Origin of the sequence: Chitinophaga sp. 22308 (assembly GCF_052045305.1) — a bacterium.
In the GTDB taxonomy this organism is placed as follows: Bacteria; Bacteroidota; Bacteroidia; order Chitinophagales; family Chitinophagaceae; genus Chitinophaga; species Chitinophaga varians_A.
Map to the genome: position 1 here is coordinate 62,501 of NZ_JBQEOP010000003.1, position 57,671 is coordinate 120,171.

Here is a 57,671-nt window from a genome sequence, read left to right on the forward strand (position 1 = left end):
GGCGTAGGCCAGGTCCAGCAGGCGATAACGGGCTTCTTCAGAGCTTACCAGCAGCGCCAGTGATTTCACCTGCGCCGTTTCAAGGCAGTAATTACGGGTAGACTTACGGAACACATCGATCATGCTCTCATCAGACCGGGCGCTCACAAACTTCCGCAACACCTTACGGAAAGTGGCTTCATCCATCACATTACCACAATCGCTATTAATCAGACGGCTACCGGCATCTTTCTTTTCAGAGTTTTCCGCTACTGCCTCTTCATTCTTTTTCTTTTTCCTGGAAGACGCTTCTGTGCTCATTGCAACGCCATAACCACTGGAATCCGTGATGATATTGTTTGGGTGTTCGGTATCATCGAACAGTTTCCGCTTTTTCTTCTTTCTTACCGGTGCCTCTTCTGTGGCAGGCAGGTCAACAGCCGGAGCTGCTGTTTCCGCGGCAACAGCAGCAGGTGCAGCAGCAGCAACAGGCGCACTGGCCTTGCCGTCTTCCTGGAATTCGATAAAATCAGGATCTCCTTCCCTTTTCTTGTGTTTTTTCTGTTTTTTAGGAGCCGGCTGTTCTTCCGTAGCCTGTTGAGGCTGGTCCGCAACAGCCGCTTCGCTGGCGGCCGCCTTGCTTTCATCTGCCATAACAGATTTCAGTATGTCCTGCTCTTCTTCGGTAAGCGGTTCGCGTTCTGCCTTATGTTTCTTCCCACGGGGCTTCTTGGCGACAGGCTGCTCCTCTACAGGCGCTGCGGCGCCTTCTGTTGGTTTGACGGGAGCGACTTCCGCCACCGGCTCTTCCCGGTCATCACCGGATACTACCACCTTATCAAGGGCGGAAGAAAAGGCATTACTGGATTTGGAGGCTGAGGGTTTGCCTGGGCCGGTCACCGTCGCTTTCTGGGAAAAAGTGTCTTCCAGGTCTTTCTGGAGATTGCCCATCATCTCTTTACGGGTAGTATCTTCCGTGTTATTGGCTGCTACTGCTTCCTGGACAGGTTCCTGTGCCGCCGCCGTAGCAGCGCTGCCATCGCCGTTGTCGGCTTTGATTTCCCGGAATGTCTGCAGGTTGTATAAGGCGCCCTTCTTCAGCAGGAAGCCCTGGTCATTTTTGGCGATCCGTACATAGAACTTCTGTTCCTGTGCAGGGCCTTCGCTCTGGGCATATCCAATAGACATTGGTACGGTGCCGCTTTCCAGTTTGGGAAGGATGATATATCCTCTTTCTGTAGAGCTCAGTACCTGACCATTAACCTTTACATAGAAAGGTTGGCCTTTTTCACTCTGTATATATACATAATGCTGCTGGTTCTGTGCCCATGCCCGGCCACAAAAAAACAAACATGCCAGTAAGTATAATACTGTCCTGTATTTAAGAAGCATACTAAAAATTGGTATAAAACTGTCCTTATGCAAATATTATTCCAGCACGATCAGCACCTCTCCTTTTTCAACGGCGGTGCGCTCTGCGACTTTAATTTCCTTGACTACGGCATCCGAAGCGGCCTTGAATACATTCTCCATTTTCATGGCTTCCAGGATCAGCACCGGATCTCCTTTGTGGATAACCTGTCCGGGCGTAACCAGCACCTTCAGTACCAGTCCCGGCATGGGCGCTTTGATATCATTCACTTTTTTAGCCAGCGCGTCTTTAATGCCCATGGACGCCAGTAGCTGGTCTATCGGTTCTTCAATGGCCACCTCATACTGCTGTTGATTGATCTGCAAAGTCACGGTTTTGCTTTCCCTGTCTACTTTCAGGACCTGGGCCTGGTAGCTGTTGCCGTCCATAATGATACTGTAATCACCTGAAGGTACCTGTACCGCTGACCAGTCCACCGCCTGGCCATTGCAGGTAATGGTAGCATCCTGATTGATGCTGAACGCAGACTTGCCGTTAACTGTTGCTTTGATCATAATTGCTGTATTTATTAGCCTCTTAGTCTAACAAAAATAGCATTTTTAACCACTTGGCTCGTTATAAGGCCATTTGTTTAAATTTGACCCTTTATATAATCAGAAGCTGATATATTTAATCAAAACAGTTTTTACATGAATCAACACTTGAAGCGGTCCCTGCTGGGTGTGCTGATCGGTGGGATGGCCGGCCTGGGTGCTACTACTTCCCTGATGGCACAATCCGGGAAAGCGGCCACCGATGATCCGGCCCTGAAGATTTACAGAGCGGCAGCCACCAAGGTCAATGACCTGGTACATACCAAACTGGACGTACGGTTTGATTACCCCAAAAGGTACCTCTATGGCAAAGCCTGGATTACCCTGAAACCCCATTTCTATGCAACCGACTCCCTCACCCTCGATGCCAAAGGCATGGACATCCACGAAGTGGCTGTTGTAAAAGCCGGTAAAAACACGCCGCTTCACTACAGCTATGATACCATGCAACTGCACATCAAACTCGATAAAAAGTATGCTGCCACGGAATCGTATGTGGTTTATATCAATTATACCAGCAAGCCTAATGAGCTGAAAGTAAAAGGCAGCGCCGCCATTACTGATGCCAAAGGCCTGTATTTCATTAACCCGGACGGCACTGAGCCCAACAAGCCCACCCAGATATGGACACAGGGCGAAACGGAGAGCTCTTCGGTATGGTTCCCTACTATCGATAAAACCAACCAGAAGTGCACACAGGAACTCAGCATGACCGTTCCCCAGAAATATGTGACCCTCTCCAATGGTAAACTGGTAAGCCAGAAAACCAACACCGACGGCACCCGTACCGACACCTGGAAGATGGACCTCCCCCATTCTCCCTATCTGTTTATGATGGCCGTGGGCGACTACGCCATTGTAAAAGACAAATGGAAAGGCAAGGAAGTCAACTATTACCTGGAAAAACCATTTGAAAAATACGCGAAAAACATCTTTGGCAATACCCCGGAGATGCTCTCCTTTTATTCCAATATACTGGGATATGAATACCCTTGGGTGAAATATTCCCAGATCACCGGCCGCGATTATGTGTCCGGCGCGATGGAAAACACCACCGCCACCCTGCATGGGGAGTTCCTTCAGAAAACAGACCGCGAACTGCTCGACAATAACAACTACAATGAATGCGTGATCGCGCATGAGCTGTTCCATCACTGGTTTGGCGACCTGGCCACGGCTGAATCATGGAGCAACCTGACCGTTAACGAGTCTTTCGCCGATTACAGCGAATACCTATGGCTCGAACATAAATACGGTAAAGATGCCGCCGACGAGCACAGCTACGACGCCGCCATGTCCTACCTTTCCATGGTACAGTACTCAGGTGATAAGGACCTGGTACGTTTCCATTACCACGACAGGGAAGATATGTTTGACCAGATCACCTATCAGAAAGGCGGCCGTATCCTCCACATGCTCCGCAACGCCGTCGGTGATTCCGCCTTCTTTAAATCACTGAACCTGTATCTGAAGACCAACGCCTTCAAGGCGACCGAAGCCCATCAGCTGCGCCTCGCCTTTGAAGAGGTGACCGGCCGCGATATGAACTGGTTCTTCAACCAATGGTATTTCGGCCAGGGTTTCCCTGAACTGGATATCAGCTACAAATACAACAATAACAACGTCACGGTTATCATCCAGCAGATCCAGAAAGAAGCCAAGGTATGGCAACTGCCGATCGCTATTGATATCTACGCCGGCGGCAAGAAAGAGCGCTACAATGTGACAGCGGCCAACCGCGTGGATTCCTTCACTTTTGCCTACACCACCAAACCCGACCTGGTGAATGTAGATGCTGATAAAGTGATTCTTTCCAAGAAAGATGACCACCGTGATTTCTCCACTTATGTTTACCAGTATGCCCACGCGCCACAGTATATGGACCGCCGCGCGGCTATCGAGGCAGCCACAGAAGAGCAGGGCCGTAACCCCGAAGCCGTTAAGCTGCTGGTGCAGGCGTTGAAGGATAAATATCACGGTCTGCGTACCCTGGCCGTTTCCTCTCTCAACCTGAAACTGCCGGCTGTAAAAACTGTTGCAGTGCCGGCATTAGTGGAGATCGCCAAACAAGATCCGAGCTCGCTGACCAAAGCCGCTGCCATCAAGCAACTGGGCGATCTGAAAGACACGCAATACACTGCGTTGTTTGAAGCCGCCACCAAAGATAAATCTTACGGCGTGGAAGCCGCTGCGCTGGAAGCATTGTCAGAACTGGACCTTAACAAAGCCTATGGCATCGCCAAACAGCTGGAAAAAGACACCAAAGGCAAACTGGTAAGCGCTATCGCCGGCGTATATGCCCGTCAGGGCAATCCCGACGATATCAATTTCGTGGCCACCAAATTTGACGAGACTTCCGGCCAGGACAAGCTGAATGCCGCATTCGACTATCTGGGCTTCCTTTCCAAAATCAACAATACCACTGCCGTACAGCGTGGGGTAGACCAGGTAAAGGCGATGACCGTGCAGTTTAACAACAGCCAGGTAAACACTTACATCAGCAACTGGTTACAGGAGATCTCCCGGAAGAAAGACAGCGACGCTACCGCCGTCAGTGGTGCGGACCGCGAGGGGCTGCAACAGCAGGCTGCCTATATGCGTAAAGCGTCTGAGGCTATCCGGACAGCCATCAAAGAATAGTATTACCTGATTAATAAAAAACAAAGAGCGAAGACCATCGTCTTCGCTCTTTGTTTTTTATGCTTTCTTTACAATCCGTTGTTTAGCGGGGTCCCACCACCAGGATGACTTGGCCATCCTTACACCGCCCAGCCAGCGGTGTTCCAGCGGAACGTAGTCGAGATAATTTTCCTCATTGTTCAGTACTTCGCGGCCCAGGCTGGTGATACCGATCATCTGGGCGTCTTCCTCAATTACGCCGGCGCGTTGCATCCGTTGCACTAGCAGGTCCAGCTGAAAATCACCGAAGCCGTATATCCACAGCTCGTCCCAGAAAGCGATGTAGAGGTCATACCCCCGATAACGGCCCATGGAGAGCTTCTGCAGGAAAAATTTTTCGATGGCACTGAGCCCGTTTTCCAGATTGGGGAAACGTTGCAGGTGTGCGTGGATGGCTGCGGGCAGGTGTTTGAGGTTGCCTGCCGGCATATGGGAGATCGTTTCCAGTGCCAGCGGGGTATCGTCGCAATAGGCGTCCCAGGCGTCGAGGGCGTGCTGAATATCTGCCGGTTGGAGCAGTACCCGTTCTTCCATCAACTTTGGAAAGTCTGTCGCTTCGCGGTGATGGGGAAGGTCTACCAGGCTAATGGGCGGCAGCGTAGCGAGATTGATTTTAAGGTAATGGATAATGAAGAGGAGATTGATTTGACAGAAGAGGTCTGCTTCAAACCAGAGGACTATTTCATCAAATGAGCCGGAGTTTTTTAATTTCTCCAGCTCATGTACTACATTGGTAAAATAAGTTTGTTTATCGATTCCGTAATGAAATTCGAGGTGTTTGGCGCGGCTTTCAAAAAACGTATCAGCGTCTTTGGTGACTTTTACTTTGCCTTCGCTCATCATTTCCCTGCACACTACCACACCGCCTTTCAGTTTGCTTTGCCGTAGCAGCGACAGTGTAGCATCCCCGTTTAACACATACATGAATGACATATCTCAAATTTTCAAAGGTTTTCAGTATTACCAGCTGCCGCTGGCGCCTCCTCCGCCGCCGGAACCGCCACCAAAGCCTCCGAATCCGCCGCCACCGCCGCCGCCGGACCAGCCTCCTCCGCCACCGCGTCCGAAGCCGCCCATGCTGCCGATAACCGGCCATATCCAGCCTCCGCGCCTGTTGTAAGTGGTGCCGCCACCGCCACCACCGCCACGGCTGATGATGGATATGATGATCACAATTACCAGGATGAGGAGGAAGATCGCACCCGGGCTGATACCCGGTTTGCTTTGTCGCGGATCTCCTTTGTATTCGCCGGCTGCTGCCTTGATGATGGCATCAACCGCTTTATCAAGGCCCTGATAGTATTGTCCTTCCCGGAAAGCGGGCTTAATGATCTGTGCTATGATTTCATTGGCTACCGCATCAGGTACAGCACCTTCCATGCCATAACCTGTTTCGATCCTTATCTTCCTGTCTTCCATGGAAACAAGAATAAGGATACCATTGTTCTTTCCTTTTCTGCCAATTCCCCAGTCCCTTAAAATTTTCAGTGCCACCTGACTGACGTCATAGTCACCGACTGACTTAAGGGTAACGATCGCTATTTGCGTGGAGGTACTGTCGTCGTAGGCTACCAGCTTTTGTTCCAGCCTTTCATCCTCATCTTTCAGCAGGATGCCGGCAAAGTCATTTACTAAAGTTGGAGGATTGGGCCTTGGCGGAATATTCTGTGCTTTAACCAGCAATCCCGTCAACAACAATAATACAGGTAAAAACCAGCGTAATATCCTCATGTTCTTCTATGCTAAAAGTCGTTTAAAATAGTGGCCGTCAGATACTGAAAACAATATCATCCGGTAACTCGTTGGCATCGCCGGCCTCATGCGGGAAATGTATACGGAGGGATTCACCGATTTCGCGGATACATTCTTCGATTCCTTCGATGATATGGTTGCGCTGAAAATGTGTTTTCAGGAGCGTGGCCTCTTTTTGCCAGAAGTCGTTACCTACTTTATCATGGATGCCCTGGTCGCCGAGGATGGCGAACTGGTGATCTTTCAGGGCCACATATACCAATACGCCATTGCGTTGTTTTGTTTTTTCCATGCCGAGTGACACAAATGCCTGGCGGGCACGGTCCATGGGGTCCACATAACTGCAATGGTTTTCTACGAATAACCGGATCTCACCGGACGTGAGCCGTTCGGCTACCCGGATAGCCTGCACCAATTTGTTTTTATCCGCTTCGGAAAAAATCTCTCTCTTTTTGCTGAAAGGGAACAGACGCATGCTATTTTGTTATTTGGTTATTTGCTTATTTGGCGGTTGCGTTTACAGCAACCGGCCAAATAAGCAAATGATAAAATTTCTAAATATTAAAATTTAACCTCGGGCGCTTTCTCAGAGCCGGCAGCTGCTTCGAAGTAGCCTTTCTGTTTAAAACCGCCGAGACCAGCAACGATGTTGCCAGGGAAGGAACGTACGCTGCTGTTGTAGCCTTTTACGGCATCGTTGAAATCGTTACGGGCCACGTTGATCCTGTTTTCGGTTCCTTCCAGCTGTGCCTGCAGGTTCATGAAGTTCTGATTGGCTTTCAGTTCAGGATAGCTTTCGGAAACAGCCAGCAGACGGCCGAGCGCCTGGCTTAACTGGCCCTGTGCAGCCTGATATTGCTGAATTTTTTCTGGGCTGAGATCATTTACGTCCACTTTGACCTGGGTAGCGCTGGCGCGGGCTTGTATCACCTGTGTGAGCGTTGTGGTTTCAAAGTTGGCGGCGCCTTTCACTGTGCTTACCAGGTTGGGGATCAGGTCTGCCCTGCGTTGATAGCTACTCTGTACTACACCCCATTTATTCTTCACATCTTCGTCCTGTTTAACCAATCCATTGTACTTGTTGCAACCTAACAAACCCAGTAATACGAGAACAATGATTACAATGATGCCTTTTTTCATCTGAATAAGAATTTAAGTTTTTGTGCATGCCGGGGAGCAAAAGCTGTTCCTGTTTCCCGGCCTGTCGGTGTAAGTAGTTGTTTTCACGGTGAATGCTATAAAAAACACGGTAAACGCGCATTTTTCATCCCCACACGAAAATATGGAAAGTAATGCACTAAATCGCTATTGCTTAGGGAAACGATGAATTTTAAAAAAAGTTCATCCATACTTGAAAAATTCACACTAATACAGTATGTTTATATGTACCTTTATAGTAACGTTTATCGTTAGCCTTCTGCCGATAAATGCCAAAAGTGAATGGGGCAGGATTAATACTAAATCGATAAAACTGGTTTCATTGTTTCTAACTCATTTATTATTACTAACTTGGAACTAAGTCTGCTTAAATGAGTGCACAACACATCCATATACTCTATATTGATGATGAAATACACAACCTGAATGCCTTTAAAGCTTCATTCAGGAGGCTTTACAACATTTCTACCGCCACCTCCGCCGAAGAAGCGGTGAAACTGCTGGAAGAACAGGAATTTCATATCATTATTTCAGATCAGCGTATGCCGAAGGTGACCGGGATCGAATTTTTTGAGTCTATACTGGAAAAATACCCTGAGCCGATCCGTATGCTGCTGACAGGCTACGCCGATATCAACGCCGTGGTGGACGCCATTAACAAAGGCCAGGTCTATAAATACTTCTCCAAACCCTGGAACGAGGAAGAACTGAAGCATAATATTGAAAAGGCTTTTGAAGTTTACTCCCTGCGCAAGGAAAACAAGGAATTGACCGCCAAACTGCTGGATGTCAATGAAAAACTGGAGTTCCTCGTACGCCAAAAACTGATCTCGTAGCATTTAGACATTTAGATCTTTTATTATTTGAATATTTACCCCTGCTCCTGAACGAATCTGCAAATCCCAAATTCCCGAATGTTGTTTTTCCGTTAACTTGCACCCCATTGTGAACTTAATTTTCTGAATATGCAAGTTTGGAAAGATTACCAGGCCCAACACCAGGAACGTTTCCTGGAAGAATTGCTGGAATTGCTGCGCATTCCCTCTGTGAGTGCTGACTCCCGCTTTAACGGCGACGTACAAAAATGTGCAGAAGCCGTGAAGCACCGCCTGCAGGAAGCTGGCGCGGATAATGTAGAAGTATGCCCCACCGCAGGACATCCCATCGTTTACGGAGAAAAGATCATCGATCCTTCTTTGCCTACCGTACTGGTTTATGGCCACTACGACGTACAGCCCGCAGATCCGCTGGAACTGTGGCACAGCGGCCCGTTTGAACCTGTTATCAAAGACGGTAACATATATGCCCGTGGCAGTGCAGACGACAAAGGACAGTTTTACATGCATGTAAAAGCCTTTGAAACCATGCACAAAACCAACACCATCCCCTGCAATATCAAATTTATGATCGAAGGGGAAGAAGAAGTGGGTTCTGCCAACCTGGGCATCTTCCTGGAGCAAAACAAGGAAAAACTGAAGGCGGACGTGGTACTGATCTCTGATACCTCTATGATCAGCCTCGAAACACCGTCTATCGACACCGGCCTGCGTGGCCTCGCCTACATGGAAGTGGAAGTGACCGGTCCTAACCGCGACCTGCACAGTGGCGTTTATGGCGGTGCCGTAGCCAATCCGGCCACCATCCTCGCTAAAATGATCGCTTCCCTGCACGACGAAAACAACCACATTACCATCCCCGGCTTCTACGACAAGGTACAGGAACTGACCGCCGAAGAAAGAGCTGCCCTCAATGCCGCCCCCTTTGACGAAGAAGAATACAAAAAGGACCTGGGGATCAACGATGTATGGGGCGAAAAAGGCTACAGCACCATCGAACGTACCGGTATCCGTCCTACCCTGGAGGTAAACGGCATCTGGGGCGGTTACACCGGCGAAGGCTCTAAAACCGTACTGCCATCCAAAGCATTCGCGAAAATCTCTATGCGCCTTGTTCCTAATCAGGACTGGCACGAGATCTCCGACCTGTTTGCCAAACACTTTGAAGCTATCGCTCCGAAGAGCGTGACCGTAAAAGTGAACAAACATCATGGTGGCAGCCCTTACGTAACACCGACAGACTCTGTGGCCTACAAAGCGGCCCACAAAGCAATATCCGCCACTTTCGGCAAAGACCCCATTCCCGTTCGCGGCGGTGGCAGTATCCCGATCGTAGCGCTCTTCGAAAAAACCCTCGGACTTAAAACTGTTCTCATGGGATTTGGACTGGACAGCGACAATCTCCACTCCCCCAATGAGAAATATGGCGTGGCCAATTACTATAAAGGCATTGAGACCATTCCGTATTTCCATCAGTATTTTGCCGAGATGAGCAAATAATTCATTTTTTCGTTTTGATATTTTTTCATTTTGAAGGCAGACTGGCTGTTTCAAAATGAAAAAATATCAAAATGAAAAAATAAACACATATGATATGAGTAATACCGAAAAATTGCGGGTAGACAAATATCTCTGGTCCATCCGTGTGTTCAAGACCCGTAGCCAGGCCGCAGAAGCCTGCGACGGCGGGAAAGTGAAACTGAACGGCAATAATGTGAAAGCCGCCAAACCCGTGTCCATCGGCGATAACTTTGAAATCAAAACAGAAGGCCGTAAATGGCTCATACAGGTAACCGGCCTCCTGGCCAACCGCGTAGCTTACAGTGAAGCCGTCAAATACTATGTGGACAACACCCCGGAAGAGGACAAAACCGCTCCCAAAGCCATAGCCGCTGTATTCCATACCGGCAAAAGACAAAGCAAAATAGGACGCCCTACCAAAAAAGACCGGAGAAGCATCGAAGGATTTATGGAAGGGGAAGGCGCGGATGACTGATTTCATCCTTTTCTATATAATTTCTCAGTTTTGCGTAGTAATTTTGCCTCCTCATTCTTAAATCAAGGAGTAAATCAATGCCTAAACAAAGCGACGTTCTTGCTACCGACTTTCTGGTGAAAATAGCAGAAGAATTTGGTACCCCGGTATACATATACCACGCAGAAAAGATCAAAACCCAGTATGAAAAGCTCCAGAAAGCCTTTCATAAGGCCAACACCCGCTTTTTCTACGCCTGTAAGGCATTGACCAATATCAACATCCTGAAGTACATCAATTCCCTTGGTTGCGGACTGGACACGGTATCCATACAGGAAGTACAGCTGGGCCTCAAAGCCGGCTTTGATCCTAAAAATATCATCTTTACCCCCAACTGCGTTGACCTGCAGGAAATCATTGCGGCCAAAGACCTGGGCGTGATTATCAATATCGATAACCTCTCCATACTGGAACAATTTGGCAACAAGTTCGGAGGCAGCTATCCCATCTGCATCCGGCTCAACCCCCATATCATGGCGGGCGGCAACTTTAAAATCTCCACCGGGCATATCGACAGCAAATTCGGTATCTCCATCCACCAGATGCGCCACATCGAAAGGATCGTGAAATCCACCAAACTGAAAGTGACCGGCCTGCACATGCATACCGGCTCCGAAATCAAAGACGTGGACGTATTCCTCCGCGGCGTGGAAATCATGTTTGAGATGACCCAGCACTTCCCGGACCTCGAATCCATCGACCTGGGCAGCGGGTTTAAAGTAGCCTACCAGCAAGGCGACCCCGAAACAGATATCGACCTGCTGGGTAAAAAACTGAGCGACGCTTTCAACAACTTCGCCAAAAACTACGAAAAACCACTCCAGCTCTGGTTCGAACCAGGAAAATACCTGGTAAGCCAGTCCGGTTACTTCGTGGTAAAAGCCAATGTGATCAAACAAACTACCGCCAACGTATTCGTAGGCGTTAACTCCGGCTTTAACCACCTGATCAGGCCCATGTTCTACGACGCATTCCACCTGATCCGCAATATATCCAACCCGAAAGGCACTGAACGTATCTACACCGTAGTGGGTAATATTTGTGAAACAGACACCTTCGGATGGGACCGCAAAATCAATGAAGTCCGCGAAGGCGACTACCTGGTGTTCTATAACGCCGGCGCCTATGGCTTTGAAATGTCTTCCAACTTCAACTCCCGCCTGAAACCTGCGGAAGTGCTGGTGAAAGACGGCAAGCCCTTCCTGATCCGTAAACGCGATACCATCGAAGACCTGCTGAAAAACCAGATCGAACTTGTATAGTCATTTTGATTATTTTGATATTTGGCTATTTATAAAAAGCTGTATATCAACAGCGATAAAATAGCCAAATATCAAAATAATCAAATTTAAAATATTGGCCCTACCTTTACGTCTGCATACTATCTCCCCTTGTTACTCCTGCACTGTTTTTAACTGTTACTTGTAATAGAATTTTTTTTTGCTGGCGCACAAATGAACAGCCTTTGGTGATAATTTTATACCGTTTATATGAAGATTTTAACTGCAGACTCCAGTGTAATACATGATGAACAGGTAATTGATTCTAATATATCTTTCGTCCCCTTCGTCCGCTTCCTGAAGGAAAAAGCAGCGAATGACGACGATCCACGCTCCGCGTTTTATCGAATGATCATACGGAAATTTGAAGGCCATCCTGAAATCCTCCAACCCATTCCCCCATCAACCGACCTTGCGGAATATAAAGAATACCTCGACCTGTTGACAGCGGCCATATTCCCTGTCACTACTGATACCAACCGTGATATCTACGGCATCGGCGTACCGTTTAAATTCGCCATCTTTTATTACTCCGACCTGTTCCGTAAAATGTTTACCGACAACGGACTGGTGGCAGTACCACAGGGCATGTCGGTCAGCAAAGTCAAAAAAGACAAGCTGACCTGGCTGTACAAGCTCATTCTGGAGAGGGTATATCACTACCCTGTCAACTATCAGAATGAGATCATCCATCATATGGAACTTCCTGATGGCACCAAAAAATATGTGAAAGTCAATATAGACCCGCGATTTGTGGATGTAAAGGTGAAAGGCGATACCCCGCCGCCACTGGACTATAACAACTATTGCACCTATCAGACCTGTCCCGACGTACTGAAAGATATTATCCCCCCGGATAATTTCGCCCTCGAAGGGTTCGTGATCTGGACCGTGGAAGACGTGACCCAGACCGAAATTCTGAACAATATCAAAGGGCTGGTGATGAACATGAAAGCCAGCAACGAAGTGGAAAGCTATCGTACGCTGGAAAAAATGATCCCCACCATCATGGGCGGCAGAGGGATCACCGCCCATATTGTGCCGTTCCCGAAAGTAAACGGCAAGAACGTGCTGGAAGAACAGTTTTCCAACGCCGATCCTATTCTCGGTGTCGGCAACAAAAAACAACAGCAGCATTTCTTCCAGTTGCTGCTGGAGCATGCGGCCAAACAGCCAACGCCGCTGATACTGCCCACGGTAAATGAAACCAGCCTTACGCAGTATCCGTTCCTGAAATATCTGCCTATAAAAAATATCCAGAGCTTCATCCTCTTCCCCATCACCCATAAAAAAGAAATACTGGGTGTACTGGAACTGGCATCTTCCACGCCCGGCGCATTATCTGCCGAACCGCTGTGGAAGCTGGAAAGCACCTACCCGCTGATTGTCATGATGCTCAGCCGGAGCATGAGCATCCTCGACAACCGCCTCAACGAAGTACTGAAAGACCAGTTCACCGCCCTGCAACCTTCCGTGGAATGGAAATTCACTGAAGCTGCCTGGAACTACCTCCTGACACCTCCGGAAGAACGCAAGGACATTGAGAACATCTCTTTTGAAGAAGTATACCCGCTGTATGGCGCCATCGATATCCGCAACTCGTCCGTGCAACAGGGCAACGCCCTGCGGGAAGACCTGCAGGAACAGCTGGAACTGATTAAATACACCCTGCAACAGATAGCGCAGGAAGTACACCTGCCCCTGCTGGAAGAACTGATGTTTAAGACCGAAGACCTGATGCAGGGCCTCAGCGATAACCTGACCGCCGGCGAAGACCTGAAGGTGAACGAATTCATGGAACAGGAAATCCAGCCGATACTTGAACACCTGTGCGAAGGCAGCGAAACCCTGCAACCAGTACTGAACAACTACTTCAATAAGATCGACAAGGAACAGGGCCACGTATTCCGCCACCGGCGCGAATACGAAGAAAGCCTGTCTGTCATCAACAGGGCTATCAGCCAGTACCTGGAAAAAGAACGGCTGTATATCCAGCAGTCTTTCCCCTGCTACTTTGAAAAGTACCGCACTGACGGTATCGAATACACGATCTACATCGGACAGTCCATTGCGCAGGAAAAGAAATTTGATCATCTGTACCTGCGTAACCTGCGCCTGTGGCAGCTTTCATCCATGGCCCGTATTGCCAGGCTGACCAATAAAATATCGCCACAGCTGAAAATACCGTTGCAGACCACGCAGATGATCCTCATGCACAGCGCGCCCATTACCATCAGTTTCCGCAGCGACGAACGCCGCTTCGACGTGGAAGGCGCCTATAACATCCGCTATGAGATCATCAAAAAAAGAATCGATAAAGTACATGTGAAAGATACAGGCGAACGTCTTACCCAACCGGGTACTATCGCCATGGTGTATTCCTATGTACGGGAAATGGAAGAGTTCAGGAAATATATCTCTTTCCTCCAGGCAAAAAACATCCTGCTGCCTGATATCGAAATGCTGGACCTTGAAGAGCTGCAGGGTGTCAGCGGTCTCAAAGCATTGCGTGTGAGAGTGAATATGGACCCGGATTTACCGGAATCAGGCATCTGATGATATCGATATAAAAAAAGACCGGGGCTTTCGCTCCGGTCTTTTTTTATGCGTCAGAATTTAAATCCTAATGTAATGTATGGTATCGTTTCCTCGCTCGAATGCCCCACCACAGCTGTGACGATCAGTGCATTCACCGGCGCCAGGTATACCCCGCCGCCATATCCATCGTGCCATACGTGGGAATGTTCATTGTCCTTCCATACACGGCCCACATCATTAAAGGCCAACAGCCCTACCGTGGCCGGCAACACATAGGTCTTCAGGTCAAATAATTTCACCCTGACCTCTGTATTGTTATAGGCGGACGCACCACCTGCAAAACGATAGTTGCGGAAGCCGCGCAGGTTCTGTGTACCACCGATGGTTGCCGCCTGGAAAAACTCATAATCGCCCCAGATTTTACTGCCGCCAAAACGGCTGACGATCACGAAATTGGCCGGTACCCGGAAGCTCATATACAGGCTCAGGTCAGATTGCAGGCGGGTATAGTTGCGGCTATCGCCATTGAGGCCCTTGCTGCCGGTCCAGGAGGTGGTCCATAAGATGCCCCTCGTTGGTATCAGCTTGTTATTGCGGGTATCTACCTGGGCCACCAGCTTCAGCCCCGCATAAGATTTATCGCTGTATACGCTGGCAGAGTCCAATCCATTTTTACTGAAATTGGTGATGAAACGATTATCGTTTTCATCTTTATCAAACGCATAGTTGTTGAGAGTGGGCCCGTATGAGATACTGAAGTGATTGCTCAGGCTTGTGCGGAGCAATGCTTCCAGCGAATACAGGTTAAACCGGGCGCGATAATAGGTAATGCGCTTGCCGCCACTCTTATCAAAAACTGTTTCATTGCCCAGGCCGAAGAAGTTGATGGTATTGTTCGGCGCTTTGGCGCTTGCCGCCAGCAAGAGATCTGATTTGCCAACTACGTCGGTGAACTCGCCATCGTATTTAAAGTTCCATGCCCTGGTGGCCAGCGAATGGGTAGCTGTAAAGATATGTTTGGCCGCATAAGGCTCTTTACGGAAGGAATGCCGGATCATTTGCAAAGCCAGGCCCAGCTGAACACCGTCGTCACGGTTGTAACCGGCGGCCAGCATAGGGAAGGTCTTGTTATACTTAAAGGCATTGCGGTTGTAACTTATGTTCTCCGGGTTGTCAGACAGGCGGCGTTGCGTATGGCCATCCAACATGAATGTGTCTTTGCCCGTACGCTGGTCGTATATCCGTATCCGTTTTCCGCCGCCGGAAGTGGAACTGTCCACATAGGTATCTGCATCCTTACCACCGATCAGGCGTATCCGTATAGGCGTGCCGTGATTGCCCTTGATCTCGAAGCGGTCGTGCCCGCCCAGCCCATATACATTTACCTCTTTTGTTTCTTTGGGATCGAAAGTGCGGGAATAGATGTTCTGCTCCACTTCGCCCTTCTTGCTGATCTTGAACATGTTCAGGGACACCGCGCCTCCCTCCAGTTTTTCCACCTGTATCAGTTCATTCTTTTGAGTAGCGGGCACGTCTACCCCTTTGGCCAGGAAGCGGTAGTATTTGAGCATGTTGTCTTTGAGGATATCACGGCGAACGGAAAGCCGGTGTACCATCATAGGCGCCACCTGCTTGCGGATAGTCTCCGGGAAGGCATTGACGGCGGCTTGTATCACGCTGTCCGTCATTTTACGGAGGAATTTATCCGTTTGTTTTTCCCAGTCTTTTCTCTCCAGCTCATTCATAAAGGAGCGGTCAAAATAGCGGGCGCTGAACTGGAAGCCGTTCACATCCGGGATACGGTCGCGGAAGCCCTGGATACCGGGAAGAATCCATGGCTTACATATCAAACGGGGCAACAGTCCTTCATTTACGAAGAAAGCCTGGTCACGGTCACGTGGCACCGGGTAGTAGTATTCCTGACCTTTGTGTTTTTCTCGGTACCAGCGCCACTGGTCATCATGGCGGTCAAAATCCATGATGTAGGTATCGAAGATACGTGCGCGGAGCACGGCTTTCTGGTCCACATGAATATCGTTATCGCCCAGTATCTTATCGAGTACTTTAGGCGTACTATAGGTTTTGTCTTTATCGCCGGTCACCGGTTCTCTTTCTTCCAGCAGAAACACTTCGTTACCAAATACATTGGCGTAGGTGCCGAGCGTGGTGTCCAGCGGCAGGTACACAAAAGAAGGATGGGTATGCGGTACGCCGGCGGCTTCCGCCAGTACGCTGACAGCCAGCGGGGCGTATGGATTGGAAGCTGATATCTGGTCCTGCACCACTTCACGGGCGATGGTTTCGCGCAGCATCTCCGGGATGGCGGCCAGCGGGAATTTCTTCAGGGAGCGCATGGCGTATTCTGTGCCGGAGCTGTCTGCCAGCCGGAGCGAGTGGGTTTGTTTTCCACCGCCGCGCTGTAAAATGGTATATCCTTCTTTTTGCAGGTCTATCACCGGGAAGTTCATCGGCGTGTTCCATACCTCCCGGTAATTGTTGCCTAACAGGAAGCGATGAAATTTATTCACACGTGCGTACTGTGTATCGGCAGCGACTTTTACATATGCAGGCAGATTGGAAGGCTCGCGGAACTGCAATCCCTGGCTGCGGATATCCTGGATCCGCAATACTGTATCGCTGAAAGCAGGGGCTGTCAAGTCTTTCGCAAGGAAGTACTGCGCTCTAACGGTACCGTCGGACATCACTTCCAAGGCGCTGAAACCATTCTCTGAAGTGGCATACAACGATTTACCTCCTTTCTTTACCCGGTTGTTTTTAGCGCCGCTGCCGCTCACGATATAGGTGTTGGACTTGTCCTTTATCAGCTGTAACGTATGGTCATGTCCGGAAACAAAGACTACCGGGCCGTGTGGCTTAAAGGCCTCTTCCACTCCTTTGATCATATTCTGATACTTAGGATTAGGGATATCTTCCGGTGTACCGAACACACCACGTGCCAGCGGATAGATCGAGCCTATTACCGGCAGGGGCACATACAGCCATGGTTTCAGATCTGTAAGGGGGAAAATATGTTGTTTGATGGTATAATATCCTCCATGAGGGCCATAGCTGCGGAACGGGTGGTGTGTGGCGAAAATGAGCAGCTTGTTCCGGTTATTGGCAACAATGTCTGCCAGCCGGCCTACTATTTCTTCCTTGTCCTTACAGTCGCAGGATGATTCCGTTCCCGGCTTCTGATAAGGGAACACCCACCATTCGCTGTCCATGATAATGAGCGTAATATTATCTGCCAGCTTCACCTCTATGGGACCGGGGCAGCCGTCTTTAGGCAGGAAGTCCACGTTCTCCAGGTGCAGGGAATCGATATATTGTTGCTGGTTGCGGATTACCTGCCATCCATCGGGTTTACTCTTGTCCCAGTCGTGGTTACCGGGAATAAAAATGCCTTTGGCGCGGGTGCCTTTTACCAGTCCTGCCTGGTAGTCCAATATCTCTTTGGCCACCGGGTAGGATTTACTGGACTGGTCAGGTAACCCACGCGGGTATACGTTATCGCCGAGGAACAGGACCGTGTTGATATCCTGCTGCAGGTCGTATTTCTGTCTCACCGCATCTACCACCGGGTTATGTCCGTTTTCATGCAGTTCGCCGGCGTCGCCGATGAGGATAATTCTTTTAACGACGGCGGGGGATTGCGCAAACATGCGGCCGCAGGTCAGAAAAGCTAGTGTGACGAGGATAATGGCTCTATTGATCATTTGCGCTGGTAAGTGAATTTTAGAATATTGGCTGTGCCGTCATAACCGCCTTCATTGGAGATATACAGATCGCCGTTAGCCGCAAAGGTAAGGCCTTCCGGTTGCAGGAAAAGCCGGTGTTTAAGATTATAGGCTTCCTGGACATGCCCCTGCAGGTCGGTGATCACCAGCAGTCCGTTGACCGACGCCACGATATACAGTCTTTTTTCGATCGGATGGATGGCTGCGGCAGATGGTTTGAAGAAACGCATGTCTGTACCGGCCAGCTTGGCTATCTCCGCATTGTCCAGCCGGTAGATAGGCACCGTATCAAACGTACGGGTAGCGAGATCAAAGCGGTAGGCGCTGGTCATGCCTTCTTTTTTATCATCAGGCGCGTTTTTGGTGACCAGTACGATCGCGTTGCGGGCGCTGTCGAAATAAGTGGTTTCAAATTCCCGTTTTCCTTCTTTGGGAAATTTGTGGTGGGTGCTGGAAGCGCTGTCAGAGAAAAGCCCGTGTACTTCATATAGGGAGCCGTTGCTTTTGAGCACAAACCATCCGCTGTCTGTACGGCAGATATCTTCATAATCCCCGTGTTTGGCGAATTTCCAGGAAGGATAGGCCTTGGTGGTATGGACGTTGATCTGATACACCCGGCCTTCTTCATCGTTGATCGCGATCATATTGGTTTCGTCCGGGAAAGCTTCGATACCGGAGATCTCCTGCATCGATTCCCTGACCCTGTAGCGTACCGGCGCTTTGAGGTCGTAGCCTGCCGGGGAGGCGAATACTTTCTGTTCCTGGTCACTAAGGTTATTACAGGAAAGGAACATCAACATGATTAGCAACAGGGTTGTTCTGTTCATACATCGGCTTTGTAGCATAAATTTAACTCAAAAATGCAGTAACTTCCGTCATGCAAAGGCGCAAATCGGGGAATGCACGCAAAAGTACCGCTTTCTCCCTTTGCCGGACAAAACTAAGAATATGCAGAACAGCTCACTCATCGATGCCGCCAGAGACTTTGTGATGGCCCAGTACCAGCAACACCCACATCCAGAACTGGTATATCACAACCTTGAACATACGCTGCAGGTGGTAAAAGCAGCCGCTCAGATCGCCGCCCATTACCGCCTTCAGGACGAAGAACTACAAGCCGTTTACGTTGCTGCATGGTTTCACGATGCCGGCTATCTGATAGGAGAAGCAGGCAAACACGAAGAAAACGGTGCAACGGAAGCTGTCAACTTCCTGCAAAGCCAGCAGGCGCCTGAAAGTATACAGGCCATGGTAAAAGGCGCTATCCTGGCCACTAAAATGCCACAGTCGCCTCATAACCTGGTAGAACAAATCGTTTGTGATGCAGACCTGTTCCACCTCGGCTCCAAAGATTTCGCCGACCGCAACAAACTGCTGCGTAAAGAAGTGGAGATGAGGAACCAACAGGAAGTGCCCACCAGTACCTGGCTGGCCGGCAATATCAAATTTCTCACTGCACACCACTACTGGACCGACTACGCGCAGACCTACACCAAACAACAAAAAGAAGAAAACCTGCAGAAGCTGTATAAAAAAATGGAAAAAAAATCGGCCGAAGCCGCTGAAGCAGCAACCACGCCGGTAGCCGCAGCTGCCGACAATGCCGCCACGCCCGATGCTCAGCTGCTGGAGAAAAATAAAAAGAAGGAAAAAGATAAAAAACCCGACCGCGGCGTAGAGACGATGTTCCGCATTACCTCCACCAACCATATCCGGTTAAGCTCCATGGCCGACAGCAAAGCACATATCATGATATCGGTTAACTCCATTATCATTTCCTTTATGCTCTCGGTACTGGTACGGCGGATAGAAGACTATCCCAATATGGTCATCCCGGCCATTATCTTCCTGGTCACCTCTGTCACCACCATCATTTTTGCGGTGCTGGCCACCCGGCCCAATGTCACCAGCGGAACTTTCACCAGGGAAGATATCAACAACAAAAACGCCAACCTGCTTTTCTTCGGTAACTTCTACAGGATGAAGCTGGATGAATATGAATGGGGCATGAGAAAGATGATGGACGACGCTGATTTCCTCTATGGCAGCATGACCAAAGACGTATATCACCTTGGCGTGGTACTGGCCCACAAATACAAACTGCTCCGCATCTCCTATAACGTATTTATGTTTGGCCTGATATCGTCCGTGCTGGCCTTCATGATCGCAGCCATCTTTTTCCCGGTAAAAGCATAAGTATTCATGGCTATTCCTTTATATAACCGCGATCTCAGCTGGTTGTCCTTCAACCACAGGGTTTTGCAGATGGCTGCCGATCCACAGGTACCACTATACGAACGCATTAAATTTCTGTCCATCTTCTCTTCCAACCTCGATGAGTTTTTCCGCGTCAGAATGCCTGCCATACTGGCTATTAACAAGGTGTTGGAACGAGACCCGGATGCCGCCGGTGAAGAATCTCCCACCCCGGAAACATTACAGGAAGTGATGGACACCATCAACCGGCAGCAGGAAGAATACGGGAAGATATTTACCGGTATGTTGTTGCCGGCCATGCAACAACAAGGTATCACGCTGTTCTACGGCACGGGGCTGGCGCCGGAACTGGCCGCCCGTACCCGGGCTTACTTCCAGGCTGCCGTACAGGCCTGGCTGCAACCTGTGTGGCTCAGCCACCGGCATAAAAAGTTTTTCCCGGAGAACAATGCCCTGTACCTCGTGGTGACAGTCAGTCCGCAGGGTACGCCCGATAAACAGGAAATTGTGCTGGTGAATATTCCCTCCGGTCTGAAACGCTTCCTGACACTGGACGCACCTGACGGGCAATTTCATATCGCCTTCCTTGATGATATTATCCGGGCCCATCTCCCCTACCTTTTCCGCGGCTACATTATCCATCAGAGCTATTGCATCAAACTGACGCGTAACGCGGAAATAGATATGGACGAGATGAAAGGTGATGTGCTGGAAGAAGTAGAAACTATGATCCGCAAGCGGGAACTGGGCGTGCCCACCCGCTTCCTGTATGACGCCTCCATGCCGTTGTCATTGCGTAACTTCCTCGCCGGCCAGTTTGAAGCTGCCGATAATGAAATGGTGCCCGGCGGCCGTTACCACAACCTGAAAGACCTGGCAGACCTGCCCATGCCGGCAGGCCTTTCCGGCGCCCTGTATCCCAAAGCCAGGCCGGTAGTGCAGCCGGAAGCTGCTGCTGCAGACTATCTGCTGGACCTGATACAGCGCAAGGACCTGCTGCTGCATCTCCCCTACGAGCAGTACGACCCGGTGTTAAGGTTCTTCAGTGAAGCCGCCGTAGACCCCGACGTGGAAGAGATATATGTAACCCTTTACCGGATCGCCTCCGGCTCACAGATAGCACAGGCGCTGATCAGCGCCGCGCAAAACGGGAAAGCCGTGACCGTCTTCGTAGAGCTCAAGGCCCGTTTTGATGAAGCGAATAATATCCGCTGGTCCAAGAAAATGAAAGAAGCCGGTGTGAAACTGATTTACAGTATCCCCGGCATGAAAGTACATGCCAAAACAGCGCTGGTAAAGCGCCGCCGCGGCTACCTCTGGGACTATTCCGGTTTGATCGCCACTGGCAACTTCAACGAAAGCACTGCCCGTTTTTACACCGACCATGTGCTGTTTACCGCTCATGCCGGCATCACGCGGGAAATGGAACTGTTGTTCCTCTACCTGCAAAGCCGGGAGCAGCCGATGGCTTACCATTTTCTCCAATTTGAGCATCTGCTGGTAGCACAGTTTAATATGCTTACCCGCTTCACGGATATGATAGACCGGGAGATCGCGAATGCACAAAAGGGCCTGCCGGCGAAGGTTACCGTGAAAATCAATAACCTCCAGGAGAAATCGATGATCGCGAAACTGTACGAAGCCCGCCAGGCGGGCGTGGAAGTGGACCTGATTGTCCGCAGCATCAACTGTCTGCAGACAGGTATCCCTGAAAGCGATGGTATCCGCATTGTGCGTATCGTGGACCGTTACCTCGAACACGCACGGGTGTTTATCTTCCATAACAGCGGACGCGAAGAGGTGTATATGGGCTCGGCCGACTGGATGAACCGGAACCTGCGCCGCCGTATTGAAGTATGCGTGCCCGTATATGACGCCGCTCTACGCCAACAGCTGAAAGACATCGTTTCTTTGCAGCTGGCCGACAGTCATCAGGCGCAGCAAGCCATTCAGGCTTATGTGCAAAATATAGTGTAAATTAGACAGGATGAATAAATCGATTTTTATGAAGAAGATGGTATGGGCATTGCTCCTCGGACTGTTTTTCGCCCTGCCGGCGATGAAGGTCCAGGCGCAAACACATGACCTGGAACACATTTACAACCCTTCCGCAGATGCTAAGGCGGATATAGCCGCTGCCGTTAAACAGGCCGCTGCAGAGAAAAAACATGTGCTGTTACAGATAGGTGGCAACTGGTGCATCTGGTGCAAACGGCTGTACAAGTTCGTGGAAGATGACGCAGAGCTGAAAGCTGCTATGGACAAGAACTTTGTGGTATATCACCTCAACTACAGCAAAGAAAACAAAAACCTGCCTGTCCTGAAAGAACTGGGATATCCACAGCGTTTCGGTTTCCCGGTACTGGTAGTACTGGACTCCAAAGGCAACCGGCTGCATACGCAGAATACAGGTCTGCTGGAATCCGCGGACTCCTATGACAAAAAGAAACTGACGGAGTTCTTCAAACAATGGTCACCAGCTGCTTTGCAGCCTTCCAATTACGTCAACGAATAATATTGCCATGAATAACGGCATGACCACTTTCAATACGGATGCTGTGCATACTTTTATAAAGTTTGCGCAGCATCCGTTTAAGTTTAGGGCTTACCTCTTCTGGAAGCTGCCGGCCGCATGGCTGGCCGGGGTGCGGATGCAGTCCATCACAGAAGACGCCTGTACCACCTCCGTCCCGTTCCGCTGGCTGTCACAGAACCCGTTCCGGTCCACTTACTTCGCCTGCCTCGCTATGGCCGCAGAAATGAGCACCGGCCTGCCTGCCATGATGTATGTTCAGAGTGCGCCAAAACGTATATCCATGCTTGTTACCGGACTGGAATCCACCTTTGTGAAAAAAGCCACCGGCCTTACCTACTTCACCTGTAAAGACCTTCCGGCGCTGAAAGAAGCCATCAGCAAGGCCATGAACCAGGAGGAAGCGGTCACCGCTACCCTACACAGCGAAGGCAGGGACAAACAAGGCACACTAATTGCCTCGTTCGCTATCACCTGGTCTTTTAAAGGAAAATCATAAAATGGTGGTCATCACCCTAAATCAAGGATATGAAAATAGCATTCCATGGTGCGGCCCGCACCGTTACCGGCTCCAAGCACCTAATTACACTAAAGAACGGAAAGAAGGTTTTATTGGACTGCGGCATGTTTCAGGGCATGGGCGCAGAAACAGATGAATTGAACAGGGACTTTGGTTTTGACCCGGCCGAAATCACCTATATGGTCCTCTCCCACGCCCATATTGACCACTCCGGCCTGATTCCCCGCCTGGTGAAAATGGGCTATAACGGCGATATCTACTGCACGCCCGGTACCCGTGACATGACGGAGATACTGCTGCTCGACTCAGCAGAAATACAGGAAGATGATGTGAAGTTCACCAACAAAAAAAGAGCAAACGAAGGCAAACCATATGTGCTGCCACTTTACACCGTGGAAGACGCCAAAAGCGCGATCCGTTTCCTCAAACCTGTCAGCAACTACAACACCTGGATCAACATTGATCCGGACATACAACTCATGTTCACCGATGCCGGACATATTGTAGGGGCGGCTTCCGTACACCTGCGTATCACGGAAAACGGCAAAACAGAACAGATTACTTTCAGCGGTGACATCGGCCGGTATAATGATGCCATCCTCAAATCACCCGCTACTTTCCCACAGGCAGATTACGTCCTCATTGAGTCTACCTACGGCAGCACCCTGCATGCTGACGCGGCTCCCGCCGATGCGGAATTACTGCGTTACATCCGGGAAACCTGCGTTGAAAAAAGAGGGAAACTGATTATCCCTGCTTTCAGCGTAGGCCGTACCCAGGAACTGCTGTACGCATTAAACAAGGCACAGCTGAACGGCACCCTGCCGAAAGTGGACATCTTTGTGGACAGCCCCCTGTCTACCGAAGCTACAGCCGTGACCAAAGCGCATCCGGAAGTATTTAACCGCGAAGTATCTGACGTGTTGAAACGCGATGATGATCCGTTCGATTTCCCCGGACTGCACTATATAAAGTCTGTGGACGAATCCAAAGGACTTAACTTCCGCAAAGAGCCCTGCGTGATCATCTCCGCCTCCGGTATGGCGGAAGCAGGCCGTGTGAAACATCATATCGCCAACAACATTGATGAAGAAAGAAACACCATTCTCATCGTTGGCTATTGCGAACCACAATCACTCGGTGGCCGCCTGATGAGAGGCAACAAAGAAGTATCTATCTACGGCACCCGTTATGCCGTGAAAGCAGAAGTAGGCGTTATCCGCTCCATGAGCGCACACGGCGACTACGAAGACCTGAGCCAGTGGCTCTCCTGCCAGCATCCGGGCGATATAAAGAAGTTATTCCTCGTACATGGTGAATACGATGTGCAGACGATCTTCAAAAACTGGTTGCTCAAAAAAGGATTTTTGGATATCGAAATCCCGGAAAGGCATTATGAAATTGGGCTGAGATAATTTATCTATAAAAAAGAAAAACGGATTACGGGCCTCCTTCGTAATCCGTTTTTTTATTCATGTACATAAGGAAACCAGATATTCACCCTTGTTCCGGTTGCATTTCCGGCGCCGTCATTCAGGTCTTCGATATCAAAACTGGCATCCATATTAAAGCGGCTGTTATATAGTTGTAGCCTGTCTCGTGTAATCTGCAGTCCGCGGGAGTAATGCTGCGTGTCCATTTTCCGCAGCGCTGCCGACTTCGCCCTGCCGATGCCATTATCTTCTATTGTACATAGCACCCTGTCGCCTACACGTGCAAACATGATCCGGATCTTTCCCTGGTCAGGGATATGCAAAATGCCATGCCAGATGGCGTTTTCCACGAAAGGCTGCAGGATCATGGTGGGTATCTCCACAAAATCCTGTTCCAGCTCAGGGTCTACGACAAATTCATATTCGAAGGCATCTGCAAAGCGCAGTTTTTCCAGTTCAAGATAGTTAGTAAGCATGTTCACCTCTTTAGATACCGGTATGTTATTCAGCTGGGAGTTGTCCAGCACATTCCGGATAAGCCGTGCAAAACGCGCGAGGTAAGCGAGCGCCTGTTCTGTTTCACTCTTCATCATAAACGTCTGAATAGAATTCAGCGCATTGAAAATAAAGTGCGGGTTCATTTGCGCGCGCAGGGCTTTCATTTCCAGCTGGGCCATCTGTTGCTGGATGGCGGCCCTTTCCCGGGCTTCTTTCTTTACAGAAGTAATACGCAGCCGGATATACAGGTATACCAGGCCGAGTGCCAGCAGCAGGCACAGTACACGGAACCAGGGCGTTTGCCAGAACGCCGGCCGGATAAATATTTTCAGCTCGCTGATATGCAGCGAGGTAGTCCCGGCAGCGTTGACGGCCCTTACCCGGAAAGTATAATTCCCCGGTGCAAGATTGGTGTATTTGGCCACCAGTATATTTTCCGCACTTACCCAGTCTTCATCCAGCCCTTCCAGCTGATAGAAATATCGGATTTTTTCCTGATGATAAGACAGGCTTTTGAATTCTATACTGATGATATTCTGGCGGTGATTCAGCTCTACCGGCGTGTTGCCCCGCAGTGCTTCCTCTATCAATATAATGCTGTCCAACGCTTTCATGTTAACGATGGTAACATCAGGCGGAGGCGGCGCCACCTCCAGCTTATCAGGTTCAAACACCACAAAATGGTCTGACGCGCCTACCAGCAGCCGGCCGTCTTTCAGCCAGGAGATGCGGCGGCGCACCTTGCGCGAGTTATCGATGATATCATCGTTCTGTGTAAAAGTCTCCAGCTTTCCGCGCGGGATGGTATACCGGTAAAAGCCATAGGGCGTGATAAACCAGAATTTTTCGGGCGTGTCCTCGCGTATATTCAGCACCCACTCATCGAAGAGCTGTCCGTCGATTCTGACAGGCACGTAAGTGCCCTGGCGGGTGTTGTACATCCACAGCCCGTGGTCAGTTCCGGCCAACAATGTACTGTCATTAAATCTTACCAATGAAGTGACATTATTATAGCTGTGTTGTAACCATTCAAAATTCTGACGCGCAACGATTTTGCGGGTATGCGGATTAAAGAGAATTAACCCTCCTCCGCTGGAAGCCAGCCATAACAAAGAATCTTTTTCCGGTACGATTTGCAGCACGGACAAAGGCCGCTTCAGCGAATCCGTGATTTCGTGGTAATAGCGAAACTCGTTGGCACGCGGGTTCCAGCTGGCCAGTCCGCGTTTGTAAAGCCCTATCCATACGGCAGTATCGCCTTGCACCAGCATGCGTAATAATGTTTGTTCATGCAGCGCCGGTGAGGTAAGATGCCGGATAAACCGCCCGGTGGCAGGATTAAAAAGCGACAAGTTACCATTTTCCTGTCCTACAAGGATAATACCGTTTTTCAGTTCAGCGAAAGTCCAAACCAGTCCGCGTTGTTCCGGAATGGTGGTAGCAGTATCTTCCCCGTGAAAATAGTTGCCCAGCAACTGCAGGCGGGAAGACAGGCGGCTAAACCCTTTTCCCCAGTATCCTACATATACGTCACCGTTACTGGCCTGGAAGATGCCTGTCACCTCAGCTGCCGGCAGCCGTTCTTTTGTTTTTTGAAAAACGGTGCGGTGGTCCAGCATCCGGAAAGAAGTGTTGTGAATACTGAGGATATTCACACCCCGGTCGGTACCTATCCAGAGATGGCCTTCCCGGTCGCTTAGCATGCAATTGGCTTCGTAGTCGTAGTGGAACCCACGCTCGTCGGCGTTGTTGCTGGTGATGTTAAAATCAAAACGCCGCAGGGAGTCGTTGAACCGGAAGATGCCGCCTTTTTCCGTAGCGACCCACAGGTCTTTGTTGCCGTCGGTCATCACATCAAAGATATGGTCTGCGTCAGGCGTATTGAAGCGGTATTCCTGCAGTCTGTTGACCGCCGGCTCATACTGGTACAAAATACCTTGCCGGCCGGCCATCCATATATGATGGCGGTTGTCGGTATAGATTTTTTTAAAGCTGTTGTGGATATCCAGTACAGGCAGATGGCGGGGATTATTAGCGGGTGAATACAGCTGTTTCCGGTCATGGTCCAGGATATAGAGATGCGTTGCTCCACTTATCCACAGGTTGCCGGATTCATCCTCCATAATGGCGTCCTGCATTTCAAGGCGGTCGGCCTCCGGTATCATGGCCGCTTTGTGAAAACTGAAGGAGGCTTCATCAAACTGCATAAGGCCATCGCGGGTAGTGGCCCATATGACGCCGTTATGGTCCTGTATGATATTACTGCATTGCAGTCCTTCCGGCAGCTCCGCTCTGTTGGCAACTTTGAGCGTCCTGATAAGCATCGTCACCGGATCGTATACACGGATATTGTCGGGGGTCCCCATCCAGATGCGGCCGCGGCTGTCTTCACAGAGACAGATATCGTCATAATAGATGGAACCTGGCACGCGGTCGAAGTTGGCCATAGTGACCAGGTTGGTGCCGTCGTACCGTTGCAGCGCCGTACTGGCGATCCAGATAAACCCTTTGCGGTCCTGCAGGATAGCCGAAACGTGATTACTCGCGAGGCCATTGCTGATATCCAGATGCCGGAAATGATAAGATATGTTTTCCTCCTGCGCAGCGGCAGTAAGCGTTACACACAGGAAACACAACAGACAATGCAGATATTTCTTGATGTGATACCGTAATGGGGCGACGGACCAGATAAACTGTTCGATCATGGCATTCAGGAAAAAAGTGGCTGTGAGTTAAAAGTACTAAATGTTACCATGATATTACAAATAACTATCAGCCCCTTTTTAGTTTTTCCTAAAATCAGACGGACGGGAAGCGCAAAATCGTAAAAGGCATCACTGAACTGCCCCACGGCTGAGTACCTCACCGCGTAAGTTATCCCGGAAACCGGCAGGCACCAAGCAATAACTACAGGCTCATACCGCCATCCATCACAAGTTCTGCACCGGTGACAAAAGAAGCCGCGTCGCCGGAGAGTTGTACCACCATCTTCCCGATGTCGCCGGCTTTTCCCATATGCTTCAGCGGAATACGGTCAACGATCCATGATTTCACGCCTTTGAGCTCCTCTTCGCTATAGCCTTGCTTATGCAGGATCTCCGTTTCAATGGGCCCGGGGCTGATGGCATTCACCCTTATTTTCCGCGGCGCCAGCTCTATGGCCGCAATCTTCATCACGGCATTTAATGCTGCCTTGCTGGAGGAGTAAATGGAAGAATGGGCAACGTTCATGCTGGCGGTATTAGAGGAAAGGAATATCACTGATGCGCCATCCTTCAGGACAGGGATAAACCTGCTCAACGTAAAATAGGCGCCTTTGAAGTTCACGTCTATCACCTGATCAAATATTTCTTCCGTTGCCTGTTCAATGCCCGCTCCCGCCAGAACGCCGGCGTTGATAAACAGAATATCTATAGCTCCATATGCAGTCTTAACAGTATCCGCCAGGCTTTCAATGGCGATAAGGTTTCCCTGGTCGGCCACAATACCGGTGACCCCCAGTTCAGCCGCGGCTGTTTCGATGGCTTCTTTCCGCCGGCCTGTAATGATCACTGTCGCGCCCTGTTGTTTTAATTCCTTTGCTGTAGCGTAACCGATACCGCTGTTGCCGCCGGTCACCACGGCTATTTTACCTTTTAACTGTTCCATGATGATGATTTATTAATTCCTGACAAAGGTATGGGCAAACTGGTATAACTTTGTAACCAGTATAACAGAGTATACCAGTATGCCAGACAAAAAACGGTTGGAAGAAATAGCGGAAGTACTGAGTAATCCGCGTAACCAGAAAGATGAGCTGCAGGCATTGCAGGATACGATTTATGTGATCGGAGGTAAATGGCGGCTACCTATTATCAACTCCATCTGCAATGGGAACAAACGTTTCCGCGAGATAGAGCGTAGCATTCCGGGCATTACCACGAGGATGTTGTCGAGAGAATTAAAAGAGATGGAAGCCAATCAGCTGATTAAAAGGACGGTCATTGCATCCTCCCCGGTGCTGGTAGAATATACCGCTACCGGCTATTGCCGTTCATTCGGGGACATTATCCTGGAGATGATCAAATGGGGGAAAGCACACAGGAAGAAGATTATCAGGAAGCTGGAGAAGGAATAATGGTAGGTAGTGGCTGGCAGCACAAAGACAGCCGGCCACTATCCTGAACTTTCTAACCTACATCAACCACATGCAATGGTCGGCCATGGTATACTGATACAGTAGGGAGATCTTGTGTTACACCATCTGGTGTTTATGCACTCGGAACTTGCGGTTTCACTGAGAACGGCACCTTGGTGTTCTAAATTTAAATGAACTAATGTCACTTTATTAAGGGAAATCTTTCTCTGTATATCAATGTGTTTCTTTTTCATAACATACATATTGAAGATGAAAGGAACTCATCTGCTGCATACCCGGTATGCAACAGGGTGAGTTCCGGTAAAACTTCAGGTCAAAGGCAGACTAGAGTACGGTGAGGCCTGGTGGGGCAAGACGGATCATAACTATCACATCTTATGCACCTGGTGTTCAGACAACGCGCTACATTTGTATCACCCCCATGAACAGCGCTCTGCTCTTCATAATTCAAATGGGCCAATGATACTTTTTTAAGGGAGACTTTTTTCTGCAAATCAATGCTTTTCTTTTTCATAACATACGTATTGGATGAACGTTTAAAGTGAAAGCCGAAATGCTGTATAAGCATTGCAGCAACAGTAAAAAAGCACCTAACGGAGAGGCCTCCAAATCAAACGCACACCAGGGTCCGGTGAGGTTTGCTGGGGCAGGACGGGTCATAACTGTCGCAACCATCGCATCGGGTATCCGCGCACCTTGCGCTCACTGCGCCACCGTAAACAATGCGCTGTTGTTCAAAATTCAAATGGGCCAACGTTACTTTTTTAAGAGCGACTTTTTTTTGCAGGAGAATGTTTTTCTTTTTCATAACATACATATTGGATTAACATTAAAAAGGGAATCTCAGGTGATGCCGCTTGTATGACGGACATCCGGGAATTCAGGGAAGAACGATTGCTGTTTTTAAATTTCAGGTCACCAACAGATCAATGTTCGGTGAGGCCTGGTCGGGCAGGATGGATCATAGCTGTCGCAACCGTCGCATCGGGTGTCCGCGCATCTTACGCTGACTGCACCGCCACGGACCGCTTTTTGCTGATCATAGTTCAGATTGGCCAATACTACTTTTTTAAGAGAGACTTTTTTCTGCAGGAGAATGTTTTTCTTTTTCATACCGTGTGTATTTGATGAGTATCAAATATACTTCCAGGTGCTGCACAACACTGTCAGTAACAACAGAAACCCTGGCGGTACAAGAGGTTCCGCCTGCAGATGCCTTGCAGCACACGACGTATGTTATCAGGGAAAATTATGAAAGTCCCAGTTCCGCGGACATACTTTCAAATATGTGGATATCGTCTTTTATGGCATGCAGGTCCTGCATTTTGCTCAATTGTTTTTTTAATGTTTGGTGCAACTGTTTCGCAGTCTTCAGGTCTTCCGATCGCTGTGCGATGCTCATTTTTAATACCATCAGTTTAAACGTGATGTCTGGCTCATCTCCTGCATCGTCCTTCAGCGCTTTTTCAATTGTCCTGATAGCTGCGGCAGCATCTTCTTTCCCATTGGCGAGCCTGTCTGCCAGCTCATAGGCTTTGCTAAGCGCAGTACCGCTTGCCGGCCTCTTTCCGTTTTCTTCAAAGAGCAGACTGTCTTTTTTCGCAATAGGCTGACCGATCCTGATATAATTGCCGGAAGGGTCAACAATAACAAACTGTCTGGCGCCATAGGCAGGCATATCTTTGAGCTGGTTGATCCTGGGTATCCCTTTGAGCGGAATTTTGCCGTATAGCGCTTTCAGTCCCGTCCTGCAGTTATTGTAAAACGTATCAATGTCATTTACCCTGAGAAAGCAGGTACTGAAATTGGTTTCCAGTTTAATTTGTTTTAAGCCGAAGAAATGTATTTCGATGTCTTTGATTTTAAGCCCGATGTAGTTGTTGGGGGCTTTTTGCTGGTAGGTGATAATGGCGCCAAGGGCTTTATAAAAGTTCAGGGTATCATTAATGGCAATGCTTGGCAGTAGCGGTATCGCGAAGTTTTCCATCAGAAACAGGTTGAACAGTACATATTAAAAACAACATTGCCTAACAAGTAACTGTTAGGCAATGTTGTTTTTCTTCGTACCACGTACGGGAATCGAACCCGTGATTCCTCCGTGAAAGGGAGGCGTCTTAACCCCTTGACCAACGCGGCGTTTCCGTTTTGGGATTGCAAAGATAGGGAATAGTTTTACATCACAAAATTTTTTTCAAATATTTTTTCGGGAGATGATTAACAAGATCAATTTACTTGTGGATCAGTCCCGCAATCAGGTTGATCGTTAATGCCATTACAAACGTATTGAGCAGGTAGGATATCAATCCATGCACCAGCACTGTGCGCCGGATAATACGGTTCCCGATCTCCACGTCCGAAACCTGGAAAGTCATCCCGATCACAAAAGAGAAATAGGCGAAGTCCAGGTAATCAGGATATTTCTCCTGGGGGAAGTCAAGTCCTCCGGCATGACGGGAAGCATCTTTTTCATCATCGTCATAAAACAGGTGCGCATAGTGGAAACTGTACGTTGTATGCACCAGCGCCCAGGACGACAGGATGCCGACAATGGCCACCGGCAGGTAAATCGTTGTCTCAGCGGGTTCATTGGACACCATCACCAATGCCACAATGATCATACTGGCAAATGAAGATACCAGCAGAAAAATAGTCACGAAGGTACGGCTGCCGTCATCCACACGTGCCCATGCACGAATTTCAGGCACCTTACGCCGCACAAATACCAGCCAGGCGGTAGCTATATAGGAAAGCGCAAAAACGTCCCATAAAAGCACGGAAAACACCAAAGGACTGACAGGCACGCGGCATATTTGCAGTATTGCCCAAACGAGCGCTGTAAGGCCAAGACTGATCATTACACGCCGCAGAGGATAAAGGCGGAGCACATCATTAAGCATTCTCCGTTTTGCCATAAAGTTGTTGGTTTGAAATATATGTTATTAAAAGTAGCATTTTTATACAGGGCGTGTACGGGATTTTATCGACTGATGTCAGCCCATGGCCCGGTGTTGCGGAAAGATGCGGGAAATGCCTCTGGCTTTTACAATGGCGGGCGTTACCCTGCATGCATCGTACACCCGTTCAATCTTGTCGCGGATACGGTCTATGTCCTGGGGATAAGAATAAAACCTGTTATCCTCTGTTATGGAACCGTCATCATATGTGTAGATAAAAGGTCTGTCCACCCCATTCATCGTGCGGTAAAAATTACGGAGCGGCTCCGGAAACGGGAAACCCATTTCTTTTTCAAAAGCCTGTAGCTCCTCTCCCGAAAGGCCGGGTAACCATTTTGTACCGGGATTTACGCTTACATAAGGATCATTGAGCTCTAATTGCGCCCATTTTGCCTCCGTTTCGACTTTTAAATATTCAAAAAAAGCAAGGGAATTATTTGGTTTCATGGCAATAGAGAGAAGAAAAAAAATTGTCTAAAGGTAATGTCCACCTGGAATTAGGGTCACTGAAAAACAGCAGCAGCGCTAAAGCATAAAAAAGAAGAGGAATATATATCAACCTGATACAAAATAAAAAGCCGGTCATAATGACCGGCTTTCTTTCGTACCACGTACGGGAATCGAACCCGTGATTCCTCCGTGAAAGGGAGGCGTCTTAACCCCTTGACCAACGCGGCGTATCGTTTTGGGATTGCAAAAGTACACTATTGTTTTATATTTCCAAAAAATTTTTTGATAACTCAAATTTATATTGATTAATAAACGCATTGATTGTAAATTCGCTCTCGATTTTTTCATACTCAAATCACGACAAAAAATGGGAACTACTCTCAAAATTGGTATTAATGGATTCGGCCGTATCGGTCGTTTGGTATACCGCCAGATTTACAAAATGCCCGGCATTGATGTGGTAGCTATCAATGACCTTACCAGCCCAACCGTGCTGGCGCATTTGCTGAAATATGATTCAGCGCAGGGTAGGTTTGATGCAGAAGTTAAACATTCCGAGAACGCAATTAATGTGAACGGCGAAGATGTGAAGATATATGCACAGAGAGACCCGTCTCAAATTCCCTGGAAAGAGCACGATATCGACGTAGTGATCGAGTGCACCGGCTTCTTTGCTGATAAAGACAAAGCTGCTGCGCACATCACCGCCGGCGCAAAACGTGTTGTAATTTCCGCTCCTGCTACCGGTGATCTGAAAACCATCGTTTTCAACGTAAACCACGAACTGCTGGACGGCAGCGAGACCGTTATCTCCTGCGCTTCCTGCACCACCAACTGCCTGGCTCCAATGGCCAAAGTTCTGCAGGACAAATACGGTATCGTTACCGGCCTGATGACCACAGTACACGCTTACACCAACGACCAGAACACCCTCGATGCTCCGCATCCGAAAGGTGACCTGCGCCGCGCCCGCGCTGCTGCTGCCAACATCGTTCCCAACAGCACCGGCGCTGCGAAAGCAATCGGCCTGGTACTGCCGGAACTGAAAGGTAAACTGGACGGCAACGCTCAACGCGTACCAACCATCACCGGTTCCCTCACTGAACTGACTACCATCCTGAGCAAAAAAGTAACCGCAGAAGAAGTGAATGCAGCGATGAAAGCAGCTTCCAACGAATCCTTCGGTTATACTGAAGACGAAATCGTAAGCTCCGACATCATCGGTATCCACTACGGTTCCCTGTTCGACGCTACCCAGACTAAAGTAATGACCGTTGGTGACCACCAACTGGTTAAAACCGTGTCCTGGTACGATAACGAAATGAGCTACGTATCTCAGCTGGTTCGTACTGTGAAGTACTTCGCCGGCCTGATCACCAAATAATCAGATCGTATTCCCGGCCGCCAGGCGCTGCCGGGATACTTTTTTACATTCCGCGGAACAACTACACCATAGCAGCAGATAGGCCAGGTCAACTTGGTTACACTCGCTTTGTGCTGTTGGTCCGCGGTTTTTTTTGGCTAAACCCTTTCTCTTAAATCGCTACATATGAGCAAATTCTCCGACTATAATTTCAACGGCCGCAAAGCCTTGGTCCGCGTGGATTTCAACGTTCCCCTGAACGACAAATTTGAAATTACTGATGACACCCGCATGCGGGCCGCTGTCCCCACCATCAAAAAAATACTGAAAGATGGCGGCGCTGTCATCCTCATGTCCCACCTCGGCCGCCCGAAAGATGGTCCTACGGATAAATACTCTTTAAAACATCTCGTATACCACCTCATTAAACTGCTGGGCGGTGTTACAGTAAAATTTGCAACAGACTGCGTTGGCCCTGTAGCTGAAAAAGCCGCTGCCGACCTGAAAATGGGCGAAGTACTGCTGCTGGAAAACCTGCGTTTCCACAAGGCAGAAGAGAAAGGCGATACCTCTTTCGCGGAACAACTGGCCAAACTGGGTAACGTTTATGTAAACGACGCCTTCGGTACCGCTCACCGCGCACACGCCTCCACAGCTGTTATCGCCCAGTTCTTCGCTAAACCGAACCGCATGTTCGGCCTGCTCATGGAAGCGGAAGTAACCAACGCGGAAAAAGTACTGAACAACGCCACCGCTCCTTTCACCGCCATCCTCGGCGGCGCTAAGGTGAGCGACAAAATACTGATCATCGAAACACTGATGGACCGCGCCAATAACATCATCATCGGCGGCGGCATGGCTTATACCTTCCTCAAGGCACAAGGCAAGGAAATAGGCAATTCCCTCTGCGAAAATGATAAACTGGACCTGGCAAATGAACTGCTGGAGAAAGCCCGCACCAAAAACGTTAAACTGGTACTGCCCGTGGATTCCGTTGCTGCTGACAAGTTCGCTGCCGACGCGGCCACACAGGTGGTTTCCAACGATAACATCCCCGCCGGATGGATGGGCCTCGATATCGGACCAGCTTCTGTAGCCCTCTTCAGCGAAACCATCCAGGCTTCAAAAACCATCCTGTGGAACGGTCCTATGGGCGTTTTTGAAATGGAAGCTTTCCAGAAAGGCACCAAAGGCGTTGCTGATGCGATCGTGCTGGCCACTGCCCAGGGAGCATTCTCCCTCGTGGGCGGCGGCGACTCTGTAGCAGCGGTTAACCAATTCGGTCTGGCCGACAAAGTTAGCTACGTATCTACCGGTGGCGGTGCCATGCTCGAATTCTTCGAAGGCAAAACACTCCCCGGCATCGCAGCCATCTGATTGTAACATATCATCAAACATAACAGCATTACGGATTTGCAGGGAAAGGAATTTATATACCTGCAAATCCGTATTTACTTTTTACAACTCACCTTATGAAAAAACGCCTCCTCCTCTACCCTGCTATCATTGGCGTGTTCGGGGTTTTGATATGGGTCATTCTCGAACAGGGAAGGCTGCTGCCGGTCAAACAGGCAGCACCCGTTGCCGCTGCAGTTACACAACATGCAGCCACAACCAACGACTGGTGGCAATACCTCGACAACCTGAAACACCCTCTGAGCCTGCTCCTGTTGCAGATCATCGTGATCATGCTGGTCGCCCGCCTGTTTGGTATACTGGCCAATAAAATAAAGCAGCCGGCAGTGGTAGGGGAAATCATAGCAGGTGTATTGCTGGGCCCTTCCCTGCTGGGATGGACCATGCCCTCCTTTTCCGCTTTCCTCTTCCCGGCAGAGTCATTGAAAACGCTCCAGTTCCTTAGTCAGATAGGCCTCGCCTTCTTTATGTTCATCGTAGGCATGGAGCTCGATATCAGCAAAATCAGGAACAAAGCGCACGATGCTGTGATGATCAGCCACGCCAGCATCATCGTGCCCTTTTTCCTGGGTGTATGGCTGGCTTATTATCTCTTCACTGATTTTGCGCCGGCAGGCGTCAGTTTCCTCGCTTTCGCACTGTTTATGGGCATCGCTATGAGTATCACAGCTTTCCCGGTACTGGCGCGCATTGTGCAGGAACGGAAACTCACCGGCACCCCGCTGGGCACCATGGCCATTACCTGTGCCGCCGCAGATGACGTGACGGCCTGGTGTATCCTGGCAGTAGTAGTAGCCATTGTGAAAGCCGGAGGACTGATCAGTGCGCTGATCACCATGGTGCTGTCCGTCGTTTTTGTGGCCGTTATGCTCACCACTGTAAGGCCCTGGCTGGCCCGCACGGTGAACAGGCATATTGCCCGCGGACGCCAGAAAGCAGCTATTTCCGCGGTTTTTCTGACTTTGCTGCTCTCTGCCCTGGCTGCGGAAGTAATTGGCATACACGCCCTCTTTGGCGCCTTCCTGGCAGGCGTTATCATGCCGCAGGAAGCTGCTGTCAAACAACTGCTGACGGATAAGCTGGAAGATGTAAGCGTACTGTTGCTGTTACCGATATTTTTTGTGTTTACCGGCCTGCGTACCCAGATCGGACTGTTGAATGAGAGCCATCTATGGGCCATCTGCGGGATGATCATGCTGGTAGCCGTGGCCGGCAAGTTTGGCGGCAGTACCCTGACTGCCCGGCTTATGGGCCAGTCCTGGCGCCAGTCTGTTTCCATCGGTGCGCTGATGAACACCCGCGGCCTGATGGAACTGGTAGTGCTCAATATTGGCTACGACCTTGGCATCCTGTCACCCGGCATCTTCGCCATGATGGTACTGATGGCGCTGGCCACCACCTTTATGACAGGCCCGCTGCTGGACCTGGTAGCTTTCAGTGAAAGGAAAAAGGGGCTGATGGCGGTATAAAAACATACAGGCGTTTCCGTAATTCAGGTGTTTTCCGCATAATAACACCACCGGTTATACGTAATGCTGTAAAAGAAAATAAAAAACCCGTGCTGGTATTACCAACACGGGTTTTTTATTTTCTTTTATAGATGAACTACTTGTGGGTAGTTTTCTTTTTGGTCTTGTGTTTTTTGGCAGCGGAATATTTTTTAGCGCTGCTGTGTTTTTTGGCGCTGGCAGTAGTTGCTTTTTTGGCCGTTGTGGCTTTTTCAGCAGGCATTTTAGCCGGAGGCGGGAATTTGGATTTATCCACACCTACTGCTTTGTCGTCCAGTGTCATTTGAACAGACTCTTTCAGCATCTCGTCTTTTTCAGCCAGGAACAGCTTCATTTTTTCCTTCGGGATGCGCAGGTCGTAGTTGTTTTCAGCGCTGGCCATTGCTTTGGCAAAACCAGGATTGTAGCGGTCCAGTTCACCTACAGACATTTCCAGTTTTTTGGCGATGGCCTCGAGGCGGTATTTACCGGTAACATTGATTTCCACGCTGCTGTAGATCTCATCTTCTGTCAGCGGGCCTCTTGCCACAGCGGCAGCGGGGGCGGGAGCGCTGGTATTGTCTGCCACAGGCATGCCGGGTTCATCGCTCACACCGAAGAAGTTGTTGAATCGATCGAGGATATAGCCGGTAGCAATAAATTTATACACGTGGTTACGGGATTCTGCGGGCAGGAAATACTGCATGCCCCAGAAATCTTCACGGCCACTGGCCTTCATGGCACGTAATACGCCACCAGGGCCACAGTTGTAGGCAGCTACTACCAGCAACCAGTCATCAAACTGTTCGTACAGTTTGTTCAGGTACTGAGCGGCAGCCAGTGTGGATTTGTAGAAATCTTTACGTTCATCTACTTTTTTACCCACGCTCAGACCGAAGATACGGGCGGTACCGGCCATAAACTGCCAGGCGCCAACAGCTCCTACTCTGGAACGTGCATTGGTATTAAAGCTGGATTCAATTACTGCGAGATATTTCATCTCTTCCGGGATACCATGTTCGCGGAAGATTTTTTCTACCATGGAGAAATAAGGCTGGCCTCTTTCAACCATGATCTGCAGATGCTGACTGTACCGGGTAGCATAGTTATTTACATAACCGGCCACCAGGTTGTTGTTGATCTGTTCATATACTTTAGCGCTGCGAATGTTGTTAGGCAGGCTCTGGGCAGCTTTTTTCACTGCCATAGTGGTGGGAGAAGGCGCTACAGAGTCTTTCGGCAAATGTACTTTGCGGAATTTCACTGTAGTGTCGGGCGAGACCAATGGTAACGCCGTCTCTTTAGGTACACTGTTGCTACCCATTACTTCAACACTTCCCAAACTCAATGCTGGCAACAGCAATAGTAAAAAGATTTTTCTCATACAATTTATTTTAAACAATCGATGCCCTGTCAGTTGCCATCAGTTGATGGGCAATTTGTAACAAGGCCGCTTCGTCAAACTTCTTTGTGATGATCTGTACACCGTATGGCATTCCGTTTGAATGCCGGCCCAATGGCACTGAAATGGCCGGGACCCCTGCCAGATTAGCCAGTACCGTATATATATCCGCCAGGTACATGGCAATTGGATCTTCTGTTTTCTCTCCTAATTTAAAGGCTGTCGACGGCACCGTTGGCATTAAAATGGCGTCGAACTCTTCCAGTATCTCGTTTAGCTTGTCTGTAACTAATCTCCTGACTTGTTGTGCTTTGGTGTAATAAGCGTCGTAATAACCTGCGCTCAACACAAAAGTCCCGAGTAATATACGACGTTTTACTTCTTTACCAAACCCTTCTGATCTGTTTTTTTTGTAAAAATCGATCAAATCGAGGTTTTTCTCATTCGTCCGGTGCCCAAATCTGACCCCGTCATAACGCGACAGGTTGGAGGATGCTTCTGCTGTCGTCAACACATAATAGGCAGGGACCACGTAATCGAGGTAGTCAAAACCTTTACCGGTAACGGTATGTCCTGCATCTACCAGACTTTCAAAGAGGTCGATATAGCCATCCTTCATTTCAGCATCCAATCCTTCATGGTACTGGGCATCTCTTAAATACGCAAATCTGTGACTTTTATTGTGTAACAGACCTTGCTGGTAATCAGGGACTTCCCGCTGCGCCGCAGTGCTATCAAACTCATCCGGTCCTGCGATCACCTGCAGAACCGCCGCCACATCAGCAATTTCCTTGCCGAAAATGCCTATCTGATCAAAGGATGAGGCATAAGCCAGCAGGCCATGACGGGAAATACGGCCATATGTTGGCTTTAATCCGATGATCCCGCAAAAATCCGCCGGTTGGCGAACGGAACCACCTGTGTCACTGCCTAAACTAACCAGGCAAAGATCTGCCTGTACCGCTACGGCAGAGCCTCCTGAAGAACCACCCGGCACCCGGGTATTGTCCAGCGCGTTCAGGGTAGGCCCATAAGCCGAATTCTCATTAGTAGACCCCATCGCGAATTCATCGCAGTTGAGATTGCCTATAATGATAGCATCGGCAGCCAGCAGCCGTTCTACAGCCGTGGCGGAATAAAGCGAAGTAAACCCTTCCAGTATTCTGGAAGCGGCACCCACATGGTGGCCTTTATAGCAGATCACATCTTTAATACCTACCACCACTCCTGCCAGCGCGCCTACCGGTTGACCGTTCTTTATCCGTTCATCCAGCTCCTGCGCTTTTGTCAGGGCTTCCTCCTCATATACTTCCAGGAAGGCATTCAAATGTTTTAACTGCGCTATCCGGTCGAGATACAGGCGTACTTGTTCCGTACAGCTTGTACTGCCGGCGTATAATGCTTTATGGAAAGAAGTTATACTGCTGAATTCAGTCAAAGCTAAATCAGTTAAAATATTAAAATCAGGGACAGTATGTGCTACGCCAGATTATGCGTTGTGTTGGGCATCAGTTGGCTTGGTGTCGGTTGTAGCAGGCTGTACAGGCTTTTCCCGCATGCCTTCTTCAATTTCCTGGCGCACATTGTTTTTGGCGTCATTGAACTCACGGATACCTTTACCTAATCCCCGCATCAGTTCAGGGATTTTCTTGCCTCCGAACAGCAGTAATACCACAACGGCAATCAACAGCAGCTCGGACATGCCGATATCCTGGAGAATCAAAAATGATGGTTTTACAAAAACAGCAGTCATCTTCTCAAATGTTTGTTTAGTTATCGATGATAGTCTACAAAGATAGCCATAAAATCCGCTTTTTCACCCGTTGGGATTGTTAAAACCACAGATTTAATAGCATTTTAAGAACACGAAAAAAGCGGGACCATGCGGTCCCGCCTGTAACTAATTTCCCTGTATTTTATACTAAACCCTTTTTTCTTTGATACGGGCTTTCTTACCAGCACGTTCACGCAGGTAATAAAGTTTCGCTCTTCTTACTTTACCTACCTTGTTCAATACGATAGCATCGATATGAGGAGAGTAAAGTGGGAACAGTCTTTCCACACCAATACCGTCAGAAATTTTTCTAACAGTGAAAGACGCAGTAAACCCTGTACCCTGGATTTTCACCACATCACCTTTAAAGGACTGAATCCTTTCTTTATTACCTTCCACGATTTTATAATTGACAGTGACGTTGTCGCCTGCTTTAAACTTAGGGTACTGTTTTTTAGCTGTCAGTTGTTCGTGAACAAACGAAATTGCGTTCATCTTTCAAATATTTATGGGAGTGCAAAAGTAAAACAAGAAATGGCATTTACCAAATTAAATCAGGAATAAATCTTGAGATTATCCACCTTTTTTCCGGAACTGCCTGTGGAAAACACAGACATTGCCATTTATGTCATTTTTAAGTGATTAATTTACAACAAGTCAGGTCTGCGGGCCTGCGTTCTTTCCAACGCCTGCTGATGCCGCCAGTCTTCGATCTTTTTATGGTCGCCGCTCAGCAACACATCAGGCACTTTCCAGCCCCTGAACTCTACCGGCCGGGTATATACCGGCGGAGCCAGCAGGTTGTCCTGGAAAGAGTCAAACAAGGCGCTGGTTTCATCGTTCAGCACGCCTGGCAGCAACCGCCCGATGGCATCCACCAGCACCGCTGCGCCCAGCTCCCCGCCAGACAACACATAATCGCCGATGGAGATCTCCCGGGTAATGAAATGATCGCGGATACGCTGGTCAATCCCCTTGTAGTGACCACATAACATCAGCAGGTTGCCTTTGAGCGACAGCTGGTTGGCCATCTGCTGGTTCAGTGTCTCCCCGTCAGGCGTCAGATAGATGATCTCATCGTACTTTACCTTGGCCTGCAACGATTCAATCGCGTTAACGATCGGTTCCAGCATCATGACCATGCCGGCACCACCGCCAAACTGGTAATCGTCGACCTGATTGTGCTTCAGGTTGGAATAGGCCCTTAACGGGTGTACATGCACCTCCAGCATTCCTTTTGCCTGTGCCCGCTTCATAATGGAATGGGACAGCGGGCTTTCCAACAGCTCCGGCAATACTGTAATGATATCTATTCGCATAAATGATATTGCTTTGATTCCCAGGGCTAAAGCCCTGGGCTACGATTTGTTATTGCCTAAGGCTTCAGCTTAGTTGTATGGGCCTGTTCCAAACACCGGCCCAATGCATTGTATCTTGCTCCGGGCCGGATTATTTATCATGGCCCTCTGGTATGCTCGCTGATTGTGGCCCAGGGCTTCAGCCCTGGGTATATAGTTCAACGAGCCCGTCTGGCAGGTCGAGATGCACCACCTGCTTTTTGTGGTCCACCTTTACGAGCGACTGCTCATTAACGGGCAGCAGTGCCTCTTTACCTTTGATCTGCACTTTTACCAATACCTGCATGGGCATTTCGATCACTTCTTCCACTGTTCCCAGCAGCCCGTGGTGGGCATCCTCCACCGTAAAGCCCAGCAGGGCCAACGGGGAAGAAGAAGCCGTTTGTGCCTTAAAGTCCTCTTCCTGAAGGTATATCTGTCCGGGCAGCAGCTTTTGCGCGGCTTCCTTGGAGTCTATGCCTTCGAGGCGTACATATACGTGCTCTGCGTCCTTAACGGTCACCTGCTGCAGGAAATAAGGGATAAAGCTGTTTTTCCTTTCTTCCAGGAAAATAGCGGTCACACCTTTGAGGGACGATCTTTTGCCAAGGCTGTGACGCACCAGCAATTCCCCCTGTAATCCGTGCGCAGACACCAGTTTTCCTATGCTGAAATAATTATTCATCGTTATGAGAGAGTCCTGCCATGAAATTAAAAAAGGAAATATTTGCGAATGCAAACATTTCCTTTTTCAGGTATTGTTAAAACGTTGCCGTTTTATGCTTCTGTACCTTCTCCTTCTGCTGGTGCGGATGGAGCTGCCGGAGTGTCTTCAACCTTTCTAACGATAGGAGCAGCTACTCTTGCTTTTCTGTGGCCGTCACGGCGGGCAGATACTTTCTGTTCGTGTTCAGCTTGCCATTGTGCAAACTTCTGGTAAGCAGTAGGCTCGTCGAACAGGTTCAGGGTAACACCTCTTAACAGGTGTTTCAAATACAATACACCTTTGAAAGACAAGATCCGTCTAACAGTATCGGTAGGCTGAGCGCCTTTCTGCAACCAACGCAATGCTTTTTCAGTATCGATGTTGATGGAAGCCGGAACGGTTAAAGGATTGTAAGTACCGATTTTCTGGATGAATTTACCATCTCTTGGAGCGCGAGCGTCAGCCACTACGATAAAATAGAAAGGCCTCTTCTTAGCGCCATGTCTCTGCAGTCTGATTTTTACTGGCATAAATAAGTCGAGTTATTTTTTGCGAGTTAGGAAATATTGTTTAATTAGGGATGCAAATGTAACCTTCTAATTGGTATTTGCAAAAAAAAGTTTACGGAGCAGTATTTTTTATTTTACCAGCCCTCTCAAACCCTTGCCACCAGCGCCAAACTTGTTCATCATCTTCATCATCTGGCGCATTTGTTCAAATTGTTTCATGAACTGGTTTACGTCCTGGATGTTTTTGCCGGCGCCTTTAGCGATACGCTTACGGCGGCTGCCGTCAATGATGTCGGGGTTACCGCGTTCAGCCGGTGTCATGGAGTTGATCATGGCTTCGATGCCTTTGAAGGCGTCGTCGCTGATATCAAGGTCCTTTACCGCCTTGCCTACGCCGGGGATCATGCCCATCAGGTCTTTCAGGTTACCCATTTTCTTGATCTGCTGGAGCTGTTCCCGGAAGTCGTCAAAATCGAACTGGTTCTGACGGATTTTTTTCTCCAGTTTTTTAGCCTGCTCTTCGTTGAACTGGGCCTGGGCGCGTTCCACGAGGGTGGTGATATCACCCATGCCGAGGATACGCTGGGCCATACGTTCCGGATAGAACACGTCGAGGGTGTCCATCTTTTCGCCCATGCTCACGAACTTGATCGGCTTGGTAACGGTGTAACGGATGGTCAGGGCCGCACCGCCGCGGGTATCACCGTCCAGTTTGGTGAGCACCACGCCGGTAAAGTCCAGGCGGTCGTTAAATGCCTTGGCGGTGTTGACCGCATCCTGGCCGGTCATGGAGTCTACCACGAACAGGATCTCCTGTGGCTTCACCGCATTTTTTACGTTGGCCACTTCGGTCATCATCACCTCGTCCACGGCCAAACGGCCGGCGGTATCGATGATGATGATGTTATTGCCATTGGCTTTAGCGTGTTTGACCGCATTTTCGGCGATCTGCACGGCGTTTTTATTTTCGGGCTCGCTATACACTTCCACTCCGATCTGCTCGCCCAGCACTTTCAGCTGGTCGATCGCCGCCGGGCGGTAGATATCTGCTGCTACCAGCAGGGGTTTCTTCGCCTTTTTGGACTTGAGGAAGTTGGCCAGTTTACCGGAGAAGGTCGTTTTGCCCGAACCCTGCAAACCAGCGATGAGTATAACGGAGGGGTTTGTTTTGATATCAATTTCGGATTCGGTGCCACCCATCAGCTCTGCCAGTTCGTCTTTCACGATCTTTACCATGAGCTGTCCGGGAGAGATGGCGGTCAACACCTTTTCTCCCATGGCTTTATCCTTTACTTTATCAGTAAATTCCTTGGCTATTTTGTAGTTCACGTCCGCATCCACCAGTGCACGGCGGATTTCCTTAATGGTGGTGGCGATATTGATTTCCGAAATACGGCCTTCCCCTTTAAGTTGCTTAAACGCGGAATCTAATCTCTCTGATAATGATTCAAACATTGTTGATATTTTAAACGGACAGCAAAATTATTGTTTTCGGGCGAGAATATGCCAAGAATCTTGGAATTCACCGGAACCGGGGAATGGGCGGGACGGGACGGCCGGGCGGGGAATAAAAAAATAGCGGAGACAGAGAGCTGTTTTTCAGCTCCTGTCTCCGCCAAAGCGTTTATATCCAACAATTCTGATTCGTATGTAATGTCTATCCCAGGTAGTTCCGGAGCAGTTTGCTTCTGGAAGTGGTCCTGAGTTTGGTAATGGCCTTGTCTTTGATCTGACGGACCCTTTCGCGGGTGAGGCCAAATTTTTCCCCGATATCTTCGAGGGACATCGGATGTTCCACTGCGATGCCGAAATACAGCATGATCACATCTTTCTGGCGATCTGTGAGAGTAGACAGGGACCTTTCGATTTCCCGGCGAAGGGAGTCATGATGGTCCAGTTCCTCGTCAGCGCTAACGGCGTTTGGATTTTCGAGCACGTCCAGCAGGGAGTTGTCTTCCCCGTCAATGAACGGCGCGTCCATGGACACGTGGCGGGCAGCTACGCCGAGGGTGGCTTCCACTTCATCGGTATTGATTTCGAGGATAGTGGCCAGTTCATCGGGTGACGGCTCCCTTTCAAATTCCTGTTCCAGCTGGGAATATGCCTTGCTGATCTTATTGCTGAGGCCTACTTTGTTCAGCGGCAGCCTTACGATCCTGGACTGTTCTGCCAGTGCCTGCAGGATGGACTGACGAATCCACCATACGGCGTAGGAAATGAATTTAAAACCGCGCGTTTCATCAAAACGTTGAGCAGCTTTAATTAACCCCAGGTTGCCCTCGTTGATCAGGTCGCTGAGCGACAGACCCTGGTTCTGATACTGTTTGGCAACGGATACCACAAAGCGGAGGTTAGCTTTAGTCAGCTTTTCCAATGCTCTCTGATCGCCCTGCTTGATGCGGATGGCGAGATTTACCTCTTCCTCCGGCGTAATTAAATCCACCTTCCCAATCTCCTGCAAGTACTTCTCCAGGGACTGAGATTCCCTGTTGGTAATGGATTTAGTGATTTTAAGTTGGCGCATTGACATAGAGTCGGAACAGTTACAGGTTAAGAAAAAGTTAAGATTTGATGAATGCCTGACAAAAATAACTTTTTTTAGAAGCCGACCAAAAAAAATCTGTCGTTTTTAAATCATTTCCAAATAAAATCGATTGATCTTTAAGAGCTTATTATTTTCCTGCTAATCCGCTCCCCATATAGGGTCGGCTGCAATCGTCCGTCAGTACGTAGTTACAAATAGTGGAATTTTATAATATTTGTAAATTCTATAAGATGTTCATACATTCTTCGGATTAATTAAAAAAAAACCGTAAATTATTTTGACAGAATAAAATATTTTCTATAATTGCAACCAGATGATATTGATTTACTAATTATTTGAGAGATGTCTAAGAAAGTGCTTTACGAGTTGGAATTCCCGGTTAGGTGCTCCCCCGGTATCCTATACGAATTCCTGTCAACCCCGGCTGGTTTGCAGGAATGGTTCGCAGACAGGGTAGATTTCCGGGACAATGTTTTTTCCTTTTCCTGGAATGGCAGCGCAGAGGAAGCGGAGATATTGGAGCAGGAAGAAGATGAATTCATTAAATTCCATTGGCTCCACGCCCCCAGGGAAGAATTCTTTGAATTCCGCATACAGATTTCAGAAGTCACCAATATGACCATCCTGGTGGTCAAAGACTTCGCTGAAAAGAGAGAGATTAAAGACCAGAGCCAGCTTTGGGAATCCCAGGTAAAAGATCTGTTCCATAGAATCGGAAACTAATCACGGCCTTTTCACCGTCAATTCATTGAGTAGGGTCGCATAAGCCTCCACTATATCAGTAATTATTTCTCCCCAGCGTTCCAATGCAAACGGTTTCGCCAGTTTAATGAAATTTTTCCGGCCAACCAGCCTTTTCCAGTCTTCTAAACCCATATCACCTATGGACCGGTAATTTCCGTTTTCAAAATCATGCTCCCAGGGATCTTCCGGCAGATACACCTGAAAACCGGCAGCCGCCAGTGGCCCATATGCCGCCAGCAGTGATGCCTCAAACCGCTTTTTGACCGCTCCCGCCAGGTGCAGGGTGCAGCTAAAGTAATGCCCCCACCAGAACATGCTGCGGAAGGCAAATACGTCCGTTTTACTGAAATACCGTGGATAATCCAGGATTACCCAGGGCAGCGATTTGTATTGCTCCCCTTTTGAGATCTTTGGCCCCTGTTGCAACCACTCCGGCTCAAAAGCGAACGTCGACCCCGCATCCCAGGCAGCCAGCGCTTCCTGCAGCTTCCCCATCAACAGCATCACCTTCTCTATGGCCTTGTTTTTCAACTCTATCACCCGGGGTGTAAATACAATAGCCGCCTCTTCTGCGGTGAGATAAAAATTTTCCATATAATTTAACGGTATTTTCAGGGATGCTTTAACACTCCTTTGTGAAATCGTGCTACCTTTACGTTCGCAAAACGTATAGGGTTGGCCGGAACACAAAGATGAGCGTTCCCGGCGAACCTTTTCCCTTTTGCTGGCAAAAAAATCAGGCATTATCAGTGAAGAAACTCGATAAATTAATTATTAGAACATTTCTGGGCCCCTTTGTGGCGACCTTTTTTGTGACGCTTTTTGTACTGGTAATGCAGTTCCTCTGGAAATATGTAGACGACCTGGTAGGAAAAGGACTGGACACGATGGTGATCGTTCAACTGATCGCCTACACCAGCGCCACACTGGTAACCCTCGCCCTGCCCCTGGCCGTACTGCTGTCATCTATCATGACCTTCGGTAACCTGGGAGAAAGCTTTGAGCTGGTAGCCCTGAAATCGGCCGGTATTTCCCTGCTGCGTTTTATCCGTCCCCTCATGGTGGTGTGCAGCATCATCGGCGTCCTGGCTTTCCTGTTTGCCAATTACGTGATCCCCGTGGCCAACCTGCAGGCCAAATCCCTGCTCTACGACATCACCTATTCCAAGCCCGCCTTCAATATCAAGGCAGGCGTATTTTACCGCGACATTCCGGGGTATACTATCAAAGTGGCCCAGAAAGATAAAGACAACCAGACCATCCACCAGGTCATGATCTTCGATCACTCTGCCGGCGGCGGCAGCGGCGACAGGATCATTCTCGCCGAAAAAGGCCAGATGGTGCTTACCGCCAATAAACGTTTCCTGTACTTCATCCTCGAAAACGGCTGGAGATATGAAGAGAAAGGCAATCGCGGCTATTCCGTTCCGGGGGACATGATCCGCTTCAGCTTCAAAAAATACAGCAAGGCGTTTGACCTGAGCTCCTTTGCGTTTAACCGACTCAATACCGACCTCTTTGCCTCCAACCAGCAGATGCTCAACATCCGGCAGCTGGACTTTGCCATAGACTCCCTGCAAAAATCACAGGTGGTTTTCGCTAAAACCGTCAATGCCTATGTGACGGTGCGTTTTCCTTTCTTCCGCTGGAAAGACTCCGCCTGGGCGGCTACCGCGCCGCCGCTGAAGGTGAAGGACTTTGAGGAAATCATTCCTGAAAAGAGCCGGCACAACGCATTGGAGAGAGCAGAACAAAGCGTTCGCGAAACTTTAAGCTCCCTGGAGGCACCGACTAAAGAATATTCTGACAAGCACGGCGTTATATTGATGCACAAAGTGGAATGGCAGCGCAAGTTCACCCTGGCGGCCGCCTGCGTGGTAATGTTCCTGATCGGGGCACCTCTGGGTTCCATTATCCGTAAGGGAGGCCTTGGCACCCCGCTGGTATTTGCCGTGATCTTTTTTGTGATCTTTAATATATTTTTCATGATCGGCGAAAAGATGGCCCGCAGCGGAGTGATGTTCACCTGGTCGGGCATGTGGCTGTCGAATATTGTCCTGTTGCCCATCGCCGGCTTTTTAATTTATAAAGCCATGAACGATTCCAACTTATTCAATAAAGAATTTTATTTTCGCATATATCAAAAACTAAAAAAGTTCTTACAAAAGTTTAAACGTAACAGGTTTAAAACGCAACCTACAATTTAAAAACCTACAGAATTGAAAACACTGTTAACACTGTTCAGAAAGAATGCTTATTTTTTTCTGCCCTTCCTACTGTGGCTTATAGTGGGGGGAGTAATGCTGGCAACCTACAGCCAACGTGAGTTATTTCTTGGCATCAACGGAGAGCACTCATCGTTTGGGGATGTATTAGTTACCGGGATCACTTATCTCGGAGACGGTATTATGTTTGGCATTATCCTGTTGCTGATGCTGCTCACGCAGAAGTTCAGGGTATTTTTCATCGGTCTTGCAGTATTTCTGCTGGCGGCCGTAGTAGTACAGGTGGCTAAACATTATTTTAACGCGCCGAGGCCTATCAGCTATTTTGGTGATGAAGCCGCTTCACTGGTACACACAGTGAAATGGGTGACCGTACACAGTAGCTGCAGTTTCCCTTCAGGGCACTCTGCCGTGGCTTTTGCCATGTTCAGCTTCCTCTCTGTATGGCTGCGCAATAAAAAGCTGGGATTCCTGTTTATTGTATTAGCACTTACGGCAGGTTATTCCCGCATTTATCTGGCACAACACTTTTTTGCGGACGTATATGTAGGCAGCATCGTTGGCACTCTTAGCACTATTATTGTGTGTGGGTTCTTCAGGTTCCAGGACTCCGCCACTTCCCCGGAAGTATGTCCGGAAGCCGTGATGAACGCCAACGCGGCGTAAATCCCTAAGTTTTTCAAAGGAGCAAAGTTCGCAAAGATCAGCACCTTTGCGGACTTTGCTCCTTTTCTTTTTTGCATTTTCAGAGCGCCCCGAGGTGCTCATTTTTTATAAACCGTGATGATGAAATACCTGTTGATTGCTCTTGTGGCAGCCCTGCTGTTTATACCCTTTTTGGGGGCTGTACACCTTTTTGACTGGGACGAGATAAACTTTGCCGAAGCAGCCCGGGAAATGATTGTCAGCCATAACTACAGTCAGGTCCAGATCGATTTCCGGCCCTTCTGGGAAAAACCGCCCCTGTTCATCTGGATGCAGGCGGGCAGCATGCTGCTTTTTGGCGTGAATGACTTCGCCGCCCGTCTTCCTAATGCGATCATTGGTATAGCCACCCTGCTGACGCTTTTTGGCATCGGCAAAAAACTGGCGGATGAGAAAATGGGCATGTGGTGGGCCCTGGTATATGCAGGCTCCTGGCTGCCACACTTTTATTTCAAGTCTGGTATTATTGACCCTACCTTCAACTACTTTATTTTCCTGGCCATCTATTTTGCGTACCGGATAGCCTACAGTAACCGGTCGTACCGCATGGCCATGCTGAGCGGGCTTTTCCTTGGTCTGGCAGTGCTCACCAAAGGGCCGGTGGCCATCCTCGTGTCCATGCTTACGCTGCTGGTATATTGGCTTTGGAACAAATTCCGCATCGGCATCAAACTGGCGCATCTCGGCCTTATTGCCCTTTTTGCGTCTGTCACTACCCTGTTGTGGTTTGGTTACGAGATCCTGGCCCATGGCTGGTGGTTTGTCAATGAATTTGTGACCTACCAGGTCCGGCTGCTCACCACTGAAGACGCCGGTCATGGCGGCCCGTTTTTCTACCACTGGGTAGTACTCCTGATTGGTTGTTTTCCTGCGAGCATCTTCCTGTTTTCGTATATCCGTGGCAGGAGAAAGACCATCTACCGGCAACCCGCAGCTGCCGAACAGAAGGATTTTACGGTGTGGATGTGGATATTATTCTGGGTGGTGCTGGTCCTGTTTTCCATTGTGAAAACCAAGATCGTGCATTATTCTTCCCTGTGTTATTTCCCGCTATCCTATCTGGCAGCCTACCAGGTATATAAACTGTCTTCCGGCAAACTGCGCCTGCGCGGCTGGAACATTGCCCTGTTGTGCGTGACCGGAATTTTGCTGGGCATAGCGATTGCCCTGTTGCCGCTGGTAGGCGTGTACAAAGACATGATCATACCCTATATCGGCGATAAGTTTGCCGCGGCCAACCTGCAGGCTGAAGTACCGTGGTCTGTGGCAGAAACCGGCTACGGTATCGCCTATATTATTTTGGTGGCTGTCAGCGTTGCGTTACTGTTCAAGCGGAAAATCACCAACGGGCTGATATGCCTGTTTGTGAGCACTATGGTGATCATCCCGGTAACGGTACTGCATTTTGTACCGAAGCTGGAACGTTATTCCCAGGGCGCAGCCATCGACTTTTTTATTTCGCTGCAAGGCAGGGACGTGTATGTAAAAGCACTGGGCTATCACAGTTATGCCCAGCACTACTACACACGGGAACAGCCTCATCACAATAAAAACTATCCAGACACCAACTGGTTGCTGAACGGCGCTATCGACAAACCAGCGTATTTTATTTGCCGTATCACTGACAGTGAAGAGTTTATTCACCATCCCAATCTGGAAGTGATTGGGGAGAAGAACGGGTTTGTTTTTATGAAACGTAAATAGTTATGCTAAACATAAAAGCAAAAGAGGGAAGGCCTGGCAGGCCTTCCCTCTTTTGCTTTTATCAGGAGCTGTGCTTACGCGTTGTTATAACGCTTTTCCACCTCGTCCCAGTTCACTATGTTCCAGAAAGCGTTGATATAATCCGGACGTTTGTTTTGGTACTTCAGATAGTAGGCGTGTTCCCATACGTCCAGCGCGAGGATAGGCGTGCCTTTTTCCTTCACGATGTTATGCATGAGCGGGTTGTCCTGATTAGGGGTGTTGATCACCGACAATTTTTTGCCGGGGCCTGCTATCAGCCATGCCCAACCTGAGCCAAATTGTGTTTTACCGGCATCATTGAATTTCTCCTGGAATTTCTCAAAGGAGCCGAAGTCTTTATTGATGGCAACTTTCAGTTTCTCGGAGGGAGTTGTTTTTTTAGGAGACAGCAGGGTCCAGAACAGGGAGTGATTGTAATGGCCGCCGCCGTTGTTGCGGACAGCTTTGTCTTTATCAGCTGTGGTTACCTTATGCAATATTTCTTCCAGCGACAGGGTAGCGAAGGGCGTGCCTTTGATGGCGTCGTTAAGATTTTTTACATAGGCGCCATGATGTTTATCGTGGTGCAGTTCCATCGTCATTTTATCGATGTAGGGTTCCAGGGCGTCATAAGCATAAGGCAGTGGCGGCACTACAAATGGGGCCTTCGGGTCGTCGGAGCTGGTTTTCGCAGAAGTAACGGGCACGGCCAGGCTGCTGAGTGGGCCGCTGAGTGCAGCTACGCCAGCGAGGCTGGTCAGCTTTATGAATTCTCTTTTGTTCATATTAAAAGAATTGAAATTTGTTTATAGAAATAAGAGAGATACAAATCTAACTGTAAAGGGAATTCATCGCAGCAAAATTTACACCAATGCATACGGCTATTTTCGCCAGTAAAATATTTACAGATACTTATACTGTTGAATACCAGGGTACGACATCTTGCGTGTTTAGTATTTATTCAAAAAACGGGACATTCTTTATGGATTATTCTGGAAATAATACTATTTTACCATTACCTTCATGTGAAGATGTAGAGCTTTTTAATCTTTTTCAACAAATGGAACTATTTATCCCGGGAGATGCTAACTAAAGAGAAAGAGATGCAATCCCCGCTATAAAAGCCAACGATACTATGCTGTATACTCCCGCCATGGTTACAGCCTAGTGGAAAAGCGGTAGCTTTTTTGCTAACGATGCTTATAAATTAAAACTGCGTATATTTTTTTAAAGCCACCCGACCCTGGCTGACTTAAAACTAAAAAAAATTTAAAGCATTCCCATACATGCTCAAGGTAAGAGTATTCAAGGCAATCGAATATCCCGAAGAATGTTTGCAATATATTGCAGGACATCGGAAGGTGCTGGAAGCCTATGGTGTGACGAAGGTGACCTCCGCAAATGTCGACTGGATGTACGAGCCTTATACCTACATTATTACCGTGAGCAATGACGACTATACTAAAACATATGGTGGCTGCCGGATACAGCTGGCCGGAGGAAGTGTTCCGCTCCCGATTGAGAGCGCCATCAACAATATGGACCCCAGGATATACGACATAGTAAGGGAATTAGCCGCTGCCGGCGGTACCGGTGAATTTTGCGGGTTATGGAATTCCCGGGAGGTGGCCGGCTGGGGTATTGGCAGCATTGTCCTCTTCAGGGTGGTAAATGCCGTATTGAACCAGTTGCCTGTCTCCACCTTTTTAGGGTTCTGCGCGCAAACTACCTTTCGCAACAGTATCCGTACCGGGTATCAGATTATGACCAATATCGGTAATCAGGGTACTTTTTATTACCCCAAAGAAGACCTGATCGCTACCGCGCTCATACTGAACGACCCCCTGGAACTGAAGAGCGCCCACCCGGAGGACCGCGAAAGAATGATAAGTTTACGCAACAATCCGGTGCAAACGATTGTAGAAAAAGGGCCTAAGGGAGAGATGCAGGTTGACTATGACCTGAGGATCATGTCGGCGACAACGAGCGACCTTCCGCTATCCCGGTAGCAATAAATAATTTAACGATGAACAACGTACTAGTAGATGCTATTGCAACGAGCCAACAGAGATCATTAGAAAGGAAAGTAGAGTTTTTCAGGTTAAAGGACCCCGCACAGCTGGACGCCCTTACCCAGTTGCTCGTCCAGCAACCCGGTATCCGCGTCTTCGACGAGATACAATCGCAGCTGGCAGAGCTTATCCGCCTTCAACATCCAACAGAAAGATTATCTGACGCCGCCCTCGCCGAAAAGGTGGCCGCCCACCTGGGCAACACGTCCCCAGCCGCTTATGGCGTATGGGTATACTACCCCTGGTCTGGCTATGTGGTGCATATTCTTGACGAAGCTGAATTTATACAGCTGCGCACCAGCCGCAATCAATATAAAATCACAGAAGCAGAGAGAAAAATCCTGCAGACAAAAAAAATTGGCGTTATCGGCCTTTCCGTAGGACAGTCCGTAGCCATGGCGCTGGCCATCGAAAGGCTCTGCGGAGAACTTCGTATAGCCGACTTTGACCGGCTGGACCTCAGCAATATGAACCGTATCCGGACAGGCGTTCATAATGTGGGCATCCTGAAAACAGTATTGGTGGCCCGGGAAATCGCCGAAATTGATCCTTTTCTAACGGTCCATTGTTATGATAATGGTATTTCTGATGAAAACATAGACGCTTTTCTGACCACCGGTGGCCCGCTGGACATACTCGTGGAAGAATGTGACAGCCTGGATATCAAGGTGCTGGCCCGTCAGCGTGCCAGGTCCATGCAGATACCGGTAGTGATGGACACCAGCGACCGGGGCATGGTGGATGTAGAGCGGTTTGATCTCCAGCCTGATTTACCTATATTGCATGGACGGATACCGGAAGATATCACCGCCCCCCAGGTACGAAACATGCAGGGACCGGAAAGGATGGAACTGGTAGACCGTATTGTTAATTTCAATGCCATGTCAACCAAAATGCAGGCCTCTCTCGCTGAGATAGGCAAAACGATTACCACCTGGCCGCAGCTGGCTTCGGCCGTAATGCTGGGAGGCGCCGCTATCGCCCATGTGTGCCGGGAAATAGGGCTGAAACGAGAGGTTGCCTCCGGCCGTTATTATGTAGACCTTGAACAGATTTTTAATCACGATAAATGATCCGAAATAAGCCATGCGACTTCTGATCAGACCGGCATTTTACAAATTCGTATGCCTGTTGCTGTTAGTAACGGCCCACTGGGTGCCTGCCTGGGCAGATACCATCTGCATATCCCACAACTATCCTATCCAACTGGCTGAATACGGCCAGCTGGAATACCTGCTGGACCCGGCCGGCGACCTCACGTTTAAGGACGTGGAACACTCCCCCGCTTTTCAGAAGCTGCCAAAACAGATTCCCAATTTCGGGCTGACCAAGGACGCCATCTGGCTTCGCTTTACCGTCAAAAACAGCACCCAGTTTCCGGAGCTGATGTTCAATATCACCTATCCGATCCTGGACCTGATAGACCTATACTACCCTGGCCCCAACGGCTACGAGGTGATTCCGGGAGGGGAATTACGGCCCTTCAAAAAAAGACCGGTCGTACACCAGAACTTCGTGTATAATGTCAGTATTCCTACCGGCTTGTCCAGCACTTTTTATCTGCGTATACAAAGCCGGGAGGCCATCCTGGTGCCGGTCTACATCGGCACGGCCAGGGAGATATACAGCAAATTGTATAACGACGACCTGCTGCTCTCCATCTATATCGGTATCATTCTCGTTATGATATTCTACAATACCTTCATTTTCTTTTCCGTAAAAGACTGGAGTTATTTTTACTATATCATCTACATCGCCTGTGTGGGATTGGCGCAGATCTGCCTGCATGGTTTCGGGTACCGTTTCTTCTGGCATGAAAACCTGTACGTCACCGAGCAAAGCGTACTGTGGGCTGGCGCCCTGTCGGGCATCTCGGTACTGTTGTTTGTACAGAGCTTCCTCCACGTGCGGGAAAAAGCCCCCTGGGCCTACCGGACCATGAACCTGTTTGTGATTGTATATTCGAGCACTATCGTACTGTCACTGCTAGGGTATTTTTCCGTCGCGTACGCCCTTATAGATTTCCTGGCCATTACCGGCGTCAGCTTCATTTTGCTGTTTGCCATCATGCAGGCCGTGAAACATTCCCGCACTGCTAAAATATTCGTACTGGCGTGGACAGTGTTCATTCTCGCCATTATCTGTTTTGTATTGAAGGATGTGGGCATCATCCCCTATAATATCTTCACCAGCCATATTATCGTAATAGGGTCCGCGATAGAGGTCATACTGCTGTCCTTTGCCCTGGCAGACAAAATCAACACCTTTAAAGCCGAAAAAGAAGCATCACAGGCCATCGCCCTGGAGATCTCCAAAGAAAACGAACAACTGGTAAGAGAACAAAATATCATCCTGGAAGCTAAAGTACAGGAACGCACGGAGGAACTGCAAAACAGTAACCACGACCTCAATGTGGCCCTTACCAACCTGAAAGACACCCAGACAAGGCTGGTGGAAAAGGAAAAAATGGCGTCCCTCGGTCAGCTGACCGCCGGCATTGCCCATGAAATCAATAACCCGATCAACTTTGTCACCTCTAATATCAAGCCGCTGAAACTTGATATTGCCGACCTGCAGGAGCTGCTTAACCGCTACGACAGGCTGGCCGGCAAAACCGATATACAAAGTGAGCTGAAGTCCATCGAACAATTCAAGCGGGAAATTGATATCGAATATATTCATGAAGAAATATCTTCCCTGATCAAGGGCATCGAGGATGGTGCCGCCCGTACCGCAGAGATCGTGAAAGGGCTACGTACCTTCAGCCGTCTGGACGAAAGCGATGTGAAGTCCATCGATATCCATGAGGGCCTGGACTCTACCCTGGTACTCCTGCGCAATGGCATTCCGCCCAATGTTAACATCATTAAGCACTATTCGGAACTGCCTAAAATTGAATGTTACGCCGGTAAGATCAACCAGGTGTTCATGAATATCTTCTCCAACGCCCTGAATGCGATCAAAAGCAAAAAAGAACAACACAACGAATCCATTACCATTACCACCGGCCAGGAAGACCAGTTTATCGTTATCCGGATCAAAGACACGGGGATTGGCATGTCGGAAGAGGTGCAACAGAAGATATTTGACCCCTTCTTTACCACCAAAGACGTGGGGGAAGGGACCGGCCTGGGGCTTTCTATCGTATTCAGCATCATAGAGAAACACAAGGGTAAAATCATCGTAAATTCCACCCCCGGGGAAGGAGCGGAATTTATTATATATTTACCTCTCAACATCACGATTCATCAATCATAACCATAACACCCTTTAATGAAAGAAAACCGCATTAGAATATTATATATCGATGATGAAATCCATAATCTGAACGCCTTCAAGGCCAGCTTTCGCAGAAGTTACGAGATTTATACCGCAAACTCAGCGCAGGAAGGCAAACAATTACTGAAGGAGATTATGGTCCATATCATCATAGCGGACCAGAAAATGCCTGTATCTACCGGGGTGGAGTTTTTTAATGAAATCAAAGACACCCTTCCCGACCCGATGCGCATTTTGCTGACCGGTTATACCGATGTGGAAGACATCATTGATGCCATCAACAAGGGGCATATCTTTTCCTATATCAAAAAACCCTGGGATGAAAACGAGCTGCATAAAACCATCAACAATGCGTATGAGATCTATTCTACCCGCAAACAGCTCAAGGAAAAGATCGCAGAACTGGAAAAAACCAATGATGAGCTGAACCGCTTCATCTACTCCACTTCCCATGACCTTCGTTCCCCGCTGATGTCTGTACTGGGTATTATTAACCTGTCACGGCTCGATAATTCAGTGGTAGACCCCAACGGCTATATGAACATGGTAGAATCCTGTGTACTGAAGCTCGACGGGTTTATCCAGAAAATCATCGAATACTACCGTAATTCCCGCCTGGAAATAGAATATGAGAAAATAGATTTCAATACCCTGTTGAATGACTGTATCACCGCCTTTCAGCCACAGAACACTGCCATCCGGTTTAATACCCAGGTGGACCAGGTAGCCGAGTTCCGGGGAGATACTTTCCGGATCAGCGTTATTTTAAACAATCTTATTTCCAACGCTGTTAAGTACCAAAAACCGGAAGAACCTGAACCAACGGTCAACCTGTCGGTAAAAGCAGAACCGCATAAGGCCACCATCTGCATCCGGGACAATGGTATCGGTATCCTGAGCGAGCATCTGAACAACATCTTTAAAATGTTCTTTCGCTCCAAGAACAACAACAAACCAGGAAGTGGCATAGGCTTATACATCGTAAAGGAAGCCCTCAGCAAAATTGGCGGTACAATTAATGTAGAGTCCAAATACGGCGAAGGCACTCAATTTGAAATTACCATCCCGAACAGAAATGAATTCGATACCTGACCTGCGCGTCATATTGATTGATGACAATGAGATTGATTTATTGCTGCATGAGAAGTTGATAACCTTTCAACAAATCAGCAGAACGGTGATTTCATTCGCCAATGCTAACAAGGCACTGGAGTTTTTATCATCCAATATCGCCCTGCCCAAAATACCCCCTACTATCATTCTGCTGGATATCCAGATGCCTGAAATGGATGGCTTTGAATTTCTTCAGGCATTTGATACCTATCCTCAGAAAATAAAATCGCAGTGCCATATTGTGATGGTATCGTCCTCCCTCGATTATGGCGATATCACCCGTACCAATGCCAATCCACTCGTCATCAAATTACTCCGCAAACCCTTGCTGCTAAAAGAACTGAAGGAAACCGTAGAAGGAATTTTTAAAGATTTTGTGTAAAAAGTTGGCAGATTCGGAAAATTATCTATTTTTGCATTCCCGAAAGGGAAAATATGGGGGATTAGCTCATCTGGTAGAGCGCAAGCATGGCATGTTTGAGGTGAGCGGTTCGAGCCCGCTATCCTCCACAAAAAAATCGTTAAAACCCGCGCCCAGCGCGGGTTTTCTGTTTTTATTATCGC

General features: G+C 48.8%; 52 protein-coding genes and 3 tRNA genes (1 of these 55 cut by a window edge). 25 read left to right on the forward strand and 30 right to left on the reverse strand.

Annotated elements, in window-relative coordinates; all coding sequences use genetic code 11:
• Both ACTJJS_RS11950 and ACTJJS_RS11955 read right to left on the reverse strand, forming a co-directional pair.
• A protein-coding gene (locus ACTJJS_RS11950; RefSeq protein ID WP_440663849.1) for a DUF4476 domain-containing protein crosses the window boundary here: on the reverse strand, nt 1–1,329 show its 5' portion. It extends 93 nt beyond the left edge of the window; only the first 1,329 of its 1,422 coding nucleotides appear in the window; its start codon is at nt 1,327–1,329; the stop codon falls past the left edge of the window.
• Between the two features lie 78 nt (nt 1,330–1,407).
• Nucleotides 1,408–1,905 carry a biotin/lipoyl-containing protein gene (locus ACTJJS_RS11955; RefSeq protein ID WP_168871421.1) on the reverse strand — a complete coding sequence of 166 codons (498 nt, stop codon included), beginning with the start codon at nt 1,903–1,905 and terminating at the stop codon, nt 1,408–1,410.
• A gap of 135 nt (nt 1,906–2,040) precedes the next feature.
• On the opposite strand from ACTJJS_RS11955, the gene ACTJJS_RS11960 reads away from it, so the two are divergent.
• The gene (locus tag ACTJJS_RS11960; protein ID WP_440663850.1) at nt 2,041–4,584 is read left to right on the forward strand and encodes a M1 family aminopeptidase; all 2,544 of its coding nucleotides are present in this window, start codon (nt 2,041–2,043) and stop codon (nt 4,582–4,584) included.
• A 57-nt stretch (nt 4,585–4,641) separates the two neighbouring features.
• Here the strand turns inward: ACTJJS_RS11960 and ACTJJS_RS11965 are convergent, their stop codons facing one another.
• From ACTJJS_RS11965 to ACTJJS_RS11980, 4 genes are all read right to left on the reverse strand, one after another.
• Nucleotides 4,642–5,556: a hypothetical protein gene (locus ACTJJS_RS11965; protein ID WP_440663851.1), complete on the reverse strand. Its 915-nt coding sequence runs from the start codon at nt 5,554–5,556 to the stop codon at nt 4,642–4,644.
• A gap of 27 nt (nt 5,557–5,583) precedes the next feature.
• Nucleotides 5,584–6,354 (reverse strand): TPM domain-containing protein, encoded by a 771-nt coding sequence (locus ACTJJS_RS11970; protein WP_343744829.1) that lies wholly within the window; start codon nt 6,352–6,354, stop codon nt 5,584–5,586.
• A 37-nt stretch (nt 6,355–6,391) separates the two neighbouring features.
• Nucleotides 6,392–6,850: a TPM domain-containing protein gene (locus ACTJJS_RS11975; protein WP_440663852.1), complete on the reverse strand. Its 459-nt coding sequence runs from the start codon at nt 6,848–6,850 to the stop codon at nt 6,392–6,394.
• A gap of 86 nt (nt 6,851–6,936) precedes the next feature.
• Nucleotides 6,937–7,515 carry a LemA family protein gene (locus ACTJJS_RS11980; protein ID WP_440663854.1) on the reverse strand — a complete coding sequence of 193 codons (579 nt, stop codon included), beginning with the start codon at nt 7,513–7,515 and terminating at the stop codon, nt 6,937–6,939.
• Between the two features lie 389 nt (nt 7,516–7,904).
• On the opposite strand from ACTJJS_RS11980, the gene ACTJJS_RS11985 reads away from it, so the two are divergent.
• The 5 genes from ACTJJS_RS11985 (at nt 7,905) to ACTJJS_RS12005 (ending at nt 14,240) form a co-directional block, all read left to right on the forward strand.
• The gene (locus tag ACTJJS_RS11985; protein ID WP_168871415.1) at nt 7,905–8,369 is read left to right on the forward strand and encodes a response regulator; all 465 of its coding nucleotides are present in this window, start codon (nt 7,905–7,907) and stop codon (nt 8,367–8,369) included.
• Between the two features lie 129 nt (nt 8,370–8,498).
• Nucleotides 8,499–9,869: a dipeptidase gene (locus ACTJJS_RS11990; protein WP_343744828.1), complete on the forward strand. Its 1,371-nt coding sequence runs from the start codon at nt 8,499–8,501 to the stop codon at nt 9,867–9,869.
• A gap of 94 nt (nt 9,870–9,963) precedes the next feature.
• Nucleotides 9,964–10,365: an RNA-binding S4 domain-containing protein gene (locus tag ACTJJS_RS11995; protein ID WP_440663855.1), complete on the forward strand. Its 402-nt coding sequence runs from the start codon at nt 9,964–9,966 to the stop codon at nt 10,363–10,365.
• Nucleotides 10,366–10,442: 77 nt separating this feature from the next.
• Entirely contained in the window at nt 10,443–11,666 is a 1,224-nt protein-coding gene (gene lysA, locus ACTJJS_RS12000; RefSeq protein WP_168871412.1) for a diaminopimelate decarboxylase, read from the forward strand.
• A gap of 228 nt (nt 11,667–11,894) precedes the next feature.
• Nucleotides 11,895–14,240, forward strand: coding sequence for a hypothetical protein (locus ACTJJS_RS12005; RefSeq protein WP_168871411.1), 2,346 nt, complete (start codon nt 11,895–11,897; stop codon nt 14,238–14,240).
• Nucleotides 14,241–14,293: 53 nt separating this feature from the next.
• Here ACTJJS_RS12005 and ACTJJS_RS12010 read toward each other — a convergent pair whose 3' ends face one another.
• Both ACTJJS_RS12010 and ACTJJS_RS12015 read right to left on the reverse strand, forming a co-directional pair.
• Nucleotides 14,294–17,941: a BamA/TamA family outer membrane protein gene (locus ACTJJS_RS12010; protein ID WP_440663856.1), complete on the reverse strand. Its 3,648-nt coding sequence runs from the start codon at nt 17,939–17,941 to the stop codon at nt 14,294–14,296.
• Nucleotides 17,938–18,789, reverse strand: coding sequence for a hypothetical protein (locus ACTJJS_RS12015; protein ID WP_343744826.1), 852 nt, complete (start codon nt 18,787–18,789; stop codon nt 17,938–17,940). The genes ACTJJS_RS12010 and ACTJJS_RS12015 overlap by 4 nt, the downstream gene beginning before the upstream one ends.
• 121 nt (nt 18,790–18,910) lie before the next feature.
• On the opposite strand from ACTJJS_RS12015, the gene ACTJJS_RS12020 reads away from it, so the two are divergent.
• Genes ACTJJS_RS12020 through ACTJJS_RS12040 form a run of 5 tightly spaced genes read left to right on the forward strand, consistent with a single transcriptional unit; the run spans nt 18,911 to nt 24,647 of the window.
• A complete protein-coding gene (locus ACTJJS_RS12020; protein ID WP_440663857.1) occupies nt 18,911–20,158 on the forward strand; it encodes a Pycsar system effector family protein in 1,248 nt (415 codons plus the stop codon).
• A gap of 6 nt (nt 20,159–20,164) precedes the next feature.
• Nucleotides 20,165–22,156 carry a polyphosphate kinase 1 gene (gene ppk1 / locus ACTJJS_RS12025; RefSeq protein ID WP_440663859.1) on the forward strand — a complete coding sequence of 664 codons (1,992 nt, stop codon included), beginning with the start codon at nt 20,165–20,167 and terminating at the stop codon, nt 22,154–22,156.
• 28 nt (nt 22,157–22,184) lie between these two features.
• On the forward strand, nt 22,185–22,694 hold the full coding sequence (locus ACTJJS_RS12030) for a thioredoxin family protein (RefSeq protein WP_440663860.1): 510 nt from the start codon (nt 22,185–22,187) through the stop codon (nt 22,692–22,694).
• 7 nt (nt 22,695–22,701) lie between these two features.
• Nucleotides 22,702–23,211, forward strand: coding sequence for a DUF4442 domain-containing protein (locus ACTJJS_RS12035; protein ID WP_440663862.1), 510 nt, complete (start codon nt 22,702–22,704; stop codon nt 23,209–23,211).
• A gap of 29 nt (nt 23,212–23,240) precedes the next feature.
• The gene (locus ACTJJS_RS12040) at nt 23,241–24,647 is read left to right on the forward strand and encodes an MBL fold metallo-hydrolase (RefSeq protein ID WP_440663863.1); all 1,407 of its coding nucleotides are present in this window, start codon (nt 23,241–23,243) and stop codon (nt 24,645–24,647) included.
• Between the two features lie 53 nt (nt 24,648–24,700).
• On the opposite strand, the gene ACTJJS_RS12045 is transcribed toward ACTJJS_RS12040, so the two are convergent.
• Together ACTJJS_RS12045 and ACTJJS_RS12050 are read right to left on the reverse strand one after the other, a co-directional pair.
• A complete protein-coding gene (locus tag ACTJJS_RS12045; protein WP_440663864.1) occupies nt 24,701–27,868 on the reverse strand; it encodes a ligand-binding sensor domain-containing protein in 3,168 nt (1,055 codons plus the stop codon).
• 202 nt (nt 27,869–28,070) lie between these two features.
• Nucleotides 28,071–28,811, reverse strand: a complete 741-nt coding sequence (locus ACTJJS_RS12050; protein WP_440663865.1) for an SDR family oxidoreductase — start codon at nt 28,809–28,811, stop codon at nt 28,071–28,073.
• Between the two features lie 79 nt (nt 28,812–28,890).
• On the opposite strand from ACTJJS_RS12050, the gene ACTJJS_RS12055 reads away from it, so the two are divergent.
• Nucleotides 28,891–29,280 carry a winged helix-turn-helix transcriptional regulator gene (locus ACTJJS_RS12055; protein ID WP_440663866.1) on the forward strand — a complete coding sequence of 130 codons (390 nt, stop codon included), beginning with the start codon at nt 28,891–28,893 and terminating at the stop codon, nt 29,278–29,280.
• Between the two features lie 62 nt (nt 29,281–29,342).
• Here ACTJJS_RS12055 and ACTJJS_RS12060 read toward each other — a convergent pair whose 3' ends face one another.
• From ACTJJS_RS12060 to ACTJJS_RS12100, 9 genes are all read right to left on the reverse strand, one after another.
• Nucleotides 29,343–29,543 carry a class I lanthipeptide gene (locus tag ACTJJS_RS12060; protein WP_440663867.1) on the reverse strand — a complete coding sequence of 67 codons (201 nt, stop codon included), beginning with the start codon at nt 29,541–29,543 and terminating at the stop codon, nt 29,343–29,345.
• Nucleotides 29,544–29,614: 71 nt separating this feature from the next.
• Entirely contained in the window at nt 29,615–29,869 is a 255-nt protein-coding gene (locus ACTJJS_RS12065; RefSeq protein WP_440663868.1) for a class I lanthipeptide, read from the reverse strand.
• A 42-nt stretch (nt 29,870–29,911) separates the two neighbouring features.
• Nucleotides 29,912–30,109, reverse strand: coding sequence for a class I lanthipeptide (locus ACTJJS_RS12070; RefSeq protein ID WP_440663870.1), 198 nt, complete (start codon nt 30,107–30,109; stop codon nt 29,912–29,914).
• 107 nt (nt 30,110–30,216) lie between these two features.
• Nucleotides 30,217–30,414: a class I lanthipeptide gene (locus tag ACTJJS_RS12075; protein ID WP_440663871.1), complete on the reverse strand. Its 198-nt coding sequence runs from the start codon at nt 30,412–30,414 to the stop codon at nt 30,217–30,219.
• 136 nt (nt 30,415–30,550) lie between these two features.
• The gene (locus ACTJJS_RS12080) at nt 30,551–31,288 is read right to left on the reverse strand and encodes a hypothetical protein (protein ID WP_440663872.1); all 738 of its coding nucleotides are present in this window, start codon (nt 31,286–31,288) and stop codon (nt 30,551–30,553) included.
• A gap of 77 nt (nt 31,289–31,365) precedes the next feature.
• Nucleotides 31,366–31,437: transfer RNA gene (locus ACTJJS_RS12085), tRNA-Glu, on the reverse strand.
• Between the two features lie 92 nt (nt 31,438–31,529).
• Nucleotides 31,530–32,213 (reverse strand): DUF1345 domain-containing protein, encoded by a 684-nt coding sequence (locus ACTJJS_RS12090; RefSeq protein WP_440663873.1) that lies wholly within the window; start codon nt 32,211–32,213, stop codon nt 31,530–31,532.
• Between the two features lie 78 nt (nt 32,214–32,291).
• The gene (locus ACTJJS_RS12095; protein WP_440663874.1) at nt 32,292–32,702 is read right to left on the reverse strand and encodes an SMI1/KNR4 family protein; all 411 of its coding nucleotides are present in this window, start codon (nt 32,700–32,702) and stop codon (nt 32,292–32,294) included.
• 158 nt (nt 32,703–32,860) lie between these two features.
• Nucleotides 32,861–32,932, reverse strand: a tRNA-Glu gene (locus ACTJJS_RS12100).
• Nucleotides 32,933–33,072: 140 nt separating this feature from the next.
• Between ACTJJS_RS12100 and gap the strand changes: the two genes are divergently transcribed.
• From gap to ACTJJS_RS12115, 3 genes are all read left to right on the forward strand, one after another.
• Entirely contained in the window at nt 33,073–34,089 is a 1,017-nt protein-coding gene (gap, locus tag ACTJJS_RS12105; protein ID WP_168871398.1) for a type I glyceraldehyde-3-phosphate dehydrogenase, read from the forward strand.
• A 165-nt stretch (nt 34,090–34,254) separates the two neighbouring features.
• Nucleotides 34,255–35,445 (forward strand): phosphoglycerate kinase, encoded by a 1,191-nt coding sequence (locus ACTJJS_RS12110; protein ID WP_168871397.1) that lies wholly within the window; start codon nt 34,255–34,257, stop codon nt 35,443–35,445.
• 95 nt (nt 35,446–35,540) lie between these two features.
• Nucleotides 35,541–36,953, forward strand: coding sequence for a cation:proton antiporter domain-containing protein (locus tag ACTJJS_RS12115; protein WP_440663875.1), 1,413 nt, complete (start codon nt 35,541–35,543; stop codon nt 36,951–36,953).
• 136 nt (nt 36,954–37,089) lie between these two features.
• Here ACTJJS_RS12115 and ACTJJS_RS12120 read toward each other — a convergent pair whose 3' ends face one another.
• The 9 genes from ACTJJS_RS12120 to ACTJJS_RS12160 all read right to left on the reverse strand — a co-directional run bounded on the left by ACTJJS_RS12120 (nt 37,090) and on the right by ACTJJS_RS12160 (nt 45,223).
• A complete protein-coding gene (locus tag ACTJJS_RS12120) occupies nt 37,090–38,355 on the reverse strand; it encodes a transglycosylase SLT domain-containing protein (RefSeq protein WP_440663876.1) in 1,266 nt (421 codons plus the stop codon).
• A 10-nt stretch (nt 38,356–38,365) separates the two neighbouring features.
• On the reverse strand, nt 38,366–39,811 hold the full coding sequence (gene gatA, locus ACTJJS_RS12125) for an Asp-tRNA(Asn)/Glu-tRNA(Gln) amidotransferase subunit GatA (RefSeq protein WP_440663877.1): 1,446 nt from the start codon (nt 39,809–39,811) through the stop codon (nt 38,366–38,368).
• A gap of 51 nt (nt 39,812–39,862) precedes the next feature.
• Nucleotides 39,863–40,096 (reverse strand): Sec-independent protein translocase subunit TatA/TatB, encoded by a 234-nt coding sequence (locus tag ACTJJS_RS12130; RefSeq protein WP_246496197.1) that lies wholly within the window; start codon nt 40,094–40,096, stop codon nt 39,863–39,865.
• 198 nt (nt 40,097–40,294) lie between these two features.
• The gene (gene rplS / locus ACTJJS_RS12135) at nt 40,295–40,642 is read right to left on the reverse strand and encodes a 50S ribosomal protein L19 (protein ID WP_078670224.1); all 348 of its coding nucleotides are present in this window, start codon (nt 40,640–40,642) and stop codon (nt 40,295–40,297) included.
• Between the two features lie 152 nt (nt 40,643–40,794).
• Nucleotides 40,795–41,466 carry a tRNA (guanosine(37)-N1)-methyltransferase TrmD gene (gene trmD / locus ACTJJS_RS12140; RefSeq protein ID WP_168871393.1) on the reverse strand — a complete coding sequence of 224 codons (672 nt, stop codon included), beginning with the start codon at nt 41,464–41,466 and terminating at the stop codon, nt 40,795–40,797.
• Nucleotides 41,467–41,644: 178 nt separating this feature from the next.
• Nucleotides 41,645–42,169 carry a ribosome maturation factor RimM gene (gene rimM, locus ACTJJS_RS12145; protein WP_440663878.1) on the reverse strand — a complete coding sequence of 175 codons (525 nt, stop codon included), beginning with the start codon at nt 42,167–42,169 and terminating at the stop codon, nt 41,645–41,647.
• 92 nt (nt 42,170–42,261) lie between these two features.
• Entirely contained in the window at nt 42,262–42,720 is a 459-nt protein-coding gene (rpsP, locus tag ACTJJS_RS12150) for a 30S ribosomal protein S16 (RefSeq protein WP_078670222.1), read from the reverse strand.
• Between the two features lie 108 nt (nt 42,721–42,828).
• On the reverse strand, nt 42,829–44,154 hold the full coding sequence (gene ffh, locus ACTJJS_RS12155) for a signal recognition particle protein (RefSeq protein WP_168871391.1): 1,326 nt from the start codon (nt 44,152–44,154) through the stop codon (nt 42,829–42,831).
• A gap of 202 nt (nt 44,155–44,356) precedes the next feature.
• On the reverse strand, nt 44,357–45,223 hold the full coding sequence (locus ACTJJS_RS12160) for a sigma-70 family RNA polymerase sigma factor (protein ID WP_078670220.1): 867 nt from the start codon (nt 45,221–45,223) through the stop codon (nt 44,357–44,359).
• A gap of 363 nt (nt 45,224–45,586) precedes the next feature.
• Here ACTJJS_RS12160 and ACTJJS_RS12165 point away from each other — a divergent pair, with 363 nt between their 5' ends.
• Nucleotides 45,587–45,967, forward strand: coding sequence for an START-like domain-containing protein (locus ACTJJS_RS12165; protein ID WP_168871390.1), 381 nt, complete (start codon nt 45,587–45,589; stop codon nt 45,965–45,967).
• Here ACTJJS_RS12165 and ACTJJS_RS12170 read toward each other — a convergent pair whose 3' ends face one another.
• Entirely contained in the window at nt 45,968–46,582 is a 615-nt protein-coding gene (locus tag ACTJJS_RS12170; protein WP_440663879.1) for a hypothetical protein, read from the reverse strand.
• Between the two features lie 155 nt (nt 46,583–46,737).
• On the opposite strand from ACTJJS_RS12170, the gene ACTJJS_RS12175 reads away from it, so the two are divergent.
• From ACTJJS_RS12175 to ACTJJS_RS12185, 3 genes are all read left to right on the forward strand, one after another.
• On the forward strand, nt 46,738–48,195 hold the full coding sequence (locus ACTJJS_RS12175) for an LptF/LptG family permease (RefSeq protein WP_440663880.1): 1,458 nt from the start codon (nt 46,738–46,740) through the stop codon (nt 48,193–48,195).
• Nucleotides 48,196–48,207: 12 nt separating this feature from the next.
• Entirely contained in the window at nt 48,208–48,879 is a 672-nt protein-coding gene (locus ACTJJS_RS12180) for a phosphatase PAP2 family protein (protein WP_440663881.1), read from the forward strand.
• Nucleotides 48,880–48,996: 117 nt separating this feature from the next.
• Entirely contained in the window at nt 48,997–50,622 is a 1,626-nt protein-coding gene (locus tag ACTJJS_RS12185; RefSeq protein WP_440664453.1) for an ArnT family glycosyltransferase, read from the forward strand.
• Nucleotides 50,623–50,696: 74 nt separating this feature from the next.
• Here the strand turns inward: ACTJJS_RS12185 and ACTJJS_RS12190 are convergent, their stop codons facing one another.
• Nucleotides 50,697–51,428, reverse strand: coding sequence for a superoxide dismutase (locus ACTJJS_RS12190; RefSeq protein WP_440663882.1), 732 nt, complete (start codon nt 51,426–51,428; stop codon nt 50,697–50,699).
• A gap of 501 nt (nt 51,429–51,929) precedes the next feature.
• On the opposite strand from ACTJJS_RS12190, the gene ACTJJS_RS12195 reads away from it, so the two are divergent.
• The 6 genes from ACTJJS_RS12195 to ACTJJS_RS12220 all read left to right on the forward strand — a co-directional run bounded on the left by ACTJJS_RS12195 (nt 51,930) and on the right by ACTJJS_RS12220 (nt 57,617).
• Nucleotides 51,930–52,652, forward strand: coding sequence for a hypothetical protein (locus ACTJJS_RS12195; RefSeq protein ID WP_440663883.1), 723 nt, complete (start codon nt 51,930–51,932; stop codon nt 52,650–52,652).
• Nucleotides 52,653–52,669: 17 nt separating this feature from the next.
• Nucleotides 52,670–53,788, forward strand: a complete 1,119-nt coding sequence (locus ACTJJS_RS12200) for a ThiF family adenylyltransferase (protein ID WP_440663884.1) — start codon at nt 52,670–52,672, stop codon at nt 53,786–53,788.
• 13 nt (nt 53,789–53,801) lie between these two features.
• Nucleotides 53,802–55,973: a sensor histidine kinase gene (locus ACTJJS_RS12205; RefSeq protein WP_440663885.1), complete on the forward strand. Its 2,172-nt coding sequence runs from the start codon at nt 53,802–53,804 to the stop codon at nt 55,971–55,973.
• Between the two features lie 15 nt (nt 55,974–55,988).
• Entirely contained in the window at nt 55,989–57,086 is a 1,098-nt protein-coding gene (locus ACTJJS_RS12210; protein WP_168871380.1) for a sensor histidine kinase, read from the forward strand.
• Nucleotides 57,070–57,489 (forward strand): response regulator, encoded by a 420-nt coding sequence (locus tag ACTJJS_RS12215; protein WP_078670208.1) that lies wholly within the window; start codon nt 57,070–57,072, stop codon nt 57,487–57,489. The genes ACTJJS_RS12210 and ACTJJS_RS12215 overlap by 17 nt, the downstream gene beginning before the upstream one ends.
• A gap of 55 nt (nt 57,490–57,544) precedes the next feature.
• Nucleotides 57,545–57,617: transfer RNA gene (locus ACTJJS_RS12220), tRNA-Ala, on the forward strand.
• The last annotated feature ends 54 nt before the right edge of the window (nt 57,618–57,671 follow it).

Bases quoted from the DNA above. Each gene is read 5' to 3' on its own strand.
- ACTJJS_RS12060 (WP_440663867.1), bottom strand. From the start codon at position 29,543: ATGTATGTTATGAAAAAGAAACACATTGATATACAGAGAAAGATTTCC.
- ACTJJS_RS12210 (WP_168871380.1), top strand. From the start codon at position 55,989: ATGAAAGAAAACCGCATTAGAATATTATATATCGATGATGAAATCCAT.
- ACTJJS_RS12075 (WP_440663871.1), bottom strand. From the start codon at position 30,414: ATGAAAAAGAAAAACATTCTCCTGCAGAAAAAAGTCTCTCTTAAAAAA.
- ACTJJS_RS12215 (WP_078670208.1), top strand. From the start codon at position 57,070: ATGAATTCGATACCTGACCTGCGCGTCATATTGATTGATGACAATGAG.
- ACTJJS_RS12190 (WP_440663882.1), bottom strand. From the start codon at position 51,428: ATGAACAAAAGAGAATTCATAAAGCTGACCAGCCTCGCTGGCGTAGCT.
- ACTJJS_RS12050 (WP_440663865.1), bottom strand. From the start codon at position 28,811: ATGGAACAGTTAAAAGGTAAAATAGCCGTGGTGACCGGCGGCAACAGC.
- ACTJJS_RS11965 (WP_440663851.1), bottom strand. From the start codon at position 5,556: ATGTCATTCATGTATGTGTTAAACGGGGATGCTACACTGTCGCTGCTA.
- ACTJJS_RS12165 (WP_168871390.1), top strand. From the start codon at position 45,587: ATGTCTAAGAAAGTGCTTTACGAGTTGGAATTCCCGGTTAGGTGCTCC.
- rimM (WP_440663878.1), bottom strand. From the start codon at position 42,169: ATGAATAATTATTTCAGCATAGGAAAACTGGTGTCTGCGCACGGATTA.
- ACTJJS_RS12160 (WP_078670220.1), bottom strand. From the start codon at position 45,223: ATGCGCCAACTTAAAATCACTAAATCCATTACCAACAGGGAATCTCAG.
- ACTJJS_RS12205 (WP_440663885.1), top strand. From the start codon at position 53,802: ATGCGACTTCTGATCAGACCGGCATTTTACAAATTCGTATGCCTGTTG.
- ACTJJS_RS11975 (WP_440663852.1), bottom strand. From the start codon at position 6,850: ATGCGTCTGTTCCCTTTCAGCAAAAAGAGAGAGATTTTTTCCGAAGCG.
- ACTJJS_RS12095 (WP_440663874.1), bottom strand. From the start codon at position 32,702: ATGAAACCAAATAATTCCCTTGCTTTTTTTGAATATTTAAAAGTCGAA.
- ACTJJS_RS12040 (WP_440663863.1), top strand. From the start codon at position 23,241: ATGAAAATAGCATTCCATGGTGCGGCCCGCACCGTTACCGGCTCCAAG.
- ACTJJS_RS12020 (WP_440663857.1), top strand. From the start codon at position 18,911: ATGCAGAACAGCTCACTCATCGATGCCGCCAGAGACTTTGTGATGGCC.
- ACTJJS_RS12195 (WP_440663883.1), top strand. From the start codon at position 51,930: ATGCTCAAGGTAAGAGTATTCAAGGCAATCGAATATCCCGAAGAATGT.
- ACTJJS_RS12080 (WP_440663872.1), bottom strand. From the start codon at position 31,288: ATGGAAAACTTCGCGATACCGCTACTGCCAAGCATTGCCATTAATGAT.
- ACTJJS_RS11960 (WP_440663850.1), top strand. From the start codon at position 2,041: ATGAATCAACACTTGAAGCGGTCCCTGCTGGGTGTGCTGATCGGTGGG.
- ACTJJS_RS12070 (WP_440663870.1), bottom strand. From the start codon at position 30,109: ATGAAAAAGAAAAACATTCTCCTGCAAAAAAAAGTCGCTCTTAAAAAA.
- ACTJJS_RS12200 (WP_440663884.1), top strand. From the start codon at position 52,670: ATGAACAACGTACTAGTAGATGCTATTGCAACGAGCCAACAGAGATCA.
- ACTJJS_RS11995 (WP_440663855.1), top strand. From the start codon at position 9,964: ATGAGTAATACCGAAAAATTGCGGGTAGACAAATATCTCTGGTCCATC.
- ACTJJS_RS12115 (WP_440663875.1), top strand. From the start codon at position 35,541: ATGAAAAAACGCCTCCTCCTCTACCCTGCTATCATTGGCGTGTTCGGG.
- ACTJJS_RS12015 (WP_343744826.1), bottom strand. From the start codon at position 18,789: ATGAACAGAACAACCCTGTTGCTAATCATGTTGATGTTCCTTTCCTGT.
- ACTJJS_RS11990 (WP_343744828.1), top strand. From the start codon at position 8,499: ATGCAAGTTTGGAAAGATTACCAGGCCCAACACCAGGAACGTTTCCTG.
- ACTJJS_RS12045 (WP_440663864.1), bottom strand. From the start codon at position 27,868: ATGATCGAACAGTTTATCTGGTCCGTCGCCCCATTACGGTATCACATC.
- ACTJJS_RS12030 (WP_440663860.1), top strand. From the start codon at position 22,185: ATGAAGAAGATGGTATGGGCATTGCTCCTCGGACTGTTTTTCGCCCTG.
- ACTJJS_RS12065 (WP_440663868.1), bottom strand. From the start codon at position 29,869: ATGCTTATACAGCATTTCGGCTTTCACTTTAAACGTTCATCCAATACG.
- ACTJJS_RS12010 (WP_440663856.1), bottom strand. From the start codon at position 17,941: ATGATCAATAGAGCCATTATCCTCGTCACACTAGCTTTTCTGACCTGC.
- ACTJJS_RS11955 (WP_168871421.1), bottom strand. From the start codon at position 1,905: ATGATCAAAGCAACAGTTAACGGCAAGTCTGCGTTCAGCATCAATCAG.
- ACTJJS_RS12055 (WP_440663866.1), top strand. From the start codon at position 28,891: ATGCCAGACAAAAAACGGTTGGAAGAAATAGCGGAAGTACTGAGTAAT.
- ffh (WP_168871391.1), bottom strand. From the start codon at position 44,154: ATGTTTGAATCATTATCAGAGAGATTAGATTCCGCGTTTAAGCAACTT.
- rplS (WP_078670224.1), bottom strand. From the start codon at position 40,642: ATGAACGCAATTTCGTTTGTTCACGAACAACTGACAGCTAAAAAACAG.
- ACTJJS_RS11980 (WP_440663854.1), bottom strand. From the start codon at position 7,515: ATGAAAAAAGGCATCATTGTAATCATTGTTCTCGTATTACTGGGTTTG.
- ACTJJS_RS12005 (WP_168871411.1), top strand. From the start codon at position 11,895: ATGAAGATTTTAACTGCAGACTCCAGTGTAATACATGATGAACAGGTA.
- ACTJJS_RS12090 (WP_440663873.1), bottom strand. From the start codon at position 32,213: ATGGCAAAACGGAGAATGCTTAATGATGTGCTCCGCCTTTATCCTCTG.
- ppk1 (WP_440663859.1), top strand. From the start codon at position 20,165: ATGGCTATTCCTTTATATAACCGCGATCTCAGCTGGTTGTCCTTCAAC.
- ACTJJS_RS12120 (WP_440663876.1), bottom strand. From the start codon at position 38,355: ATGAGAAAAATCTTTTTACTATTGCTGTTGCCAGCATTGAGTTTGGGA.
- gap (WP_168871398.1), top strand. From the start codon at position 33,073: ATGGGAACTACTCTCAAAATTGGTATTAATGGATTCGGCCGTATCGGT.
- ACTJJS_RS12185 (WP_440664453.1), top strand. From the start codon at position 48,997: ATGATGAAATACCTGTTGATTGCTCTTGTGGCAGCCCTGCTGTTTATA.
- ACTJJS_RS12170 (WP_440663879.1), bottom strand. From the start codon at position 46,582: ATGGAAAATTTTTATCTCACCGCAGAAGAGGCGGCTATTGTATTTACA.
- lysA (WP_168871412.1), top strand. From the start codon at position 10,443: ATGCCTAAACAAAGCGACGTTCTTGCTACCGACTTTCTGGTGAAAATA.
- rpsP (WP_078670222.1), bottom strand. From the start codon at position 42,720: ATGCCAGTAAAAATCAGACTGCAGAGACATGGCGCTAAGAAGAGGCCT.
- ACTJJS_RS11985 (WP_168871415.1), top strand. From the start codon at position 7,905: ATGAGTGCACAACACATCCATATACTCTATATTGATGATGAAATACAC.
- trmD (WP_168871393.1), bottom strand. From the start codon at position 41,466: ATGCGAATAGATATCATTACAGTATTGCCGGAGCTGTTGGAAAGCCCG.
- ACTJJS_RS12035 (WP_440663862.1), top strand. From the start codon at position 22,702: ATGAATAACGGCATGACCACTTTCAATACGGATGCTGTGCATACTTTT.
- ACTJJS_RS12110 (WP_168871397.1), top strand. From the start codon at position 34,255: ATGAGCAAATTCTCCGACTATAATTTCAACGGCCGCAAAGCCTTGGTC.
- ACTJJS_RS11970 (WP_343744829.1), bottom strand. From the start codon at position 6,354: ATGAGGATATTACGCTGGTTTTTACCTGTATTATTGTTGTTGACGGGA.